Raw genomic sequence first — 57,671 nt, forward strand, 5'->3', positions numbered from 1 at the left:
ATCGGTTTTGTCAAATGCATTTAAAACATAAACTTGACAGCGAGAGAGTAGGGCAGGGATAACCTCAAAACTTGGGTTTTCTGTTGTTGCACCTATTAGAGTTACCCAACCTTTTTCTACAGCTTGTAGTAGTGAATCTTGTTGCGATTTACTAAATCTATGAATTTCATCTATAAAAAGAATCGGATTTTTAGTTGTAAATAAACCTCCACTTTGTTTAGCCTTATCGATCACTTCACGAATATCTTTCACACCGGAATTTATGGCACTTAAAGTGTAAAATGGTCTGCCGGATTGTGTCGCTACAATATTAGCTAAAGTGGTTTTTCCTGTGCCTGGAGGTCCCCAAAATATCATAGATGAGATTAAGCCTTGTTTTAATTGTATCCGCAATGGGCCATGTGGTCCTACAAGGTGAGTTTGGCTAATATAGTCGTCTAAAGTTTCAGGACGTAAACGTTCTGCTAAAGGTTCGTTCATGTTGTAAAATTACTTATTTTTTCATGTTTTAAAATGTTTACCGCCTGACATTTTATCATTAGTAGTGAAAATGGTTTACAATTTGATTATTTTAATGAAATTCAATTTATGAAACAACACGACCATTTTAAATTTTCTAACGGGGTTCTTGCATATCCGTTAGTATTCGTGTTAATACTTTGGTATGTGTATTGGTTTGAAGTTGAAACTAATATTTTCTTTAATGCACACGGTATCTATCCGCGAACTTTAGCTGGTTTACAGGGGATAATTTTTAGTCCGTTTATTCATTCTGGAATTTCACATTTATATCATAACTCCATTCCTTTATTTGTTTTAAGTGTTGCTCTGTTTTATTTTTATAGACCAATTGCGTGGAAGGTTTTAGGGTATGGTATTTTGTTATCGGGTTTTTTAACATGGTGTATTGGTAGGCCGTCTTACCATATTGGAGCGAGTGGTTTAATTTACGTTTTGGTTAGTTTTATTTTTTTTAAAGGTGTTTTTGCAAAACATTATAGATTGATTGCACTGTCGCTTTTAGTCGTGTTTTTGTACGGAAGTATGATTTGGTATGTTCTGCCTGTAGAGGAAGGGATTTCGTGGGAAGGACATTTGGCAGGTTTAATTACAGGTTTGTTTTTTGCAATGATTTTTAAGAAAGAAATAGCTAAACCAAAACAGTTTGCTTGGGAAAAAGATGATTATAATGAAGCAGATGATGAATTCTTAAAACATTTTGATGCTGATGGAAATTTCATAGAATACAAGCCAGAAGAGGAGGTCGAAGACGAGTCTCTCGATGATCCTTCAACAGTTTATATTTATGTTTTTAAAGCGAATAAAGAAGATGATAAATTAGATGAAATGTAATACAGTTTAGTGTAATAAAAAACAAGACTGCTTAATAAAAGCAGTCTTGCAAGAGACTAATTACATAAATAATTAAAAATTACTTTATGTTGAACTTTAGTGTGATATTACTAAGTTCTCCCACGTATTAGAAGTCTTAATAAACTTCTTAAAGTAAGTGGTTTTGTAAGGATGGATTATTTTTATTTTGTTAATAACCATCGTTTTGCACCATATTAGAGTTGGTGTCTATATCGTTTTGAGGAATAGGAAAAGCCAGACGATAATCTCCATAACTAATTGTAGATGTAAAGTTTTGTTGTAAAGATGTTTTTTCAATGTCTTGACCAGTACGCATAAGATCATCAAATCTAAAACCTTCAAACATTAACTCTTTACGGCGCTCGTCTAAAATAGCGTCTTTGGTTATAGTTGTTAAGCCAGCTAAACCTCTGTTAGTTCTTAGTGAGTTTAATTCGCTTAAACCTCCTCCTGTAGATTCGTATAACGCTTCTGCATAATTTAAAATAATCTCTTCGTAACGAATAACAGGTACGTTATCAGATCCATTAATATCTGGGTATTTGTATAGATTACGTAATAAAGTGCCTTCGTAACCTAATATATCAGCTCTTACATCGCCGTCTTCAAAAATATCGATTACCTCGTCTAATACTTGTATGTCTCCATAACTACCACTATCTCCAAGTCTGTAAATAAAACCTAGACTGTTACTGCTTAAGTTATCTGAGCTGGTGTAAGCAAGTTCGAAAATTGAATTTTGCTGACTTCCGGCAGACCAAGAGCTTACAAAGCTGTCTGCAGAGACCATACTATATAAACCGGAGTTAATAACGGCTTCAGAAGCAGCGATTGCATCATCCCACATTTCAAAATAAATAGCAACTCTAGATTCTATAGCTTTAGCAGAATATTTAGACATTGTTATTTTTGTAGAATCGTAATAATCATCACTCATCATATCAAAAGCAGTTTGTAGGTCTGCCATAATAGCTGTAACATTTTCTGTATAAGTCGATCTGCGTGGGTATAAATCTTCTCCTTTATATTCTGTTACGTAAGGTATTCCTAAAGTTCCTCCAGTATTCATTTGGCCATATTGTTTCAATAAGTCAAAGTGAACTAATGCTCTTAAGGCATAGGCTTGCCCTTGGATATGATAACCTTCTTCTAATTCGCTAGTATCTGTAGCTAAGGAAGTAACGTCTTGAGCTATAATTACGTTTGCAATAGAGATGGCTTCATAAGCTTCATCGTAAAAGAATCCTGTATTTGCATTATAAGCAAACGAGGCTTCTGTTGTGAAACGTCCAGAGTTACCATTAGAAAAACAGTTGTCTGTTCTAACCTCATTATTTATAATATAATCTCTACCGTAATATCCGCTTTCTGTTAAGTATTCGTAGGCACCTAACATTAATCCCGAAATATTATTTATTGAGTTTATACCATCTTCAACCGATTTGTTTTGTTCTAGAGAAGGGTCTAAATCTTCGGTAGTACATGAGCCTATAGTAAGCACTAAGGTTGCTGCCACTAGAATTCTATATATGTGTTTTATGTTTTTCATAGTCAATTAAAAATTTACGTTAACACCAAAGATTAATGATTTTGTAGGAGGTGTTTCTAAACCTGTAAAACCATCAGCATTTACTTCTGGATCATATTTTAAATAATCACTTTTAACCCAAGTATACGGATTTGTAGCTCTAACAAAAATTCTTGCAGATTGTAAACCTACAATTGAATTTACGCTATCTGGAAGGTTGTATCCAAACGTAATATCTTTAATTCTGAAGTAATCTCCATCATATAAAAATTTACTGTTTTGTTGCCATGGCGTAGTTGAGTACGTCATTTTTCCAAAACGTGTTTCGTCTCCTGGTTGTTGCCATCTGTCTAAGATCGCATCAACACCTTGGTAATATAATGTTGTAAATAAGTCCGTACCATTGGTATATCTAGCCCAATCTTCGTAAACTTTGTGACCTCCAGCATAGTAAGAAGATACATTCAAGAAGAAGTTATATGCTTCTATGTTTAAATTTAGACCTGCTGTAAAAGTTGGTAGAGCACTACCGCCTTGCCAAGATTGGTTAGCTTCAGTATAAATATTTGTAGTTTCACCATCTTTTCCATCAATATAATATAAGTCTTCACCTGTTTGAGTGTCTACGCCAGCCGAAGAAACCATATACCAACCATAGGCAGCATGTCCAGATTCAACTCTTTGAGTCGTACCGCTTATTACAGTTTCTTCTCCCGAGTTGTCTTCATACATTTTAAGAACTTCATTTTTATTTGTAGCAAAATTACCACCTATAGATACAAATACGTTTTCAGAACGTACGATATCAGCATTAAACTCAAACTCAAATCCTTTGTTTTCCATTTCTCCAACATTAGCAATTTGAGAAGAGAATCCAGAAGTAAAAGGTAAGTTTACATTAAGTAACATGTCTTCAGTTCTTCTGTTGTAGTAAGTAAGTGTAGTTGTAAATCTATTATTGAAAAATCCTAGATCTAAACCAACATCTACAGCTTTAGATGTTTCCCATGATAAACCATCTGCTCCGAATGTATCTAAGTAAATAGCAGAAGTTCCGTTATAATCACCATCATATCCAAGTAGTGATTGGTATTGGTTTATAGAAATATCTGCATTACCTGTTAAACCATATGATCCTCTTAATTTTAATGTGCTTAACCAAGAAGAGTCTGCTAGAAAAGCTTCCTTGTGTACGTTCCAAGCTGTACCTACAGACCAGAAAGTTCCCCATCTGTTATCTGCATCAAATCTTGAACTTCCTTCTCTACGAATGGTTGCATCGAAAACATATTTTCCTTGGTAACCACTATAGTGCATTAATCCGGTGTAAGATGCAATTGCCCAATCTGTAAAATATGAATTAGCACTTGTTGGTGTACCTGCAGAGTTGAGGTTTGTTAAACCATCGTCTGCAAAATTTTCTGCTTCTCCTTCAAGATAATTATATCTGTTTTTTTGATATTCTTGTAATACTTTAAAATTTAAACTATGGTCTTCGTTTATAGCGAGTAGATAATCTAAATTATTTTGGAATACATAATTTGTTCTTGTGCTATTCGCTTGCCAACCGTAACCATTTGTAGACGCACCATCTCCATCAATTCTGTTTCGGTATCTTTTATAGTTATATAATTGCAAATCTATAGCAACCGTAGTGTTAAAAGTTAAGTTTGGAATTGGTAACTCCCACTTAAGTGTATTGTTAGAACTTATTCTAGTAAATTTAGAGTCGTCTATATCTTCTTGTGCAATTAAAAGCGGGTTAGGAAGTGATGTCTCTAAATTTATATTTCCTTCGTCGTCATATGGTTGGTCTGTTGCAGGCATAAAGAATTTAACAGCTCTAGGTGAAGAAAAATAGGCGCTTGTTTCTAGTAAACCATCTTGGTAAGAGTACGATCCTGAGTTTCTTGTAGAAAACGTAATTTTATCTGAAAAATCTTTAGTTAAATTTACTTGTCCAGTAAATCTTTGAAAATCTGACCCGATAACAGTTGCTTCTTGATCGTAATATCCAACCGAAGTAAAGAATGAGTATGTTTCGTCTCCACCACTCGCAGATAAGTTATATTCCATTAATGGTGCATCTTTATTGGTAATAACATCACCCCAATTTCCTTCTGGTCTGCCTGCAGCATTCCATGTAGCATATACACCTCCGTCTAAATTGTTATCCTCACTAAATGCTTGGGCTCCATCAAGATCAAAACCATAATCTGCTCCATATGTGTTGTAAACAGATTCGTAATATAACATTTCTCTTTCTGCACCAGTTAATACTTGTGGTCCATCTACAGCATCGTTAGAAAACCCGTAAGAAGAATTAAAGTTGAATTGTGTTTTTCCAGATTTACCACTTTTAGTTGTGATAACAATTACACCATTAGCTCCTCTAGCTCCGTATGCAGCAGTAGCAGAAGCGTCTTTTAATACGGTAATACTTTCAACATTATTTGAGTTTATAGATGCTAATGGAGAAAAAGAAGAGCCTGAAGTTGTGCTATTTGCAGCCGCACTAGATACAGGAACACCATCTATAACATATAAAGGCTCGTTACCTGCTGTAAGTGAACTTCTACCTCTAATTCTAACATCTGAAGTGGATCCAGGTGTTCCAGAGTCAACATTAAAAGTTAAACCTGCAACTTTACCTTGAAGTACTTGGTCAATTGTAGAAACAGGTACTTGTTCGAATGCTGCACTTTCTAATTGGACTGTAGAACCCGTAAGTTCTGTTCTGCTAGTTTTAGTATAGCCCATTAATACTATTTCGTCTAAAGCAGAAGCGTCTTCTTCTAAAGTAACGTTAATGGTATTAGAAGTGCCCACTATTTTTTCTTGAAGCTTGTATCCTACAAAACTAAATGTAATGGTTTGTCCAGGTGAAGCTTCAATAGAATACTTTCCGTCAAAGTCTGAAGAAGTTCCTGATTTAGATCCTTTAACCATGATTGTTGTACCGGGTAATGGTAAATCATCTGGCCCTGTTATGGAACCTGTAATTGTTTTTTGTTGTGCATATGTAAAATGCATAAACAGTAGCAGAAGTGTTAAAACTCCGTAAGCTTTTCTTTTCATATGATTTATAGTTGAATTAGTTGTAACTAAAATCATAATTATATGTTAATAAGTCAATTTTTTTTAATTAAAACTTGTGATTATCTAAGTTTTTTGCAGAATACATAATCAATTGTATTTTTTTTATGTTAATTTTTAAAATTTATTTCTTTTTTTTTCAACTTGATAACGTTTCAGTCTTCTCATACTAATAGATTTAGGTTTTTTTAGTATGATTTTTATATAAAAATGACAGAATTGTCATTTTAAAAAGCTTGTTTATTCTAATGCCTCCTTATAATACGTTTTTTATACACTTATATTAACGATTATTATATGAGAATGAAGTTGTGTTTTAATTAAATACAAGCTGTTTTTGTATTCGATATAGAGGGGGAGAGGTTTTCTTATTTAAGTTTTATATTAAGATATTAATGCTTATTATATATTTTTAATTATTTAAAAATAGAAGAAAATAGCTATCCTTATTTTAGGGTTTTACATGTTGAAATTGGAGATCTTGTTTTAATGTCTATAAAATAAAAAAGCCACCTCGTTAGAGGTGGCTTTAATGAATTAACACTTTGAAATTTATTTAGTGTCGAATGCTGTAGATTCGCTTTCGCCAAAATCTCCACCACCAGTAGCTTTTACTTCTCCATCTATTGTTAGCGTGTAAACACCGTTTGCAGGATAACTTAAGCCGTCTCCGTAACTATCTGTCATTACAAAAGTATAATCTCTACCAAAACAAAGTGAAATGCTTTCTGATGTTGTAGCTTGACCATCTGTATAATCGCTACTAGATGCTACGGTACCTCCAAGAGAATCGGTAATATACCATCCGCTTTCACTAGCGTAACCATCAAAAGTAATATCTAATGTTGCAATTACTTCATTACATGTTTGGATGTATTCAACAGAAGTAGAACTTCCATTACCGTATCCAGTTGCAACATCTGTAAAGCTTATGCTTAGTGAATTAACTCCAATACCTAAATCAACATCAGATAAAGAAACTGTTAATATTCCAGAATTACTTCCGCTAGGTACGGTTACTGATGTAGGTACACTATATGAACCTGCAGGCGCATCAGTTGCATCTACAGAGACATTAAAAGTTACATCAGATTCAACAATTTTAGAGGTATAAACAACAACATCTACAGTTGTTGATCCGTCAATATCAACACTACTTGAGTATGTTGTATCTCCAAAAGCAACATAATCAAGAGACGATTCAAATTGATCATCTTCACAATTAAGTAATAGAGTTGATGAGAGTATTATTAAAAATATATTTGCTATTTTTTTCATGAGTTTTTATATTTTTTGAATTTAAGTCTAATGCTTAGTTTTGATCAGCATCAGTCATGTAAGGGTTTGCATCAATCTCTGATTGAGGAATTTTAAAAATCCACTCATCGTTAACAGATGGTTTTGCTTGAATAAAACCGTCTTGATAAAGTGTTAATGACGCCCCAGAATTTGTTTGGTCAATACCCTCATCCCATCTTAAGTTGTCATGGTAACTAAATCCTTCACCCCATAATTCAACTCTTCTTTGCCATTTAATTTCATCCATTAAAGAGGCTTGATCTGCAAATGCTGTTTTATCGAAAGCGCTATCTCTTGCAGAACCTAAAACATCTAAAGCATCTTGAGCACCAGAAACATCATTTAACATGGCTTTTGCTTCAGCTTCTATAAGAACCATTTCAGAAGATCTCATATAAATTACATCATCAGGATCTATAGAACCAGGATTACTTGGTTTAAACTTCACACTCATGTAAGGGTGTGTGTTGTGTCCTGTTGTAGCTCCGTAAGTTTCAATAATATCTTCCCATGCTGCCCAGAAATCTGTTGCATTATCATAGTTAGGGTCTGTTTCGTAACTACCTCCTTGATCATTAGACGCTGCAGAGTTTGTGTTAGGAGCTAAAGGTAACCATCCTTGTGTTCTGTAATCAGTAGCAGGAAGTCTATCGTATAATTCTTTACTAATAAGTTTTGGATTACTTCTATTTAAACTACCATTAAAGGCAAAAGCAATAAAGTAAAAGTATGATTGGTAGTAATTTGTTTCTGTGTCTATAACAGTACCTCCCCAGATAACTTCTGATAAGTCGGTAGTATTGAAACCAGATAACCAGTCAGTCTCACTTAGGATAGGGTAACCATCTCTTGCAAGAGCAGCACTTTCTGCAGCTGTAGCCCAATCTCCTTTAGATAAAGCAATACGTGCTTTAATACCATAAGCAGCATTAAGAGAAATGTTAGATTTATTATCTGCAGCACTTCCGTTTTGTAAATAACTAATAGCAGCATTAATATCACTTTCCATTTGTACATAAACTTCTTCAACAGTGCCACGAGGGCCTCCTTCGTAAGGTGCTCCAGCTTCAGTTAATACAGGAACCCCTGGATCTGATGATGGTGTGCCATAAATATATCCTCTAGAGAAACTTGTAACTAATCTTAAGTATGCCCATGCACGGTATGCATAAGATTGGCCTAAGACTTTGTTTAAGTCTTCTGTTTCTGTGTAATCACTTTCAGCAACTTTATTAATTATGGTGTTTGCTGTTTCTATAAAGTGGTAGCGTTGGAACCAAAGATTAAAATTTGTTGTAGAACTTGGAAGTGTATGTGTATTCCATTTTAAGTCTGATGTCATCCAACCATTTCCTGGAGAAGAATGAATAGCGTTACCTCCAATAGCATCGAATGAAGGTATAAAGTAGCTCTCTCCAGATCTACTAGAAGTTCCGCCTTCTAAAACGTTTTGACCGTACATCATTCTATGAAGTCCATTTAATATAAGGTCCATGTTTTCTGTGCTAGAAAGAGCGGCTTCTTCTGATATTGAATCTGTAGGTGTTGTCTCTAGATAGTCTTCACTACAACCTACGAATACTACCATTGACATGGCAAGTAATAATAGAATTTTATTTCGTATCATTTTTATGTTTTTTAATTAAGAATTATAATTTAAAATGCAACGTTTAAACCTACAGAGATTATTCTGCTTGGGTTATAGTCATCACCTGATGGTGTACCTGCTAAGTTGTATTGAGGGTTTAAACCTTCTCTTTTAGTAAACGTAAATAAGTTTTCTCCAGAAATAAATAATCTTAATTTATCTAATCCTATTTTATCTGTAGTACTATTGCTTAAATTATAAGCGATGTTTACATTTCTAATAGCTAAGTAAGAGGCATCTGTTAACCATCTAGAAGATAAGCTTGGAGATAAATCTGTATTTCCATTTTCCATACGAGGTACATTTGTAATGTCTCCTGCGTTTTTCCATGCTTTAAGTGCGTCTGGGTGTAAAGAAGCTCCATAATCACCTTCGTGCATCATTGCAGCATAACCATAATCTAAAATATCTCCTCCTAATTGGTAAGATAATAATACGCTAAGTTCAATGTTTTTATAGCTAAAGCTGTTAGATATAGAACCAATTAAATCTGGTACAGCACTTGCTCCAGTAAAACCTTTACCTGCATCAGACCAACTACTTGTTGTTGCATGAGTACCATTTTCGTTTAAAACAGGGATACCTACTTGTCCATCTATTTCTTCGTACATGTAGTATAATGCATCTCCATTACTAGGATCTACACCTGCATAATCGTATAAAAAGAAATCAAATCTAGATCTGCCTTCTTCCCAACGTTTAGAGCCGGTAGTAAAAGGTGATGGAAGTGAGGTGATTTCATTTTTAAGTGTAGATGCTTGTATTCCAAAATTCCAATTGAACTTATCTGATTGTATAATGGCAGCGTTTATTCCAATTTCAAAACCTTCATTATATAAGTCTCCTACGTTATCTGGAGCTTCAATTTGACCTTCTGAAGCCGGAATTGGCACATTGTATAAAAGGTCTGAAGAAATCTTTTTATAGTATTCAAAAGAACCTGATAAACGATTATTAAATAAACCGTATTCTAGAGCAAAGTCATAACTTTCTGAAGTTTCCCATTCTAGATCTTCGTTACCTGTTGTATCCCAATAAATACCTGGTTCTCCTGCATTAGAGTAAATTGCATATAATGGTTGAGAGATATAATAATTTCCTAATTGATCATTCCCAACTTCTCCATAAGATGCTCTTAATTTTAAACTATTAATGAAAGATACGTTATCCATAAAATTTTCTTGATCAATTCTCCAAGAACCACCTATAGAATAAAAAGTACCCCATTTGTTATTTGTAAATACAGAAGATCCATCTCTTCTTGCAGATGCACTTAAGTAGTATTTATTGTCGAAATTATAATTTAATCGGCCTAAATACCCTTCTAATTTGTAATCTGTACTACTACCTGAGGCGTCTAAAACTACAGAGAAATTGTCTAACTCATATATTCCTGTTGCAGTTTGTGTGCTTTTAAAAGCTCTGTTCAGAGAAAAGTTTCTGCTGAAACTTTCGTGTCCTACCATAACATCAAAATTATGCGCACCAAAAGATTTGTTGTAAGATAATATTTGATTAAAATTTTCAGTCGTTCTTTGATATCTTTCATCACTAAATCTAGCTGTAGGTGCACCATCTCCAACTTCTGCATTTTCGTAACTTTGATTTACACCATCTTGATAATCTTGACCGTATATTAAGCTAAGTTTTAGACCTTCTAATGGTTTGATGTCAGCATTAAATCTGTAACCGTAATTGTCTGTAGTTGTAAGTTCATTGTTTAAAATAGCTTCTTCAAGCGCATTACGACCTACATTTGTTGGTCTTGATTGGATTCCTAGAGAAGAAATACTTTCTCCACGATCCCAAATTACATCTCCTGCTTCGTCTCTTAAAATAGCACCTGTTGTAGGGTCTAATAAGTAAGGAGAGTAAATAGATCCCATGTTTTTAGCAAATCCAAAAACGTTTGCAACAGAGTTGTCTCTTGAAGGAGGACCATGTTGTTTTTCGTTAGATATGTTTACATTACCTCCTAAAGATAACCAATCTGTAGCATCGAAACTACCGCTTAAACGGCTTGTTACTCTTTTATAATCACTTTCTATAACATATCCTTTTTCATCTAAATTAGAAACAGATAAAAAGACAGTATGTTTTTCTCCACCACCAGATACGTTAATAGAATTACTAGATCTAGATCCAGTTCTCTCTAAAGCATCGTACCAGTCTAAGTCTTCTGCGATAACTTGAGCATTAGGATTTAAATTTCCATTAACATCAACGATTTGATCGTTTGCAACATTAAAAGGATTACGTCCTAAACGATTAAATATAGATGAAGAAGCTTCTATTGCAGCATCTGCACCACCTCCTAAAGAGTTTTTGTAAGATTGCCACATTAACTCGTAGTATTCTCCTGGAGAAACAGCTTCATATTCATTGATAGCTTTAGTAATTACACCATATTGGCTAGTGACATTAACCGAAATTCCAGAACCTTTTTTTCCTTTTTTGGTTGTTATGATAACAACACCATTTGCAGCACGAGAACCGTAAAGCGATGTAGAAGCAGCATCTTTAAGTACTGTCATAGACTCAATATCGTCTTGATTTAATGTTCCTAACTCTCCTTCGTAAGCAACTCCATCAACCACAAAAAGTGGGTCTGTATCACCATTTAAAGTTCCAACACCTCTAATAACAATTTCAGGTGAAGAACCTGGTTGTCCAGAAGATGAAAGAAACTGTACTCCAGTCACTTTACCTTCTATTGCAGAAATAGGAGAGGATAAAGGACGTAAGTCTAAATCTTTAGAACTTACAACTCCTGCAGAACCTGTAAAAGCTTCTTTTGTTGTTGTACCAAAAGCGACAACAACAACTTCTTCAAGTGATGTAGCATCTTCTATTAATACGACGTCTATAGTGCTAGACATGCTAATTGTTACTTCTTTAGTGATAAAGCCCATAAAGCTAAATCTTAACTTGTTTCCAGTATTAGCTTTTAAACTGTAATTTCCATCGAAATCTGTTGATGTTCCAGTTTTTGTACCTATTACTGAAATTGTAGTTCCTGGTAACGGTAAACCGTCTTCTCCCGTAACCGTACCTGAAACTGTTTTTTGTTGTGCAAAAGTAAATTGCACGACAAACGCTAGAAATAGCGTTAAAATACCATGTAACTTTGTTTTCATGTTTAATATTTTGATTAGAATTATCAAACACGAAAATCACAATTATTTGTTAAGAAAGCAATTATAATTAACTAAATTTTAAGATTTTGTTATCTTTTTGAGATATATATAATTATACGTGTCAAAATAAGTAATAATTTGTTATTTTTAACTTTATATTATGTACTTCATATCCATTGCGATCCCTTGCTATTACTGAAATCATGTGTTTTTAAGTTAAAGTCAAATAGAATTTGATGTGATTTTCTATTTTCTTAATAGATTCACATTAAAAAAATCTTAATCTTGTTTTTTACTTAACCAACGATAATATTACTAATAACACTTTATGTTAGTTTTTTTGTGTGATGTATTTTCCTTTATGTCGGATATAGACTAGGTTTTTAGCCTTAAAGAGGAGTTCTTTGATAACTATTTGAGAGTAATTATTTTATCTGAAAAAAATCAAAATAATTTTAAAATCTACAATTGTGATAAAGTGACATTATTATAATTCTTTTTTTAAGTGTGAACTCTATATTAAGAATTTAGAAAAATGGAGTGGTTTTTTATTTTTTAGAGAAACAAATACTTAAGTCGTCCTATCTTTTTTTTGCTGATTTAAAAATTCAGCTAGATTTTTTTCTTACTTATAATAAAGTGAATAGTGGGGGAGATACGAGTAGTACTTTGTGTAGCCATTTTATTATCTATAATACTATTCCTTTATACTAGGATCAAGGAATAGTATTCTGTTTTTAAGATGATTTATAAAACGGTATCTAGTTTTGATATAACCTAAAATGATTCAAAGTGTAATATTAACGACGTTGTCTTAATGCTTCATATAAAAAAGCACCACAAGCAACAGATACATTTAGAGATCCTATTTCACCAAGTAAAGGTAATTTTGCTTTTGCATCTACTAATTTTAGTACAGAAGGGTTTATTCCTTTTCCTTCAGATCCCATAATAATGGCGCATGGTTCTTTAAAAGATACATCGTACATTAAATCTTCTGTTTTTTCTGTAGCAGCAATAACTTTTATTCCAGAGGCTTGCATATAAAACATGGCGTCTTTAATATGGTCTACTTTACAGATGGGCATTTTAAAGACAGCTCCTGCACTTGTTTTAATAGTATCTCCGTTTACAGGAGCCCCTCCTTTTTTCTGAATAATAATTCCATCTACACCTGTGCATTCTGCAGTACGGATTATAGCTCCAAAGTTTCTAACATCGCTTAATTGATCTAACAATAGGAATAGGGGAGTCTTACCAGATTCGGTAACTTTGGTTACTAATTCTTCTATGTCCCAAAATGTTATTGGAGCAATTTGTGCAACAACACCCTGATGGTTTTTAGAGGTTAGTTTATTTAGTTTTTCAATAGGAACATAAGAAACGTTAATACGTTGTTTACGTAAAACACCTTCTAATTCGTGAGATAATTCACCTTTAAGCCCTTTTTGAACAAATACCTTGTCAATATTTTCTCCAGCTTGTAAAGCTTCAATAACAGCACGTATTCCAAAAATTTGAGTCTCTTTTTCCATGTGGCAAAAGTACAATATTTTATGTATTGGTAATTAAAAATTTTACGCATAAAAAAACCACTTGTGTAAAAGTGGCTTATAGTGCTAAAAAAAGCAGCCGACTAATTCAAGAACTAGTCGACCGCTTTCAAAAAATATAACTTATAGAATGTTTTACTTATTAGTTAACATCCCAGAATAATTTAGTGGTTTGGCTATCTCCTCCTATTGCAGCAGATGCAGCAGACCAATTTGTTTCATTTAAGTTTTGCTCGTTTACAGGGTAAGTGTAACGTGTTGGTACTGGATTACCTGTTTCAACTGGTAAGTTAAATTCAGGCACATCGTAAGTTCTCCATGCAGTCCAGCTTTCAAAACCTCTATTATACATTGCTAACCACATTTGTGTACCAATAGATGTTTTCCAGTTAGTAGCATCGTAAGCAACATCAGATTGAGCTAAATATGCGTCTACACCATCAACTCCCCAATCATCAAAATTAGCAGTAATTGCAGTATTGTAGAAATTTTCAGCAGTATCACCTACAGAAAAACCTCTTTGTGCAGCATCAGCTAAGAAGAAAGATACTTCAGAGAAATCTAATAATACACCTCTAAATTCAGGGTCATACATATCGTCTCCAATATGTGTGTATAAAGAGTAAGTGTTGTTGTCTCCGTAAGGTCCACCTTCGTAAACACCAGTACCTAAGTTATCATCAAAAAACACAGAACGTCTAGGGTCGTCTAAATCATTCATGAAATCTACTATAGTGTTAGCTGCAATAAAATCTGAACGTCCAGACTCAACTAAATCTTCCCATAACGGGTTTGTATTTGGGCTTGTTGCTGTATATTCAATAGTTGCGTTATCACTGTTAGATGTAAATACACCAGCTGCTACTGCAGATTCTATTGCAGTTTGAGCAGTTGCAGACATTCCAGGAGCATCTACAATACGAGAACCGATTCTTAATTTTAAAGAGTTACCAAATTTAGACCAAGCAGAAACATCTCCGCTGTAAATATTATCTAAACTAAAACCTGTTCCTGTTAAATTAGGTAAAACTGAATTAAGACGCGTTAATAAATCTTCGTAAATAGTTGCAGCATCATCGTATACAGGTAATGGATAAGCGTTAGCATCTAAGGCTTGAGTATAAGGAATATCTCCAAAAGTATCTACTAATTGTTGCCAAGTATAGACTTCTAAAATTTCGATTTGAGCAACTTGAGTCTCCATATCTTCAGTAGATAAATCTGTGTCAGCCTCAGTATATTCTTTAGCTGTTTTTAAATCTAAAAGGACATCTCTATATAACTCAGACCAATGGCTTTGAGGAATCGTTCTTCCTGTTAAGTCGTAGTTAGCTTCATCTATATAGGTTGTTTCTGTCCAGTTTTGAGCAAGTAGTCTGAAAACATTTGTGTTTACATTGGTACTCGTCATTTGGTCGAATAAACTCACAGTAGCAGAATTGAAAAGAAAAGACGCTTCTACTTGTGTCGGGTTTTTAGGATCTTCGTTATAACTTTCGTATTTCTCATCAGACATACAAGATGCAAGAAGAACAAAAGATATTGCTGTAATAAATATTTTTTTCATGATTTTTTCTTGTTTTAGAACTGTAATTTAACACTTGCACCAATTTCTCTAATACTTGGATATGCACCAGATTGGTATCCTTGAGCATTACCAGAACTTAATCCTGCTTCAGGATCTGAGTAAGGTACACTCTTGTCAATAATCCACAAGTTTCTACCTATAACAGAGAAAGTAACTCCTGTAAATGGTAATTTGTCTAAATCTTTTAAGCTATAGCTAAAAGTTGCTTCTCTAAGTTTAATATAACCAGCATCGTAAACGTGTTGTGAGTTTGATGCTCTAGCATATCCCCAAGGGTTAGCGTAAGTGTCGGCTGCAGCTCTTACTGTGTTTACAGAACCATCTGCTTGCACACCTGGTAAAATAACTCCACCACCATTAGCTATTGTATTTCTTACTGGGTTTCCTAATTCGTTAGTTCCAGCTGTAAAGTCATATAGACCTGTCGCGTAACCATACCAAGTATCTAGAGAGAATACATCTCCTCCTTTTTGCATGTCAAGTAAGAAACTTAAGTTGAAGTTTTTATAAGTAAACGAGTTATATAAACCAGCTTTCCAGTCAGCATTAATATCTCCAATTACATTGTTACTATTATCAGTTGTAACATAATATCCGTTAGTCCCTACTATTGGGTCTCCGTTTTCATTGTATGTTAAATCTGTACCTCTAATTGTACCGTAAGCTTCTCCTGGAGTTGCGTTAATACTCACACCACCTTGAAAAGATTGTAATACTAAGTTGTCAATTCCGTCTGTTAATTTTTCTACTAAACTTGTGTTTTTAGACCAGTTAACATTCATATCCCAAGCAAAGTCTTCTGTACGAATAGGAGTTACATTTAATGTTACTTCCCAACCTTTGTTTGAAATTGTTCCTGCATTAAGTAATGCTGAACTATAACCTGTAGAGTTAGATAATGGTACGCTAGTAATTTGGTTTTCGTTAAGTGCATCGTAATATGTTACATCGAAACCAAAACGTTTTTTGAAGAATTGCATTTCTAAACCAATTTCCCAGTTTGTTTGTTCTTCTGGTAATAAATCTGGATTAGATTTTGCACCTGGGTTTGTCGCTATTCCTCCATTAAATGGTGTTCCAATAGAATATGTGTTAAATACGTTGTAAGCATCTGTATCGTTACCTACTTTACCGTAGTTACCTCTTAATTTACCAAATGATAACCAATCTGCTTCTAATAATTCTGAGAATATTAATGAACCTGTTGCAGACCAATAGTCATAACGGTTGTTGTCTATAGGTAATGAAGATGAACGGTCTGTTCTGTATGTTCCTTCTAAGTAAGCAAAGTTGTCATAACCTAAACTTGCTTGTACATATTCACCATCTACTACTTTTGTAGCATCATATTCAGAAGGTGCTTCTATAGAACTTACACTGTTAGATAATGCGTAAAGACCAGCAAGGTTTAAACCTCCATTTGTTTCAGCATAAATACTGTTCCAATTGTTTTGTCTTAAGTTAAAACCAGCAATACCTGAAAGGTTTAATTTATCTGATAAATCTTTGTTGAAAGATAACATTAAGTCGTAGTTATATTCAGATACATTTCTGTTGTAACGTGAGTATTCAGAAACATCTACAGAACCTACAGCGATTCTTTCTTCTTGTAATTCAGCATAACTGTCATAAGTAAAACGGCCTAAAACACTTAACCAATCTGTAATTTCATAATCTAAAACGACATTACCCCAAAATCTGTTACGTGTATCTGTTTCGTAGTTTTCATAACGAGTCCAGTAAAAGTTATCTGAGTATATTGGAGACGTATCCGAAACACTATTAGAGTTCCAAGTTACGTTTTGTCCTGTATTAAAATAAGCCTCTTTTTGTTCTTTTAAATCAACGTTCAGTTGGAACCATTGTCTAAATTGTTGCATTGGGTTTTTAGAATCGTAACCTGTACCGTAACGTCCCTTACCATCTGTTTTACTAAAGTTAAAACTAGTAGAAGCAGTAAGTTTTTCTGTTAAGTTATAAGATCCATTAAATGAAATGTTATTTCTTTTAATAGAAGAGTTAGGTAAGTTACCTTCTTGCATCATGTTAGTGTAGCCTAAACGGAATGTTCCATTTTCGTTACCACCAGTTAAATCAACAGAGTTGATTAAAGTAGAAGAGGTTGTCCAAACTGAGTTAGGATCATTTTTTGCAGCAACCCAAGGAGTAGCTTGTTGGTATGTATCTAATTCTGGGTAGATAGAGTTCCATTGGTATATTAATCTGTCTGGATCATATTCAGCACCATAAGATGCATCTTCAGTAAATGCTACTGTTTCATCAAGAATACCATCTCCGTTTACGTCTGCTAAGTCAAAAAAACCATCGCTACTTGCGTAATATGGACCATAACCAGCACCATATTTTTTCTGGTATGTTGGTAATGTTTCTCTGTCTGGAGTACCTACTGTTACACTAGAGTTAACTGTAATTCCAATACCTTTTTGTTTCTTACCTTTTTTAGTTGTAATCATAATTACACCATTCGATGCTCTAGAACCGTATAATGCAGATGCAGCAGCACCTTTTAATACGTTAATAGATTCAATATCGTCTGGGTTAATATCTGATGCAGCGTTACCATAATCGTAACCACCACCACCGGCTTGTTGAGTTGATGAGTTAGAGTTTCCATTATCAATTGGAATACCATCTACAACAAATAATGCTTGGTTGTTACCAGCAACAGAACTGTTACCACGTATAACTACGTTTGTAGAACCACCAATAGTACCTGAAGGCTTAATGTTTAAACCTGCTACTTTACCTGATAATGAGTTTACGAAGTTTTGAGATTTAACCTTTGATACGGCATCACCTTCAACTTCCTGACTCGCATATCCTAAAGATTTTTTCTCTCTAGAAATACCTAATGCAGTTACAACAACTTCATCAAGTTGTGCTAAATCTTCTTCTAAAGTTACATTAACTGTTGAAGCTCCACCTACAGTAGTTGTTTTCGTTTTATATCCCATAAAAGAAAAGGATAAAATTTCGCCAGAAGCACTCATGATAGAGTATTTACCATCAAAATCTGTTTGAGTACCATTTGTAGTACCTTTTACTATAATGTTAACTCCTGGAAGAGGTAAACCGTTTGGATCTGAAACGGTCCCTGAAATTGTCTTCTCTTGTGCAAACGTAATTTGCACGACAAACGCTAGGAATAGCGTTAGAATTCCACTAAACTTTGTTTTCATTTTATTTTATTTGAATTAGTCAATGACCAAATTCATAATTTATGGTTAATAAAACAATAATAATTCCTTAAAGTTTGAAAATATGTTCGTTTTTTGTAGAATATTGAATTATTTGGTTTAAAATAATCAATAATTAGGTAATTTATATGTGTTTTTTTAAAGTTGACATGATTATCTTCAATAAAATTTTCCTGAATATTGGATATTTTATCAGTTTAGCCCTTATTTTGACATGATTGTCACTTTTTACTGTAAGATTTAACTTTCAAAAACGCTAGTTTAGTTCTTTGCTCTTATTTTGTTAACCATAAATTAACATTAATTCGGACTTATTTGTACCAAATAAAGTAGCCTATTAAGGATGCCTGTTTTTAGATTTCAAATACTTATTTTTTTGTTCGTTTAACATCGTTTTAAACTTTAATATTTAGGTGATTTTTTTAATAAAATGATATGTATATAATTTTGTGGTATTTATATATTAAGATTATTTAATTTGGATTTTTAAACCATAAGAGGTTAACTTGATTCGATTTATTTTGAATCTATGTTTTCTATTATATAGGTATAAGGTTTTTTGAAATTTGAATCACTTCTGTTATTTTATAATTAAATGATATCTATGAAAAAGCCACTTCAATTTGAAGTGGCTTTAATTATTTTGTAACAGCATACTAATTTAGTATGCTGCTATTGTATATATGTAACCATCTTGTATAGTTATTGTCGCAATTGCATATGTTCCAGAAGTCGAAACTGTCGTATATGCTTCTAATGTTGTAGATCCTGTAACATCATCAAAATAATCTTGACTCCATGAGAATGTTAATGGGACTGAGATTTCACCGCCATAAATATCTAAAGGATTCTCGTATAAATCGACTACTACATAGTAGAAACCGTCTTCTAATCCAGATAAGGTTGCTGTTTCAGGACAAGAGCCTGTTGCAGCATCGTAAAAACCTGTATCGTTAAGGTTAGCATCATAAATATAGATGTCGAAATCCATAGCACAAAAATCTAATACTAAGTCTGCACCATCTCCAACTGCAGCTGTAAAAGTACCTGACCAAGACAATTCAAAGTTAAGTTGATCATTAATGTAGTCATCATCTATTGTAATATTGATAGCATAATCGTTAATAGTAACATTTGCTCTAGAATTAGCAGTTAATTCTAGAGTTTCTGTACCTTCAATATAACCATTACTAAAAATGGTAATGTATCCTGTTCCTGTTGTATTTCCAGGAGTTACTGTAATAACAGACGTTTCGTAATCTTCTGTATCTGCTTCACCGTCTGTTTGAATTAATTCAATAATAGTTGTTGCTGTTACGGCTTCGTTTAAGGTTACAGTGTATGGAATTATGTAATCTTCACCTGAAGAATGAATATCTGATTCGCTTACGGTTATTGATGGGTTTGGTGTAGATACTATTGCGCCTACTTTAGTGTAATCTATTAGAGAATCTCCAGTATTGTCATCACTATCATCACAAGATGTAAAAACAAAACCAGACAAGGCTAATAGACAAAACGTTTTATATATGTTTTTCATAATTTTATGTTTAAGTTTTAAATCTGTCAATGAATTATTTTCTAACGTATTTAGATGTGTATTCACCAATACCAAAGAATGCATCATTATGTATCATTTCTAATACTCCGGTTTCTTGATCCCAAGTACCACCAGTAATACAGCCAATACCATAATCTCCACCTTCACAGTAATCTGGTCCGCCAGCGGTTCCACTAGCATCAACTATACCACCACAAGAAACAGCAAAACTACCAAAGTTTTGTAAAGAGGTATTTGTAGTACAGAATTGTAGTAATCCACCATCTGCTGTAGAAGCAAACCATGTACCGTCTGAGTTTTGAGTAATCTCAACATCTACTTCACTTGCACAAACTGTATTGGTCATTGTGTAGGTTCCTGTTAAATCGTAAGAACAGTTAATTGCTATTGCAAAATTTCCAAGGTTTGAACTGTATGTATAAATGGTGCCGTCGTTTTTAACCACTTTTACTGAAAAAACAAAAACATCTCCAATTCTTAAATCAGAAGATAATTTACCTGTTCCTTCCATAAATTCTTCTATGTTAATATAAGATAAAGAGAAAGGTAGTGCTGTAGCTTCACCAATTTTAATTTCATTATCTCCATTTAGAGATTTGTAAATTTCGATTCGATTAACATCTCCACTTTCAAAACCTCCAGAAACCTCAGTAACAACTAAGTTTAAATAATCGTCTGAAAAGGTAATTGATGCTTCATCTAGATCTACTCCTGATTCTGGAGAACCTAAAAGAGCTCCGGAAGAGTTGTTCGATACATTTATAATTAGTCCTGCAGTTCCTTCTACTTCTGCAACTACGTCTACATTTGGGTCGCTATTACAAGCCGTAAAACTTAGAATAGTTAATAATACTAAAGAGGTATATAATATATTTTTCATTTTTTAGTCTTGTTTTAAATTAGTTTATATCCCACCATATTTTAGTTGTTAGTGCATCTGCACCTTGTTCAGCTACAGCAGCATCTACATTAGAAGCGTTTAAGGATACTTCGTCGTTAGTGTATGTGAATCTTGTGGGGATACTGTTTACACCTGGTTGAGGGTCTATCGCTAATGGTAAATCTGAAGGGATATCAGATCTTCTCCATTCTGCCCATGTTTCATATCCTTGCATAAAAGTAGATACCCATAATTGTTCTGCAATAGAAGTGTATCCGTTATAAGAAGGTGAAAAACTACCAGCAGATAAGCCGTTTTGAACTAAAGAAGCATTAATTCCTGTTGTAAAATAATCTTCTGCCGATCCGCTGATATAAGATTTTGATGCAGCTTCTGCTAATAGTAAATTTATTTGAGAAGCCGATACTAAGAATAAAGGTGCTTCTGCAGCCATGTAAGCATCACCTATTTCAGATATTGAACCAGCTCCGTATCCAGCTGTGCCCGGGTTTATGTATCCTGCAGGTTTACCAACATATTCTCCATTGTCATTTGGGTTTGCATACACGGTGATTCTAGGGTCTCCAGTTGCTAACATAAAATCTACTAATTCTTTACCTACAGACCACTCATCTTGTCTACTATTATTTATAATATCATAAAAAGGATTTGTATTTGGTGTTGCAATTGTTGTGAATGAGATAAAAGCATTATCTGAATTAGAAGTAATTAAATTACCCGAATTTACTAAAGCTTGTAATTCTGATGCACTAAATAAAGACGTGTCTGAAATACGCATCATTGCTCTAAATTTAATGGTAGTAGCGAATTTTATCCATTTAGATGTATCTCCACTATAAATTAAATCTTGACTTGAGTCTATTGTACCAGAGCCAGACTCTAACAGGGCGATAGCTTCATCTAATAATGTAAATATTTGTGTGTAAACTTGTTCTTGTGTATCGTAAGCCGGATTAAATGTTCCGTCTTCACCATTAATAGCGTCAGACATTGGTATGTTTCCAAATGCATCTGTAAGATATTGGTATGAAATAGCTTGTAATGTTAATGCAACACCTTGGATAGATTTGTTATTTTCTTCTATTGCTAAGTTGTTCATTTCGTCTGCATCTGCAATTACTGAAGCGTACATTGTGTTCCAAAATGTATTTATTGAACCTAAACGTGGATAGTATCTATCTGCGTCGTTATAAACTGGTTTTGAAAGATGTTGGGGCCAAGTTGATGCACATTCTCCTGCAAGAGAATAATTATGCACTTGATTAATTAATGTTCTTTCTATGTATCCCAACTGTAAATCAGCTGAAATGTCTGTGGGGTTATTAGGGTCTGTATTGGTTTCTTCAAAATCACTGTCACAGGCCGATGTAAATACCATCACACCAGTTAGAGCAGCAAGAGACCATGATTTAAATATATTTTTCATTTTCATTTTCGATTAAAATTTAACATTAAGATTCACACCAATTGTACGTGTAGAAGGTGTTTGAGCATATTCTAAACCTTGTTGACCTATACTAACACCAAAAGCTGTTTCTGGGTCGATATGCGGTGCATTTCTTGAGAGTATCGCTAAATTTCTAATATTAACACCTAAACTGATAGCGTCTAAGCCAGTGTTAGCAATTAGTTTATTAGGGATTGAATAGCTTATAGAAAGTTCTCTCCATTTAATAAAAGAAGCATCGAAAACAGAAGATTCTGCTACGTTTTGGTTGTAAGCACTAGAGTAATAGTTTTGGGCATCAACAACTATATCGTTAGGGATATAGCCTCCGTTACCATCAGACATTTCACCGACTCCTACAACACCGGTTTCTCTACCTTCAAGAGTTTCTTCAAGTACACCGGATAAGTTACCCCATGTGTTTGTTTGGGAATACACATCTCCTCCTTGTTTAATATCAAATAATGTTCTGAATGTAAAGCCTTTATAAGAAGCGTTAATTGCTAATCCTCCAACCCAGTCAGCTTGAGAGTTTCCTAATACTTTAGAGTCGCCAATTACAGGTAATCCATTTTCATATAAAATAGCTCCGCTTTCTGTGCGTTCAAATGCTGGTCCCCATATGGCCCCAATAGCTTCACCATTTCTTGCTTGAGTATTTACGTTCCATAAACTTCCGTATTCTAAGTTAATTACACCTTCACCTTCAATATCTGAAACTTCATTTGTGTTTTTTGCAAAATTAAGATCTAAACCTAAGTTGAAGCCATCTCCACCATTTCTTATAAGATCTAGTCCAAGAATCACTTCAACGCCTTTGTTTGTTATTGTTGCCGCGTTTTTCCAAACATTAGTAAATCCAGAAGAAGCAGATACTTGAAGTGGCATAATTACATCCTCGTTTTTCTTATCGTAATAAGTGAAATCTACGCGTAATCTATTTGAAAAGAAACGTGCGTCAAGACCAAATTCTACAGCTGTTTCTGTTTGAGCTGTAATATCTGAATTCCATAATGTGTCAGGATAAATTGCGGTAGGAGTACTACCGTTAAGTGGGTAACTAGATAAAGAATATGTTGGAGTAACACTATATGGTGCTAAAGGTCCTGCACTTCCTGTTTCTGCCCAAGATGCTCTTAACTTTAAGAAGCTTACAGCTTCAGATTGTATGTTTAATATATCGCTTACAACTGCACTTAAAGAAGCAGATGGATAGAATATACTATTGTTGTTTATAGGTAACACACTAGCCCAGTCATTACGTCCTGTAAAATCTAAGAATAAATAATCGTTGTAACTTATTTGACCTGTAGCAAATAAACTGTTTATTTTATACTCTTCACTCGTGTCAGATATTAGCGGTGAACCTGAAGAGTTAGATAGGTTGAATAAACCATCTAATACCAAGTTTTCTGCTATACCTTGGAATGCGGTATATTTATTAATCATTGATTGGCCACCTGCACTTAGAGATACTCCAAATTGTTCGTTAGATCCAAATTTTTTGTCGTAACTTAAAATTGCTTGAGTGTTAACTTCGTATCGATTTCTTTTGGTAAGTGAATAATATCCATTTGCGTATCCGTTAGTACCTACACTTCTCATTGTTTCTCTAGAGTCATCAAAATAATCAATACCTGTAGACATGTTTAATGATAAATCTTCTGAAATTTGGTAACCAATATTTGCAGTTCCAATTAATCTATTACGGGACCAAGGGTGTAAGTTTTTATCTAATGCCCAAAAAGGGTTATTGTTATAGGCTAAATTCCAGTTTAAAGGCGTTGTTATTCCATCACCAACATCTACTAAAGGTAAGTTTTTCCAATCTCTAAGTTGAGACCAATCTACTTGTCTTGCACTCCATACCAATTGTCCTACTTGGTTATCAATGTCTCCGTAACCAACAGCATTTCTTTGATCTGAAGAAGAGTTAATGTATCTAGCGGTAAATCCAGCAGTCCATTTATCTCCTAATTCATAATTTGCAGACCCAGAAATGTTGTATTTCTTAAGGTCTGTATTATATACAATACCTTTAGAATCTACATAACCTAGTGATAAGCGATAATTAGAAGTGTCTGTTCCTCCTGAAAAAGAAATTGTATTATCTGTTGTTAGTCCGGTTTGGTAAAAATCGTCACGAACACTATTAGGATGTGAAATCCAAGGTTGAGCTTGTGGGTTATCTGGATTATCTATAAATGAAGAATATTGGATAAATTCATAACCTGCATCTAAAGGTGCTCCCCAACTTTCGTCTACACCACCATCACCTCCGAAAGCTCCTTTATCGTAACCTTGGCCATCAACGAATTCGAAATAGCTTTGACTATGTCCTTGTCCGTAAGAATTTTGGTAGTCAGGAAAAATGTAAGCATTAGAAAAACTTACAGAAGAATTAATTTCTATACCTAACGATTTACTTTGTTTTCCAGATTTAGTTGTAATTACAATTACACCATTTGTACCTCTCATTCCGTATAGTGCTGTAGCAGCCCCACCTTTTAAGACGTTAATGGTTTCAATGTCCTGAGGATTTATGTCTGCTAATCCATTAGGAACATCAGTTCCAGAACTAGATCCTGTATATGTATTATTGTCAATTACTGCTCCGTCAATGACTATTAATGGTTGTGAATTTCCATAAATAGAAGATACACCACGAATAGTTATACGGGAAGATGCTCCGATATCACCAGAAGATTGTGTGATATTTACACCTGCAATTTTACCAGATAAAGAGTTTACAACGTTAGTTGTAGGTACATCTGAAATGGCTTCCGATTTTAGTTGTTGTGAAGCATAACCAATAGCTTTTTCATCTTTCTTAATACCCAGTGCTGTTACCACAACTTCGTCAAGTTCGGATAAGTCTTGAGTCAATACTAGATTTACCGTTTTAGAGGTTCCCAAAGTAATGCTTTTTGTTTTGTAACCCATGAATGAAAACGATAATACATCTCCGCTTACAGCAGCAAGTGTGTAATTACCATCAAAATCCGATTGTGTACCTTGAGAGGTGCCTTTAATAATAATGTTAACCCCTGGTAGAGGCAGGCCGGCTTCGTCTGAAACAGTACCTGAAATTATTTTCTCTTGTGCAAAAGTAACTTGCACAATCAACGCTAGAAACAGCGTTAGAATTCCACTAAACTTTGTCTTCATTTTTATTTGATTTGAATTAGTCAGGAACTAAAATCATAATAAAAAGTTAATAAAACAATAATACTTAAATAAAATGTTAATTTTTTAGATTAAATGTATAAATGTGGTTAATTGGTAGGGAATTATTTGTTTAATTATAATAAACAAGTTGATTTTTATTAATTTATCAATGTTTTTTTTCGTCTTAAGAGTTGTTTATGTTCTTTTTTATTGTTAAAGTAAAGTTAATTTTGACGTTTCTGTCTGTTTTTAATATCTGTTAATAGTTTTTTGATAGAGAGGGGGTTATATCTGAATAGAGTTGCTTACTAATACGTAATTGTTATTATGTGAAGAACTCACTACTTATTTTGTTAATTAGATGTATTGGTGTGATAAAAAAAAAAGCCTTGTGTAAATATTTACACAAGGCTTTTATAAATTGAACCGATTATTAAAAATCTTAAAATGTAAGATTAGTCAATAAAAGGGTTGTTTTGAATTTCTAATTGAGGTATATCTAAAGTTAATCTATCATCGTCAGAAGAAATATTAAGACTTGGGTAAGTTAGGTGATTACTTCCTAAAGTGATATCAGAATTGTTACGTTTCATTAACAAGTAACTTTTTCCTTCTCCCCAAAACTCGATACGAGTTTGTAAAATAATTTCGTCTAATAAAGCTTGACCACTTAATTGATCTACATAAGATGTATCATCTAAACGTTGATCTAATAATGTTTTAAGAGCAGATTTAGCTGTTGCTTCGTCTCCTGATTTAGCCGCAGTTTCTGCATATAATAAATACATTTCATCAATACGCATATATAAGTAATCTGTTTCAATATTACGTTGTCCTCCTACAACTCTGTCTGGAGCGTAGAATTTATTGATTGGGTATAATTGACCGTCTCCGTAAGCATTAACAAATTGTCCTTTTCTAACATCATTGTCAGGAATAGCTGCGTATAACTCGTCGTTAATAATTTTAGGATCTCCAGCCCAAGCATAACTATAAGTAAATAAATCTACTTGACCCCACCAAGATACTAAGTCTAAGTCTGATGCTATAGTTATATCTGTTCCCCAAATCCAAGCACTAGTAGTTACATCGTTAAATCCACCAATAGCTTCTTCTTCGCTTACAATACTTGCTCCAGAGCTTAAAATAGCATCTTCACTAGCTTGTTTTGCTAAAGCATTTTCTCCCATAGCAGCGTAAGCATAAGCTAAAAGTCCTTGTGCTACTGTTTGGTTAATGTAAGATTTAGAACCTCTACTAAAACCATCTAATCCATCAACAGCATATGTTAAGTCTTCAATAATAAGTGCATAGACGTCTGCAGTTGTACTCAAAGGTTGATTGTCTTGAGATAAAGAGGTGTATATTGGTAAAATTTCTTCACTAGCATTGTAAGATGTAGCATATAAGTTTGCTAAGTAGAAGTATGCATATGCACGCATTGCACGAGCTTGAGCAAATGAATAGATAGCATCCGTGCCAGCTTCTAATTCTGCATCGTTTCCTCCGTAACCATCAATTACAGAGTTCGCTCCATTTACAATACGAAAATAGTATCTCCATGGTTTGTAGTTGTCTGTATCTGTAAAGTCTATAGTTGATTGTAATTCTGAAATTCCAGAATACCAACCGTAGTTTAAGCCTCCTAATACCATATCTCCAGATAGCATGTCACTGTAAATATCGTAGCTTTTCTGACCAAAATCATCATGATCTAAATCTGTACCACCAGATCCAGTAACGTACATGTTTTCGTAGTTACCTCTTAAAATGGCTTCAGATAATTCTGGGTAATCTGGTGAAATTTCTGCAATTTCTTCATCAGACATAAATTCTGATGGATCTTTTTCTAGGAAGTCATCATTACAACTTACCGCAGTAGTTAATGTAACTCCTAATAGTATATATATTATTTTCTTCATTTTTATTGTTTTTTAGAATCGTACATTAAGACCTAGAGTAACTGTTGTTAATGGAGAGTAGCTATAAGTATCTGAGACTCCTGTTTCTGTAGCTGAAGGGTTAAATCCATCTCTTTCGCTCCATAATGCTAAATTGTCTCCAGTTAATGATAATGTGAAGTTAGACATTCCCATTTTTTTAACAAATGCATCTGGGATAGAATAAGCTAATCTAATGTTGTTTAAACTTAAATAATCTGCTTTAGTAATAAATCTTGTAGATGTTGCATTTACATTTTGGTCTAAGTTACTAGATAGTCTAGGGATATCTGTAATGTCTCCAGCTTGTTGCCATCTGTTTCTAATGTCTGTATGCCAGTTGTTTCCACCTACTTGAGTGTTACTCATTAATCCTGCATAAACAGAGTCGTAAGCATAACCTCCTATAGAATATAAGAATTGTACATTAAGTTGGAATCCTTTATAACCTGTTGCAAGATTGAAAGCACCTCTAACATCTGGCATGATAGATTTGTTTACAAATTTTTGTGTTGCATCAGAGTATGTTGTAGTGGTTGTTTTAGAGATTTCTCTATCTGGGTTTAAGTCTTTATATTCTGTTAAAGAAGAAATACCTTCATCTGTATCTACGACACCATTACCGTTACCATCATAAAAATATTGATTCCATAGTGCTTCTCCAGTTTGAGAATCTACACCAGCCCATTCACGTACATAAAAGTCGTAAATAGAATGTCCTTCAGCTCTACCATATCTACCGCTAATGTCTAATAATTTTTCTTCTCCTGTTGCAGGATCAATAGGCATACGTGTTAATTCGTTTGATGTAATTTCACCATTTAGTCCTAAATCAATATAGAAATCTTTAGATTTTACTAGATGTGCAGTAAGATCAAATTCTAAACCAGATTCTCTTAACCCACCATCGTTTACCTTAACAACAGCATAACCAATAGAGGCACCTACACGTCTATCAAAAATTAAGTTATCTGTATCTTTAATATAGTAATCTACACTAGCATCTAAATATTTTCCTAAAGAAAACTCTACACCTGCTTGGAATTGATCTGAAACTTCCCATTCTAAATCTGGGTTACCTTTAGTATCGAAGATTAGTGTTGGTTGGTCATCTAAATTACCAACAGAATATAAATCATTACCAGAGTAAAAATCTACACCACCTTGATCTCCAACTCTACCGTAACTCGCTTTTAGTTTAAGGAAGCTAAATATATCTTGTTTGCTCATAAAGTCTTCATTAGACATTACCCAAGAAGCCCCTACAGAGCCAAATGTTCCCCATCTGTTTCCTTCTTCAAATCTTGAAGAACCATCGCGTCTTAATGTTCCAGAGATAAAGTATGTATCATTGTAGTTGTAGTTTACTTGTCCGAAGTAACTCTCTAAAGAGTAGCTTTCTGTATAAGAAGACATGTTAGATTGTACAACAGCATCATTAAAGTCTGTACTGTTAGGATCTGTTAGGTAAGATTTAGAACCAAATAAGTATTCTCTTTCCCAATCGTTAGCTTCGTGTGCAGCAAGGGCATCGAAACTGTGACCGTCAAAACTTTTCTTAAACGTTAACATGTTTAATAAATTATAAGAAAAAACGTCTGTTCTTTCCTTATATATAGATCCGTTTTGAGAGGCGCTTGGACCGTAATATGGTCCGTCTTGACTATTATAGTTGCTGTTTTTATAGTTCCATCCAATTTTGTTAATTAATTTGAAATCATCATTAAACGCAATATCAATACTTGCATTACCATTTAATTCATGAACTACATCATTAGCAATAGAGTTGTGTGCATCACTAATTGCATTCGTTAAACCACCAAAACCACGAGTATCTCCATAATCGTAAACATAACCTCCATAATATGGATCGTCAATTTTGTTTCCGTTATCGTCTCTTAAAAATAAAGGATATATAGAAGGAATATTGTCTACAAACCAGAATACAGAACCTGAATCTTCAGATTGTCCTCCGTTATTTGTTTCAGAATTAGTATAACCAATGTTAAGGTTACCAGATAACCAGTCTTTTGCTTGGTGATCTATGTTTGCTCTTACAGAGTAACGCTCGAAGTCTGAGTTAATAGAATATCCAACATCTTTTAAATAACCGAAAGATGTAAAGTATCTTGTTTTTTCTGAACCACCACTAATTTTCACGTTAGCTTCTGTTCTGTTAGATTCTTGAAACGCATAGTCTTCCCAATCTTCTGGATTGTATTTACGTGTTACACCGTCTCTTACTTTTCCTGTAACAGGGTCGATTAAATCTGCACCGCTATCTACATTCCACATGTTGTATTCAGATGCAATACCTGAACTTCCAAAAATGTTAGCATTTGCATAATCTATACCGTTGTTTCCTAAAAGACTACCTCTGTTTTTAAGTGCTTCGTAACTTGTTTCAATATATTCTTCAGGAGAAGAGATAGTAGAATAACGAGGTAATGCACTAAAGTTTTGACCTGTTTTTAAGTCAACTTCTATTTCAGCTTCGTTTCTAGATCCTTTTTTTGTATTAATAACAATTACTCCATTAGATCCTCTAGAACCATAGATTGCTGTTGCAGCGGCATCTTTAAGAATGGTTGTAGATTCAATATCATTAGGGTTAATTGAATTTATAGATCCTGTGTAAGGTACACCATCTAACACATATAATGGATCTCTGTTTCCGTTTAGAGAACCAAACCCTCTAATACGTACAGTTGCATCTTCACCAGGTTGTCCGCTTGTGTTTATTACTCGTACACCAGCAGCCTCTCCAGCTAAAGCTTGAGAAACGTTTGATACAGATTTACGTCCTAATGCTTCACCATCAATTTGTGTTGCAGTACCTGTAAACGAACGTAATGTAGATGTACCATATCCTACGATAAGTACTTCATCTAATTCTGATAAATCTTCAGATAATGTAATATTGATTGAGCTTGCTGCACCTATTTTTTGCTCTACAGTTTTATAACCCATAAATGAAAAGGCTAATGTGCTGCCTGTTTCTCCTGAAATTGTATAATTTCCGTCAAAATCAGATTGTGTACCTTGTGTGGTACCTTTAATAATAATATTTACTCCAGGGAGTGGTAAACCGCTTTCATCGGTAACATTTCCTGAAATAATCTTTTCTTGTGCAAAAGTAAACTGCACAACAAACGCTAGGAATAGCGTTAATATCCCATTTAAATGTGATCTCATTTTTAATTTATTTTGAATTAGTCGGCGCAAAACTCTTAATAAATACTTAACTAAACAATAAATCTTTATTAAATTTTAAATCACTAATTAGTTGCAATCGTTGTAGTGTTATCGTTCTGTTAAAATGAAGTTGTAATACTCAGGTGTATTTTTGCGTTATTCACATTGAGTGGTTGTTTTTCTGTCTTTCCATTAGCATATACTAATTTTAATAGTCCTGCTTTTGTTAATAATGCAAAGCCGACGCCTATAGAAAATAGATTTTCTTTTTGTAAGGTGATTTTGTTTTCAAAGTAAGAAAAATCTGTAATGCTGTTGATGTATATTGTAGGATTTAATTGATATCTGTATTCTAAGTTAAAAACGCCAAACAGATTTGCAGTTAAACTGTTTTCTTCAAATCCTCTAATAGAATTAATTCCCCCAAAACGCAATAATTCGTTTTCTAAATAAGTGTCTGACTGTAAGGCTCCAGCTGTAATTCTTGTATAAATACTGTTGCTTTCGTTTAGGTTGAATATGTGATGTATTTCAGTATTAAACAATATCTGATTTTCTTTTGTATTGTTGTATGTTCTAGAGCCAAAACCAAGTTCAAAATCAGCGTACGTTTTTGTAGGAAATAGTATGCTGTTTTTTGTAGTATTTATGAAATTATATCGTGTTTGGTAAAATGAGGATTTGTATTCATTTATAGTGCTTATTACGGTGTTTTCTAAAAGATTATTAGACTGTGTTGAGGATACTCCAAGATATGCTTTGTGATAGGTGTTAATTTGATAATACAAATTTAAGGATTGATCGATTGTAGAGTAAGAAGAATCCTTCTTAAAAATGTTTAATTCTACATTGGCTCCGATTGGAGATTTAAATATATATGGTGCATCTACATCTAGATTAAAAGTCTTTTGTTCATTTTCTTCGCTTCTATATAAAAAGGATATAGTTTCTCCATAGTTAAAATTATTACGGAGCAGCATGTCTAAATAACCACTAAATTCAAGTTTATTCGTGTTTTCATTAGTAGCGAATCCTATATAGCCGTCAAAATTATTGCTTTTTTGCTTTTCTACATATATATATATAGTTGTAGAGTCTCTAGTAAATAATACTTCTGGGTCTCGAATTAAATTAGCAAAAGTAAGTTTGTTTATTCTGTTGGTCTTCTTAATAATGTTGTTCATATTAAAAACACTACCTTTTTTTAACTGTACATAATGTTTAATGTATTTTTTAGGAAACTTTTCGTAGCCTTTAATTATGATATTGTCTATATGGCGGACCTTGATTTGTTTTGAAGTTTTTAATTCTGCTTTAACGCTGTCGTTTTCAATTATAATGTTTTCTAATTTTAAAGAGGAAAAGGGGAGTCCGTTTTCAGTTAATTTAGTGTTTAAACGTTGAAGCTCTGTTTCAGTTTCGTTAAAGCTAAGTATTATGGTGTTGCCTTGTGATGGAATATTGAGTGATTGTAATATTATTGGACTTACATCTGTGTCTAGGTACTTTATATATATGTGGTCGTATTTTTTATGTAGAGATACAAAAGCTTGAATAGTGGAATCGTTACTTTTTTTAGAATCTTTAATACTATGTGCTATATAGCCTATTTTATTTAACTGTTTACTTAGTGTGTCTATGCTATTTAATATAGATCTGTAATTTGTGTGCTTGTTTTTGTATGTAATAGAATCTATTACTTCTGTTTCGTGATCTGTTTCTCCGTGAATTTTTAATATTAAATTCTGGCACAGTACTTTAGGACTTATAAGAAAAAAGAGTGTTATAAATAAAAATTTTTGAAGCACTATTTATTGTGATTTAGAATTGTAAAACTAACGGAAAAAATAGAGGAATAATATATAGTAAAGAATAAAAGTGAAATTCTATTGAAAATTAATCGTTTAGGGTTTGAAAAATAAAAATAATTTCTTACATTTGCAGCCCTCTAAGAAGAGGATATTTTATAAATTTTATAGAAAATATGCCAACAATTTCACAATTAGTACGAAAAGGAAGAGCCAAAATAACCAAGAAGAGTAAATCGGCTGCTTTAGATTCGTGTCCTCAAAGACGAGGGGTTTGTACGCGTGTTTACACTACTACACCAAAGAAACCTAACTCTGCAATGCGTAAAGTAGCAAGGGTTAGATTAACTAACGGTAATGAAGTAAATGCATACATCCCTGGTGAAGGTCACAATTTACAGGAGCACTCGATAGTATTGGTTAGAGGTGGAAGGGTAAAAGATTTGCCAGGAGTTAGATATCACATCGTTCGTGGTGCCTTAGACACAGCAGGTGTTGCAGGTAGAACACAACGTAGATCTAAGTACGGTGCAAAACGCCCTAAGAAGTAATTAAAATCTTTTAAAGAAAAGACATGAGAAAAAGAGCAGCAAAAAAGAGACCGCTTTTACCAGATCCGCGTTTTAACGATCAGTTAGTAACTAGATTCGTTAACATGATGATGTGGGATGGAAAGAAGTCGGTGGCTTTTAAGGTATTCTATGATGCAATTGACATCGTAGACTCAAAAAAAACAGACGAAGAAAAAACAGCTTTAGAGTTGTGGAAAGATGCATTATCTAATGTTATGCCTCACGTAGAAGTACGTAGTCGTAGAGTAGGTGGGGCAACGTTCCAAATTCCAATGCAAATTCGTCCAGATAGAAAAGTTTCTACAGCAATGAAGTGGCTAATTAGCTACTCTCGTAAGAGAAACGAAAAATCTATGGCACAACGTTTAGCATCAGAGATTTTAGCAGCAGCTAAAGAAGAAGGAGCGGCTGTTAAGAAAAGAGTTGATACTCATAAAATGGCAGAAGCTAACAAAGCATTCTCACACTTTAGATTCTAGATAAAATGGCAAGAGATTTAAGATTAACAAGAAATATTGGGATTGCTGCGCATATTGATGCTGGTAAAACTACGACAACAGAACGTGTTCTTTATTATACAGGTGTTTCACATAAGATAGGTGAAGTGCATGATGGTGCTGCTACTATGGACTGGATGGAGCAAGAGCAAGAAAGAGGTATTACAATTACTTCTGCTGCTACAACTTGCGAGTGGGTTTTTCCTAAAGAAAATGCAGAGCCAACTCCTGATGCACAGAGTTATCATTTTAATATTATTGACACACCGGGCCACGTAGATTTTACTGTTGAAGTAAATCGTTCTTTACGTGTACTTGATGGTTTAGTTTTCTTATTTAGTGCAGTTGATGGTGTTGAACCTCAATCTGAAACTAACTGGAGACTTGCTGATAATTATAAAGTTCCTCGTATTGGTTTCGTTAACAAAATGGACCGTCAAGGGTCAGACTTTTTAAGTGTTTGTCAACAAGTTAAAGATATGTTGAAATCTAACGCGGTGCCAATCGTTTTAAACATTGGTGACGAAGAAGATTTTAAAGGAATTATAGATTTAGTAAAGAATAGAGCTATTGTTTGGCATGACGAAACTCAAGGGTCTACCTTTGATGTTATTGAAATTCCAGAAGAACTTAAAGCTGAAGCTAGAAAATATAGAGCATTACTTATTGAAGAAGTAGCTGGTTACGATGAGAACTTACTAGAGAAGTTCATGGAAGATGAAGATTCAATTACGGAAGATGAAGTGCATGCTGCACTTAGAGCTGCTGTGATGGATATGGCTATTATTCCTATGATTTGTGGTTCTGCTTTTAAAAATAAAGGTGTGCAATTCTTATTAGACGCTGTATGTCGTTACTTACCTTCTCCAATGGATAAAGAAGGTATTAAAGGAATGAACCCTGATACTGAAAAAGAAGAAATTCGTAAGCCAAGTGTTGATGAGCCTTTCGCTGCATTAGCATTTAAAATTGCTACAGATCCTTTCGTAGGTCGTTTAGCATTCTTTAGAGCTTATTCAGGTCGTTTAGATGCTGGTTCTTACGTGTTAAATAATCGTTCAGGTAAAAAAGAACGTATTTCTCGTATCTACCAAATGCACGCTAATAAACAAAACGCTATCGATTATATCGAAGCTGGAGATATTGGAGCTGCTGTTGGATTCAAATCTATTAAGACAGGAGATACACTAACAGACGAAAAGCATCCTATTATTTTAGAATCTATGGACTTTCCAGATCCCGTAATTGGTATCGCGATTGAGCCTAAAACTAAAGCAGATGTAGATAAATTAGGTATTGGTTTAGCTAAATTAGCTGAAGAAGATCCAACATTTACTGTACGTTCAGACGAGGCTTCAGGACAGACTATTATTTCTGGAATGGGAGAATTACACTTAGATGTAATTGTAGATCGTTTGAAAAGAGAATTCAAAGTAGAGGTTAATCAAGGTCAACCTCAAGTTGAATATAAAGAAGCTATCACACAGGCTGCAGATCATAGAGAAGTTTACAAAAAACAATCTGGTGGTCGTGGTAAATTTGCTGATATTGTGTTTACAGTAGAACCAGCAGATGAAGGTGTCGTAGGTTTACAATTTATATCTACAATTAAAGGTGGTAACGTTCCTAAAGAATTTATCCCTTCAATTGAAAAAGGATTTAAAATGGCTATGGTTAATGGACCATTAGCAGGATACGAAGTAGATTCTATGAAAGTGACATTGAAAGATGGATCTTATCATGATGTGGATTCGGATCAATTATCATTCGAATTAGCAGCGAAATTAGGATTTAAAAATTCAGCAAAAGCAGCGAAAGCTGTAATTATGGAACCAATCATGAAACTTGAGGTAATTACTCCTGAAGAAAACATGGGTGACATTGTTGGAGATTTAAATAGACGAAGAGGTCAAGTTAGTGACATGGGAGACAGAGCAGGAGCAAAAACTGTTAAAGCTACCGTGCCATTATCAGAAATGTTCGGTTATGTTACAACATTAAGAACATTATCTTCAGGTCGTGCTACATCTACTATGGAATTTTCACACTATGCTGAAACTCCTTCAAACATATCTGAAGAAGTGATTAAAGCAGCTAAAGGTACAGAAGCTTAAAACTAAGAAAATGAGTCAAAAAATTAGAATTAAATTAAAATCTTACGATCATAGCTTAGTGGACAAGTCTGCTGATAAGATTGTAAAAACTGTAAAAAGTACAGGTGCAGTAGTAACAGGTCCAATTCCGTTACCAACTCACAAGAAAATATTCACTGTATTACGTTCTCCTCACGTTAATAAGAAGTCTAGAGAACAATTTCAATTAAGCTCTTACAAGAGATTACTTGATATTTATAGCTCTTCTTCTAAAACTATTGATGCTTTAATGAAACTTGAATTACCAAGTGGAGTAGAAGTAGAAATTAAAGTTTAAGTAGAACGCTTACTTCTAAAGTAAGTTTTACAGAAACGAAAGTTTCGAAACACATGTCCTAAGCTGCGAGCGAAGGAAAAACGGTAAAAATACATTCAGGGTTGAACGTGTTTTGACCCTGAATTTTTTTATAAATAATACTAATAAATAAATTAATAATTATGTCTGGGTTAATTGGAAAAAAAATCGGTATGACCAGCATCTTCGATGAAAATGGAAAAAACATTCCATGTACAGTAATTGAAGCTGGGCCATGTATCGTTACCCAAGTCAGAACTGAAGAAGTTGATGGTTATAAAGCCTTACAACTTGGTTTCGATGACGCGACAGAAAAAAGTGCTACTAAAGCTGACTTAGGTCACGCTAAAAAAGCAGGAACTTCTGTAAAACGCAAGATCGTTGAATTTAAAGGTTTTGATGAGGAGTACAAATTAGGTGATGCAATCACTGTAGAGCACTTTATAGAAGGTGAATTCGTAGATATTGCTGGAGTTTCTAAAGGTAAAGGTTTTCAAGGAGTTGTTAAACGTCACGGTTTTGGTGGTGTAGGTCAAGCAACTCACGGTCAACACAACCGATTAAGAGCACCAGGTTCTATTGGAGCAGCATCTTATCCTGCAAGAGTATTTAAAGGAATGAGAATGGCTGGAAGAATGGGTACTGATAGAGTTAAAGTTGAAAATTTAAGAGTTTTAAAAGTGGTTGCTGAAAAGAATCTACTTGTGGTTAAAGGATGTGTTCCTGGTCATAAAAACGCTTATGTAATCATTGAGAAGTAATGAAAGTAGCAGTTTTAGATATTAATGGAAAAGAGACTGGAAGAAAGGTAGACCTTTCTGATTCAGTTTTTGCTATAGAACCTAACAATCATGCTGTTTATTTGGATGTTAAACAATATTTAGCAAACCAAAGACAAGGAACTCACAAAGCTAAAGAGCGTGCTGAGATTTCTGGATCGACACGTAAGATTAAAAAGCAAAAGGGAACTGGTACAGCTAGAGCAGGTAGTATTAAGTCTGGTGTTTTTAAAGGAGGTGGACGTATGTTCGGGCCAAGACCTAGAAACTACAGTTTCAAACTTAATAAAAACCTTAAGCGTTTAGCACGTAAATCAGCACTAACAATTAAAGCTTCAGAACAATCAATAGTTGTGATAGAAGATTTAAGTTTTGATTCAGCTAAGACTAAAAATTTCACTAGTGTATTGAAAGCTTTAGACTTACAAGATAAAAAATCGTTATTTGTGTTGGGTGCGTCAAATAATAATGTATATTTGTCATCACGAAATTTAAAGAGCGCTGAAGTTTTATTGAACTCAGAATTAAGCACTTACAAGATTTTAAATGCAAATAAAGTAGTCCTTTTAGAGAGTTCTTTAGAAGGAATTGAATCGAATTTAAGTAAATAAGGAAGCGATGAGTATCTTAATTAAACCTATAATAACAGAAAAAGCAACTACAAACAGTGAATTAAACAACTGTTTTAGCTTTATGGTTAGTACTAAGGCGAACAAGGTAGAAATTAAAAAAGCAGTGGAAGCTGCTTATGGCGTTTCTGTTGAAAAAGTTCGTACAATAAATGTCCGTCCAGATAGAAGTACCAAGTTTACAAAAACTGGTATTCAACATGGTAAAACAAATGCTGTTAAAAAAGCACTTGTACAACTGGCGGAAGGTGAAGTGATTGATTTATACAGTAACATGTAATTAGACGAAAATGTCAGTAAGAAAATTAAAACCGATCACACCAGGTCAGCGATTTAGAGTAGTTAATGGATTTGACGCCATTTCTACTGATAAGCCGGAGAAAAGTTTATTAGCTCCGAACAAAAGATCAGGTGGTAGAAACAGTCAAGGAAAAATGACCATGCGCTATATTGGTGGTGGGCATAAAAAAAGGTATCGTATCATTGATTTTAAAAGAACTAAAGCGGGAATTCCTGCTGAAGTGAAATCAATTCAATACGATCCAAACAGAACAGCTTTTATTGCATTATTAAATTACCAAGATGGTGAGAAAACTTATATAATTGCTCAAAACGGATTACAAGTTGGTCAAACAGTTGTATCCGGGCAAGAAGATGTAGCTCCTGAAATTGGTAATGCAATGCCATTAAGTCAAATTCCATTAGGAACAATTATTTCTTGTGTAGAGTTACGTCCAGGACAAGGAGCTGTTATGGCTCGTAGTGCAGGTGCTTTTGCTCAGTTAATGGCAAGAGATGGTAAATTTGCAACAGTAAAACTTCCATCAGGAGAAACTAGATTAATTTTAGTTAACTGTATGGCTACAATAGGTGTTGTGTCTAACTCAGATCATCAATTACTAGTATCAGGTAAAGCTGGTAGAAGTAGATGGTTAGGAAGAAGACCTCGTACTAGACCAGTAGTGATGAACCCGGTTGATCACCCAATGGGAGGTGGTGAAGGTAAATCTTCTGGAGGTCACCCTCGTTCTAGAAACGGTATACCTGCTAAAGGTTTCAGAACCCGTTCTAAAACAAAAGCGAGTAATAAGTATATTGTAGAACGTAGAAAGAAATAAGACATGGCAAGATCATTAAAAAAAGGACCTTACGTTCATTATAAATTAGATAAGAGAGTCCAAGAAAATGTTGAAGGCGGAAAGAAAACAGTAATCAAAACATGGTCTAGAGCCTCTATGATTACTCCAGATTTCGTTGGACAAACTATTGCAGTGCATAACGGACGTCAATTTGTACCTGTATATGTAACTGAAAACATGGTAGGACATAAATTAGGAGAATTTTCACCAACACGATCTTTTAGAGGTCATGCAGGTGCTAAAAACAAAGGTAAAAAGTAGTAAGCTATGGGAAGTCGTAAAAAACAAATGGCAGACGCTATTAAGGAAGATAAAAAGCAAATTGCTTTTGCTAAACTTAATAACTGTCCTACGTCACCGAGAAAAATGCGCTTAGTAGCCGATTTAGTAAGAGGTGAAAAGGTAGAAAAGGCGCTTAATATTTTGAAATTTAGTTCAAAAGAAGCTTCTAATCGTTTAGAAAAATTGTTATTGTCTGCTATTGCAAACTGGCAATCTAAAAATGAAGATGCAAGTATCGAAGATGCTGAATTAATAGTTAAAGAGATTAGAGTAGATGGCGGATCTATGTTAAAAAGATTACGTCCAGCTCCTCAAGGTCGTGCGCACAGAATAAGAAAACGTTCAAACCACGTAACAATCGTAGTTGGAGCTAACAATAATATACAAGCTTAAATAGATATGGGACAAAAAACAAATCCAATCGGAAATCGCTTAGGAATTATCAGAGGATGGGAGTCTAACTGGTACGGAGGAAACGATTATGGCGACAAATTAGCCGAAGACGATAAGATAAGAAAGTACGTTCATGCACGTCTATCTAAAGCAAGTATTTCAAGAGTAATTATTGAGAGAACTTTAAAACTTGTAACCGTTACTATCACTACTGCAAGACCAGGTATTATTATCGGGAAAGGTGGACAAGAGGTAGACAAGTTAAAAGAAGAACTTAAGAAAATTACTGGTAAAGAGGTTCAAATTAATATATTTGAAATCAAAAGACCAGAACTTGATGCATTTTTAGTAGGGTCTAGTATTGCTCGTCAAATTGAGAACAGAATCTCATACCGACGTGCAATAAAAATGGCAATAGCTGCTACAATGCGTATGAATGCTGAAGGAATTAAGATTCAAATTAGTGGTCGTTTAAATGGTGCTGAAATGGCACGTTCAGAACACTACAAAGATGGTCGTATTCCATTGTCAACATTCAGAGCCGATATTGATTATGCTTTAGTTGAGGCACATACTACTTATGGTAGATTAGGTGTTAAAGTATGGATCATGAAAGGTGAAGTATATGGTAAAAGAGAGCTTTCTCCGCTTGTTGGATTGTCTAAGAAGCAAGGAAAAGGTGGAACACGAGGAGGTAATAACAAACCACGTCGTAGAAAGTAATTTTTTAAAGTAAAGAAAAAATGTTACAGCCTAAAAGAACAAAATTTCGTAAAATGCAAAAAGGACGTATGAAGGGGAACTCTCAAAGAGGGCACCAACTTTCAAACGGAACTTTTGGGATAAAATCACTTGATTCGAATTTTTTAACATCGCGTCAAATAGAAGCAGCACGTATTGCCGCTACACGTCACATGAAGAGAGAAGGACAACTTTGGATAAAAATATTTCCAGATAAGCCTATCACAAAGAAACCTCTTGAAGTACGTATGGGTAAAGGTAAAGGTGCCGTTGAATATTGGGCAGCTGTTGTAAAACCAGGTAGACTACTTTTTGAAGTAGGAGGAGTACCTTTAGACGTTGCAAAAGAAGCATTACGTTTAGCAGCTCAAAAATTACCGGTTAAAACTAAGTTTGTTATCGCTAGAGATTACGAAGCATAATTTATTTGATGTTATGAAACAATCAGAAATTAAAGAATTATCTACTGCTGAGTTACAAGAGAAACTTGGCGAGACAAAAAAGAGTTATTCAGACCTGAAAATGGCACATGCAATATCTCCTTTAGAAAATCCAATCCAACTACGTAACGTAAGACGTGACGTAGCTAAAATTGCGACAGAAATAACTAAAAGAGAATTACAATAATTCTGCTGAAAGATGGAAAAAAGAAATTTAAGAAAAGAACGTGTAGGAGTTGTTACTAGTAACAAAATGCAAAAATCTATTGTTGTTGCTGAAGTTAAAAAAGTAAAACACCCTATGTATGGTAAGTTCGTGTTAAAAACGAAAAAATACGTTGCACACGACGAGACTAACGATTGTAATATTGGAGATACTGTAAAGATCATGGAAACACGACCTATGAGTAAATCTAAATGTTGGAGATTAGTTGAAATAATTGAAAGAGCGAAGTAATTATGTTACAACAAGAATCAAGATTAAAAGTAGCAGATAACACTGGAGCAAAAGAAGTATTAACAATACGTGTTCTAGGTGGTACTAAAAGAAGATACGCTTCTGTAGGAGACAAAATAGTTGTTTCAGTTAAAGATGCAACACCTAATGGAAACATTAAAAAAGGTGCTGTTTCTACTGCAGTTGTTGTACGTACTGTAAAAGAAGTAAGACGTCCAGACGGATCTTATATCAGATTCGACGACAATGCTTGTGTATTATTAAACCCAACGGGCGAAATGAGAGGTACACGTGTATTTGGACCTGTTGCTAGAGAACTTCGTGATAAACAATTCATGAAAATTGTATCATTGGCACCTGAAGTGCTTTAATGAATTATAAGATGACAAAGCTTAAGATAAAATCAGGAGATACTGTAAAAGTAATAACTGGAGATCATAAAGGATCTGAAGGAAAAGTACTTAAAGTATTAACCGATAAGAACAAAGCGATTGTTGAGGGTGTTAACTTGGTTAAGAAACATACTAAACCAAGTGCACAAAACCCTCAAGGAGGAATCGTAGAAAAAGAAGCTCCAATTCAAATCTCTAATTTATCATTATTAACTGCATCAGGTGAAACAACTCGTGTAGGTTATAAGGTAGAAGGAGATAAGAAAGTGAGATTTTCTAAAAAATCTAATGAAGTAATATAGTTATGGCATATTCACCGAGACTTAAAGAAGAGTATAAAAGCAAAGTAATTGCTGCTCTTACAGAAGAATTTGGATATAAGAATGTTATGCAAGTTCCAAAATTATCTAAGATAGTAATATCTAAGGGTGTTGGAGCTGCTGTTGCAGATAAGAAGTTAGTTGACTACGCAGTAGAAGAATTAACAACTATTTCTGGGCAAAGAGCTATAGCAACTATATCTAAAAAAGATGTTGCATCTTTCAAATTACGTAAAGGAATGCCAATTGGTGCGAAAGTTACGTTAAGAGGAGAAAGAATGTACGAATTTTTAGACCGTTTAGTTACTTCAGCCTTACCTCGTGTAAGAGATTTTGGCGGAATTAAAGCAACAGGATTTGACGGAAGAGGTAATTATAACCTTGGAGTTACAGAACAAATCATCTTTCCAGAAATAGATATTGATAAAGTCAATAAAATTTCAGGAATGGATATTACATTTGTAACATCTGCCGAAACTGATAAAGAAGCAAAATCATTATTAACTGAACTAGGTTTACCTTTTCAAAAGAACTAAGATATGGCTAAAGAATCAATGAAAGCCCGTGAGGTTAAGAGAGCAAAAACAGTAGCAAAATATGCTGAGAAACGTAAAGCTTTAAAGGAAGCTGGAGATTACGAAGCATTACAAAAGTTACCAAAAAATGCTTCTCCTGTACGTATGCATAATAGATGTAAACTAACAGGTAGACCTAAAGGTTATATGCGTACATTTGGTATCTCTCGTGTAACATTCAGAGAAATGGCAAATAACGGTCTTATTCCAGGTGTAAGAAAAGCAAGCTGGTAAGAAATTAATTTTAACTGGTTTTAGGTTCAATATAATGTTGAAAACCAAAACCGCAATTTAATACATATGTATACAGATCCAATAGCGGATTATTTAACAAGAATTAGAAATGCTGTGCGTGCTAACCACAGAGTGGTAGAAATACCTGCTTCTAACTTGAAAAAAGAAATCACAAAAATATTATTCGACCAAGGATATATTTTAAGTTACAAATTCGATGATTCTTCAGTACAAGGGACTATTAAAATAGCGCTTAAGTACAACAAGGAAAATAAAGAGCCTGTAATTAAGAAGATTCAAAGAATCAGTAAACCAGGTTTACGTAAATATGCTAGTTCAACAGAACTACCTAGAATTTTAAATGGTCTTGGTATTGCTATTGTCTCAACTTCTCATGGAGTAATGACAGGTAAACAAGCTCAAAAAGAAAATGTAGGTGGCGAAGTATTATGCTACGTTTACTAATTTAAAGACTATAAGAAATGTCAAGAATAGGTAATAACCCAGTCGCAATTCCAGAAGGAATTACAGTTGATATTAACGATAATATTGTAACAGTAAAAGGAAAATTAGGAGAATTATCTCAAGAATTTTCTAATGTTACAATTAAAGTTGAAGATGAAAAAGTTATAGTTGAGCGTTCTTCCGATAAAAAAGAAGAAAAATCTAAACACGGACTTTACAGATCTTTAATCAATAATATGATTGAAGGTGTAACTAAAGGATGGTCTAAAGAGCTAGAATTAGTTGGTGTTGGATACAGAGCTTCTAATCAAGGTCAAAAACTTGATTTAGCTTTAGGATTTTCTCATAATATTGTATTAGATATTGCTCCAGAAGTAAAAGTTGAAACAGTATCAGAGAAAGGTAAGAACCCTATAATTAAACTAACATCTCATGATAAGCAACTTGTTGGACAAGTAGCAGCAAAAATTAGAGATTTTAGAAGACCTGAACCATACAAAGGAAAAGGTATTAAGTTTGTAGGAGAAATATTAAGAAGAAAAGCAGGTAAATCAGCTTAATAATTTATAAGTTATGGCGTTAACAAAAAACGAAAGACGATTAAGAATTAAAAGCAGAGTCCGTAAAATAGTTTCTGGTACAGAAGCTAGACCAAGATTATCTGTTTTTAGAAGTAATAAAGAAATTTATGCTCAAGTAGTAGATGATGTAACTGGTAAAACTATCAGTTCAGCATCTTCAAGAGATAAAGACATTAGTGCTGCAAAAGGATCTAAAGCAGAAATTGCTACTCTAGTAGGAAAATCTGTAGCTGAAAAAGCTTTAAAAGCAGGTGTAGACACTATCTCTTTTGATAGAGGTGGATATTTATACCATGGTAGAGTAAAATCATTAGCTGAAGGAGCTAGAGAAGCAGGACTTAAATTCTAAGAAATTATGTATCAAAAATACAAAAGCGCAGAGCTAGTAAAACCAAGTGGATTAGATCTTAAAGATCGTTTAGTTGGTGTACAGAGAGTTACAAAAGTAACTAAAGGTGGTAGAGCATTTGGTTTTTCAGCAATCGTTGTGGTTGGAGATGAATCAGGTGTAGTAGGTCACGGTTTAGGAAAATCTAAAGATGTTGCAAGTGCTATTGCTAAGGCGGTAGAAGATGCAAAGAAAAATTTAGTTCGTATTCCAATCGTAAAGCGTACATTACCACATGAACAAAAAGGTAAATTTGGTGGAGCAAGAGTGAACATCATTCCTGCAGCTCCTGGTACAGGGGTAATTGCTGGTGGAGCTGTGAGAACAGTTTTAGAGGCAGTAGGAATACACGATGTATTATCTAAGTCTCAAGGTTCATCAAACCCTCACAACGTTGTTAAAGCAACTTTCGATGCATTACTTCAATTAAGAAGTGCTAAAAAAATTGCTAAAGATAGAGGCGTTTCATTAGAAAAAGTTTTTAAAGGTTAATAGCGATAGAGATGGGAAAGATTAAAGTAACGAAAGTTAAAAGCGCAATTAAACGTACACAAAGACAAAAAAGAACTTTAGAAGCTCTTGGTCTTAAACGTATTGGGCATGTCGTAGAGCATGAAAACACACCAAATATTCTTGGTATGGTTGCTAAAGTAGAACACTTAGTTTCTGTAGAAGAAGCTTAATAATAAACTGAGAAATGGATTTAAGTAAATTAAAACCTGCAGAAGGTTCAGTTAAAAATCAAGGAAAGAGAATAGGTCGTGGACAAGGTTCTGGTAAAGGTGGGACCGCTACTCGTGGTCACAAAGGTGCTAAATCTCGTTCTGGTTATTCTAGGAAACTTGGATTTGAAGGAGGGCAAATGCCACTTCAAAGACGTGTACCTAAATTTGGTTTTACTAACATTAACCGTGTAGAATATCAAGGTATAAACTTAGATACTTTACAACAATTGGTTGATGATAAGAAAATTAACGATACAGTAAATTTAGACTCATTAATGTCTGTAGGTGTAACTGGAAAGAATGATCTAGTTAAAATCTTAGGTAGAGGTGAACTAAAAGCAAAATTAAAAGTAACTGCTCATAAATTTACTGCTTCAGCAAAAGCTGCTATCGAAGCGGCAGGAGGAGAAGCTGTAACTTTATAATCACGTAATAGAGCATGAAATTTATAGAAACGTTAAAGAATGTTTGGAAAATTGAAGAACTAAGAAATAGAATCATCTTAACTGTTGGTTTATTATTAGTTTATCGTTTTGGTGCACAAGTTGTTTTACCTGGTATCGATGCCGCACAATTAGAAACCTTACAAAGTAATACAGATTCTGGATTATTAGGTTTGTTAAATGCATTTACTGGTGGAGCATTCGCTAATGCATCAATATTTGCCTTAGGTATCATGCCTTACATTTCTGCTTCTATTGTAGTGCAATTAATGGGTATAGCTATTCCTTACTTGCAAAAGTTACAAAAAGAAGGAGCAAGTGGGCAAAAGAAAATCAATCAAATCACTCGTTGGTTAACTATCGCTATCTGTTTGGTGCAAGCACCAGGTTATTTAGCTAGTTTACCTAGTTTGGGAATACCACAAAGTGCCTTTTTATTAGGACAAGGTGGTTTATTCTATTTTTCTTCTATTGTCATCTTAGTTACCGGTTGTATCTTTGCAATGTGGTTAGGGGAAAAAATTACTGATAAAGGTATTGGTAATGGTATTTCACTTTTAATTATGGTGGGTATTATTGCACGTTTACCACTATCATTTTTCCAAAACGCAGCATCTCGTTTAGAAGGTAATAACGTTATGTTAATCCTTATTGAATTGGTGTTGTGGTTTGTAATTATTTTTGCATCGATTATGCTTATCATGGCAGTAAGAAAAATTGCTGTTCAATATGCTAGACGTACTGCATCTGGAGGTTACGAGAAAAACATTATGGGATCTAGACAATATATTCCATTAAAACTTAACGCTTCTGGTGTAATGCCAATTATTTTTGCTCAAGCTATTATGTTTGTACCAGGTTTAATAGGAGGGACTTCTTTTATGAAAGATTCTGCTGCTGGACAATGGTTACAATCACAATTTTCTGATATATTCGGATTCTGGTATAATTTATTATTCGCATTCTTAATTATCATATTCACGTATTTTTATACTGCTATTACTGTTCCTACGAATAAGATGGCAGATGATTTAAAACGTAGCGGTGGTTTTATTCCTGGTATTCGTCCAGGATCTGAAACGTCTGAATATCTAGATAAGATCATGTCTCAAATAACATTACCAGGTTCTATTTTCTTAGCACTTATTGCTGTGTTCCCTGCTATAATTGTCAAGTTAATGAACGTTCAATCTGGATGGGCCTTATTTTTTGGTGGTACATCACTATTAATTTTGGTAGGAGTTGCAATTGACACGATGCAACAAGTAAATTCATACTTGTTGAATAGACACTATGATGGCTTGATGAAAACGGGTAAAAATAGAAAAGCAGTAGCTTAATATATTATACAATGGCAAAACAAGCAGCAATAGAACAAGACGGAACAATTATAGAAGCATTATCTAATGCTATGTTTCGTGTTGAGTTAGAGAATGGTCACATTGTGACTGCTCATATATCTGGTAAAATGCGTATGCATTACATTAAATTGTTACCAGGTGATAAAGTAAAATTAGAAATGAGTCCTTACGATTTAACTAAGGCTAGAATAACTTATAGATACTAATACGATGAAAGTAAGAGCATCAGTTAAAAAAAGAAGTGCAGATTGTAAAATCGTGCGTAGAAAAGGTAGACTTTACGTAATTAACAAAAAGAATCCTAGATTCAAACAAAGACAAGGGTAGTTATGGCAAGAATTGCAGGTGTAGACATACCAAAACAGAAAAGAGGAGTGATCTCTTTAACTTATATCTATGGAATAGGTAGTACTAGATCACAACAAATTTTAGCAGAAGCTAAAGTTGACGAAAACACAAAAGTTCAAGATTGGACAGATGATGAAATAGGGGCTATTCGTGAAGCTGTTTCAAAATTCACAATTGAAGGTGAATTACGTTCTGAAACTCAATTAAGCATTAAGCGATTAATGGATATTGGATGTTATAGAGGTATTCGTCATAGAGCTGGTCTTCCATTAAGAGGACAACGTACTAAAAACAACTCTAGAACTAGAAAAGGTAGAAGAAAAACTGTTGCTAACAAGAAAAAAGCAACTAAATAATTAAAAGTCATTAGTATTTAGAAGTTAGATGAATCTGTTTGAAATTGAAAAGTTTAGGATTCTATCACTAACAACTAACAACTAGAAACTAAAATAATATGGCAAAGTCAAATACAAAAAGCGTTAAAAAACGTAAAGTTGTAGTAGATTCAGTTGGTGAAGCTCACGTTACTGCTTCATTTAACAACATCATTATTTCATTAACCAACAAAAAAGGAGACGTTATTTCTTGGTCTTCTGCTGGTAAAATGGGATTTAGAGGATCTAAGAAAAATACTCCTTATGCTGCTCAATTAGCCGCTGAAGATGCTGCAGGTGTAGCAACAGAAGCTGGTTTAAAGAAAGTTAAGGTTTACGTAAAAGGACCTGGAAATGGTAGAGAATCTGCTATTCGTTCTCTTCATAATGCAGGAATTGAAGTAACAGAAATTATTGATGTTACTCCATTACCACATAATGGATGTCGTCCTCCAAAACGTAGAAGAGTATAATTTACTTTAAAATTATAAAAAAATTAATATCAGCTTTAATATACAGTTGGTATTAATTTTTTTATATGTAAATTTGCACTCGTAAAAAAAATAATTTAACAAGTATAATCAAGAGATTAACGATTGTCGAAGGATAAGATTAAGACCTTAATTCACAATCACTCTTATAACAAATTTAAAATGGCAAGATATACTGGTCCTAAAACTAAAATAGCTCGTAAGTTTGGTGAAGCTATTTTTGGAGATGACAAATCTTTCGAAAAAAGAAATTATCCTCCAGGTCAACATGGTGCTAACAAGCGTCGTGGAAAAAAATCTGAATACGCTATCCAATTAATGGAAAAGCAAAAAGCGAAATATACTTATGGTATATTAGAACGTCAGTTCAGAGGTTTATTCAAAAAAGCAACTGCTTCTCAGGGTATTACTGGTGAAGTATTATTACAATTATGTGAGTCTAGATTAGACAACGTAGTTTATAGAATGGGGCTTGCTCCTTCTAGAAGTGGTGCTAGACAATTAGTTTCTCACAGACACATTACTGTAAATGGTGAGTTGGTTAACATACCTTCTTACAATTTAAAAGCAGGAGATGTTGTAGCTGTAAGAGAAAAATCTAAATCACTTGAATCTATTGATAGATCTTTATCAAATTCAAGTCAAGTTTACGAATGGATTACATGGAACTCTGAAACTAAGCAAGGAACTTACGTTTCTGTACCTGCTAGAATTCAAATTCCAGAAAACATAAACGAGCAGTTCATCGTCGAACTATATTCTAAATAATAATTAACAACTATTGGTATTTAGCCAAAGGGTTTATTCGTGTTTCTTCAAACTTATAATCCGCGCAACTAAATAACAATTAAAACGAAGAAAATATGGCAGTATTTAATTTTCAGAAGCCTGATAAAGTAATCATGATCGATTCTACCGATTTTCACGGTAAATTCGAATTTAGACCTTTAGAACCTGGTTATGGATTAACTGTTGGAAATGCTTTAAGAAGAGTTTTACTTTCTTCTTTAGAAGGATTTGCAATTACATCAGTTAGAATTGAAGGCGTGGAACATGAATTCTCGACAATACCTGGTGTTGTAGAAGACATGACAGAAATTATTTTAAATTTAAAACAAGTACGTTTTAAAAGACAAATAGAAGATGTAGATAACGAATCTGTTTCTATAAGTATTTCTGGACAAGATCAAATTACAGCAGGAGATTTTCAAAAATTTATTTCAGGCTTCCAAGTTTTAAATTCAGATTTGGTTATCTGTAATTTGGATCCTAAAGTAACTGTTAATATGGAAATCTCTATAGAAAAAGGTAGAGGTTATGTTCCTGCAGAAGAAAATAAAAAGGCTACTGCTCCAATAGGAACAATCTTTACAGATTCTATCTATACACCAATTAAAAATGTTAAGTATAGTATTGAGAATTACCGTGTAGAACAAAAGACTGATTACGAAAAATTAGTTTTCGAAATCGAATCTGATGGTTCTATTACGCCTCAAGATGCTTTAACAGAAGCAGCAAAAACGTTAATTCACCACTTCATGTTATTCTCTGATGAGCGTATCACTTTAGAAGCTGATGAAATAGCACAAACTGAAACTTATGATGAAGAATCTCTTCATATGAGACAGTTACTTAAAACAAAATTAGTTGACATGGATCTTTCAGTTCGTGCTCTTAATTGTTTAAAAGCTGCTGAAGTTGATACATTAGGTGATTTGGTATCATTTAACAAAAACGATTTAATGAAGTTCCGTAACTTCGGTAAAAAATCTTTAACAGAGCTTGAAGAGCTTGTTAATGTAAAAGGTTTAAACTTCGGAATGGACTTATCAAAATACAAATTAGATAAAGATTAATTAATCATATTTTGCTCCTCGATGTCGAGTTTGGTAGCAAGATGATAAAACAAATGTCATGAGACACGGAAAAAAAGTAAATCACTTAGGTAGACAAACAGCTCATAGAAAAGCGATGCTTGCTAATATGGCTTGTTCTTTAATAGAACACAAACGTATTAACACAACAGTAGCTAAAGCTAAAGCTTTAAAACAATTTATAGAGCCTTTAATTACTAAGTCTAAAGCAGATACTACACACAATAGACGAATTGTGTTTAGTAAATTAAGACAAAAAGAAGCAGTAACTGAATTATTTAGAGAAGTTGCTACTAAAATAGGTGATAGACCAGGTGGATACACACGTATTATTAAACTTGGTAATCGTTTAGGAGATAATGCTGATATGGCAATGATAGAATTAGTTGATTACAACGAAATCTATAACGCTGGAAAAGTTGAAAAGAAAACTACACGTAGAAGTAGAAGAGGTGGTTCTAAACCAGCTGCTGCACCTGCTGTAGATACTAAAGCTTCTAATGAAGAAGAATAAATGTTACATAACATTTTAAATAAAATAAACGGCTACCCTAATTAAGGTGGCCGTTTTTTTTATATTTACCCGAAATTATTAAATAAATAGTTAATAATTTAAATATAGATTAGTTCAATACATAAATTTATATTTTAACTATTGCAATTTTGTAACGTGTTTAAAGATGAAATATCAAAAAAGAAAACGAGCAGTTGTATTATTAGCCGATGGCACTATTTTTCATGGTAAAGCCGTAGCAAATAGAGAAGGTACTGCATTTGGAGAAGTTTGTTTTAATACAGGTATGACTGGTTATCAGGAAATATTTACTGATCCTTCATATTTTGGTCAATTAATGGTCACAACCAATGCACATATTGGTAATTATGGAACAGAAACATCTGAAATTGAATCTGAAAGTGTAAAAATTTCTGGACTAATCTGTAAAAATTTTAGTTATGATTTTTCGCGTCCTGCAGCAGATTCTAGCTTAGAAAATTTTTTAAATGATAATAATTTATTAGCAGTATCAGATATTGATACCCGTGCTCTTGTAAGTTATATTCGTGACAATGGTGCGATGAATGCTGTGATTTCTACTGACGTAGATAATATTGAAGGTCTTAAAGCAGAATTACTTAAAATCCCAGATATGAAGGGGTTAGAGTTAGCATCACAAGTATCTACTACCGAACCTTATTTTATTGGAGAAGAGTCTTCAAAAATAAAAATTGCAGCCTTAGATCTAGGTATTAAAAAGAATATACTTAGAAACTTAGCTAAACGCGGTGCATACATAAAAGTATTCCCTTATAATGCCTCTTTTGAACAACTAAGTGCATGGAATCCTAATGGTTATTTCTTATCCAATGGGCCTGGTGATCCAGAACCATTAGTATCTGCTCAAACTGTAGCAAAAGAAATCATAAAAAGAGATTTACCTCTCTTCGGAATTTGTCTAGGACATCAAGTAATTGCTTTGGCAAATGGTGTATCTACTTACAAAATGCATAACGGACATAGAGGAATTAATCATCCTGTAATGAACATTATTACAGGTAAAGGAGAAATTACATCTCAAAATCATGGTTTTGCTGTAAACAGAGAAGACGTTGAAGCACACCCAGATTTGGAAATAACACATTATCATTTAAATGATAATACGGTTGCTGGCTTAAGAATGATAAATAAAAATTGTTTTTCTGTTCAATATCATCCAGAAGCAAGTCCAGGACCACACGATGCTGATTATTTATTCGATCAATTTATCGAAAACATCACTAAATAGATATTAAAAACCTCAAAAAAAGCTTGCTTTATTTGAGGTTTTTTTGTTACGAAAACAATGTAGTAATTTTATAGAAGAAATATAACAAAATTTGTTAATTTTTAGCCTTACAATTTTGTAATTTAGTATTTTAAAACAATAAAATTAACCTTTTAAATAATATTAAGATGAGCATAATTATTAACATTCATGCAAGACAAATTTTAGATTCTCGTGGAAATCCAACAGTTGAAGTAGATGTAGTTACAGAAAATGGCGCTTTTGGAAGAGCAGCAGTGCCATCAGGAGCATCTACAGGAGAGCATGAAGCCGTAGAGCTACGAGATGGAGGTAAAGCTTATATGGGTAAAGGAGTTTCTAAAGCTGTAGATAATGTAAATACTATTATAGCTCAAGAATTATTAGGTGTATCTGTCTTCGAACAAAATCAAATTGATCAAATTATGATAGATTTAGATGGTACTCCAAATAAATCTAAATTAGGAGCTAACGCAATTTTAGGAGTGTCTTTAGCAGTAGCTAAAGCTGCAGCTTTTGAATTGGGTGTACCATTATACCGTTATGTGGGTGGTGTTTCAGCAAACACTTTACCAGTACCAATGATGAATATTATTAATGGTGGTTCTCATAGTGATGCGCCTATAGCATTCCAAGAATTCATGATCATGCCTGTTAAAGCTAAAAACTTTACACATGCAATGCAAATGGGAACTGAAATTTTCCATAATCTTAAAAAAGTATTACACGATAGAGGTTTAAGTACTGCGGTTGGTGACGAAGGAGGTTTTGCTCCAACTTTAGAAGGTGGAACTGAAGATGCTTTAGATTCTATTAAATTGGCAGTTGAAAAAGCAGGATATACTTTTGGAGATGAAGTAATGGTTGCTTTAGACTGTGCTTCTGCTGAATTCTTTGTAGATGGTAAATACGATTATACTAAGTTTGAAGGTCCAACAGGAAAAATCAGAACGAGTGAAGAGCAAGCTGAGTATTTAGCCGAATTATCAGCTAAATATCCAATTATCTCTATAGAGGATGGTATGGATGAAAATGACTGGAAAGGATGGAAATTACTTACAGAAAAAATCGGAAATAGAGTGCAATTAGTTGGAGATGATTTATTTGTAACTAACGTAGAACGTTTATCTAGAGGTATCGAAGAAGATATTGCAAACTCAATTCTTATTAAAGTAAACCAAATTGGTTCTTTAACTGAAACTATTGCAGCTGTAAATATGGCTAAGAATGCTGGTTACACTACTGTAATGTCTCACCGTTCTGGAGAAACAGAAGATAATACTATTGCAGATTTAGCTGTAGCATTAAACTGTGGTCAAATTAAAACAGGTTCTGCTTCAAGAAGTGACCGTATGGCTAAATACAATCAGTTATTACGTATTGAAGAAGAATTAGGAGATGTAGCTTACTACCCTCAAGCTAAAGCTTTCAAATTCTAGTTGTATAAATTCTAAATATTTAAAAACGATTATCTTTTTGAGATAATCGTTTTTTTTTATCTAAAAATTTGAGTAAAAATTAACGAAATGCTTTTTTTTTTATATATAAATATTGTGATAGATTTTGTATTTTAGCCAATAGCAAAAAAAAACGGAAAAATACAAGTAAATTAATATGTCAAAACAAGCCACAATTGAAATAGATGGGAAAAAATACGAATTTCCTTTAATTACAGGAACTGAAAATGAAGTCGCAATCGATATAGCTACTTTAAGGTCGGCTACTGGTGGAGTAATTACTTTAGATTCTGGTTTTAAAAATACAGGGTCTTGTGAAAGTGCGATTACTTTTTTAGATGGAGAAAAAGGAATTTTAAGATATCGTGGTTATTCAATAGAAGAACTTGCAAAAAAAGTTGACTTCTTAGAAGTTACTTATCTTTTAATTTTTGGAGAATTGCCTACAAAAGCTCAAAACGATAAGTTTCATGATGATATTAAAGCGCAGTCTACTGTCGATGAAGATATCAAGAAAATTTTAGAAGCATTTCCCAAAACGGCACATCCAATGGGGATTATTTCTTCATTAACTAGTGCTTTAACAGCTTTTAACCCTTCGTCTGTAAATGTTAATTCAGAAGAAGATATGTATAAAGCAATCGTTAAAATATTAGGTAAAATGCCTGTGTTGGTTGCATGGACTATGCGTAAGAAACAAGGTTTACCTCTTGATTATGGTGATGATTCTTTAGGTTATGTAGAGAATATTCTTAAAATGATGTTCGCTAAGCCAAACTGTAAATACGTACAAAATAAAATATTAGTAGATGCCTTAGATAAATTACTAATCTTACATGCAGATCACGAACAAAATTGTTCAACGTCAACTGTAAGAATCGTTGGATCTGCACATGCAGGATTATTTGCATCAATTTCTGCTGGAATTTCAGCACTTTGGGGACCTCTTCATGGGGGAGCTAATCAAGCTGTTCTTGAAATGCTTCAAGCTATTGAAGCAGACGGTGGAGATACTAAAAAATATATGTCTAAAGCTAAGGATAAAAATGATCCTTTTAGGTTAATGGGATTCGGACACCGTGTTTATAAAAACTTCGATCCAAGAGCGAAAATTATTAAGAAAGCTGCAGATGAAGTTTTAGAAGCATTAGGTATTGATGATCCAATTTTGGCTATCGCTAAAGGTTTAGAAAAAGAGGCTCTAGAAGATCCTTACTTTGTTGAAAGAAAATTATATCCAAACGTAGATTTCTATTCAGGTGTTATTTATAGAGCGATGAACATTCCTCAAGAAATGTTTACAGTAATGTTTGCTATTGGTCGTTTACCAGGATGGATTGCACAATGGAGAGAAATGCGTTTACGTAAGGAACCAATAGGACGTCCTCGTCAGTTATACATAGGTGAAACGTTAAGACCTTATATTGATGTAGATAATCGATAGAAAATCAATAATCAATAATCTAATGTCATTTTGAATACTTCTAAAGCATATCTTATGTTTTATAAATGTTCAAAATGGCATTTTTATTTAATATTTTATGTTATCATTAAAAATTACAAATGAGACGTCTCGTTTAAGAGCCGTAGTATTAGGAACAGCCGTAAGTAATGGGCCATCTCCTTCTGTAGAAGAAGCTTACGATCCAAAATCTATAGAGCATATTAAAGCAGGAACTTACCCTGTAGAAGCCGATATGATTAAGGAAATAGAAGCTTTAAATGCTATTTTTATTAAGTACAATATTAAAGTTTTTAGACCTAAAATAATAGAAAACTATAATCAAATATTTGCTAGGGATATTGCTTTTGTAATTGATAATAAGTTTATTAAAGCAAATATTCTACCCGATCGAGAACAAGAATTAGATGCGCTTCAAGACGTTATTAATCAAATTAACCCTAATGATATTATTAAGCCTCCAGAAGAAGTACATATAGAAGGAGGAGATGTAATGTTATGGGACAATTATATTTTTATCGGGACATACAAAGGAAGCGATTACCCAAATCACATCACAGCTAGAACAAATATACACGGTGTTAATTTTATTAAATATCTTTTTCCTAATAAGATTGTAAAAGAATTTGATTTAGCCAAATCGAAAACTGAAGCAAGAGATAATGCATTACATTTGGATTGTTGTTTTCAGCCTATAGGAAAAGATAAAGCCATTATTTATGAAGGTGGTTTTCGAGCGCAATCAGATTATAAGTATTTATTAGATTTATTTGGTGAAGAAAATTTATTTCATATCACCAGAGATGAGATGTATAATATGAATAGTAATGTGTTTTCTATAGATGAAAATGTAGTAGTGTCTGAAGAGAAATTCTTTAGATTAAACGAATGGATGCGTTCTAAAGGATTTGTTGTAGAAGAAGTCCCTTATGCAGAAATATCTAAACAGGAGGGATTATTACGTTGTTCTACAATGCCTTTAATTAGAGATTAAAAAATAAAGCTTAAAGTTATATTAATGTTGAAATTTACTTGGTTTCATTTACATTTGTTGCATAATGCAGAATATATTACAAAGCTACATACCAGAAAAATCAATTCCTAAAATAGAGGAGTTGTTAGCTCATGAAAAATTAGATTTCATAGTTAAAAAAGAACGTAAAACAAGACATGGTGATTATAGAAAATTACCTAATGGTAGACATTTAATAACTGTAAATGCTAATTTAAATCCGTATAGATTCTTAATTACTTTAATACATGAAATTGCACATTTCGAGTCTTTTCAAAAATATGGTAGACATATAAAGCCTCATGGAAAAGAATGGAAACATACATTTCAGCATTTAATGTTGCCATTTTTAAATCCTGATATTTTTCCTAAAGAACTTTTGCCGTTATTAGCGAAACACTTTATAAATCCAAAGGCAACAAGCGACACCGATCATGTTTTAGCATTAGCTTTAAAACAATTCGATGAAAATTCAGATAAAACCTATATTTTTGAAATACCTGAAGGAAGTTTGTTTAAAATTTATAATGGAAGACAATTTAAGAAAGGAAATAAACGTGTAAAGCGTTTTGAGTGTATAGAGATTAAAACCGGAAAAGTATATTTGTTTAATCCGAACGTAGAAATAGAAGTTATTTAATATAAATAGAATGAACAAAAATAATTATGCCATAATCATGGCTGGAGGGGTTGGTTCAAGATTTTGGCCCGTAAGTATGAACAGTTTTCCTAAACAATTTCACGATATGTTGGGAACAGGAGAAACGTTAATTCAAAAAACGTTTCAGCGTTTATCTAGGTTCATTCCAAAGCAAAATATATATATATTAACAAATGCTAATTATAACGATTTGGTTTTAGAGCAATTACCAGAAGTGTCTCAAGCCCAAGTAGTCTTAGAACCAGCAATGAGAAATACAGCACCTTGTATTTTATATGCTGCATTAAAAATCCAGAAAGAAAATCCAGATGCTTTAATGTTAGTTGCCCCTAGTGATCACTGGATTGAAGACGAAGAAGCATTTTCTAAAAATGTATTAACAGCTTTCGATTTTTGTCAGGAGCACGATGCATTAATGACTTTAGGAATTCAACCTACATTTCCAAATACAGGATATGGTTATATTGAATACGATACAGAAACAGAACATGCTGTAAAACAAGTAAAGCAGTTTAGAGAAAAACCAGATTATGCAACAGCAAAATCTTTCATTAAACAAGGTAATTTTGTTTGGAATGCAGGTATTTTTATGTGGAGTGTAGCGAGTGTTTTAAAAGCTTTTAAAACTAATCAACCTGATTTATTTCAATTATTCGAACAAGGAATTTCTTCATATAATACCGTTGATGAAGCTAAGTTTATTGAAGAAAATTATGAAAAATCAGAAGATATTTCTGTTGATTATGCAATTATGGAATCTTCTAAAAATGTATATGTTTTAGCAGCCGAATTTGATTGGAATGATTTAGGAACTTGGGGAAGTCTTTACGATAAGTTAGATAAAGATGCAGATAATAATGCCGTTGTAAATGCAAGAACTTTGGTTGAAGATGCTTCTGGAAACATGATTAGGACTAAAGGAAATAAAATTGTTGTTGTTGATGGATTAAATGACTATATTATAATCGATAAAGATGATGTTCTTCTTATTTTTCCAAAAGAAAAAGAGCAAGATATTAAAGGAATACGAAATAAAGTTCGAGACGTTTTTGGTGATAAGTACTGTTAATATATGAACGAGAGTAAGTTTAATTTTTCGGAAGACGAAGCTGATAAAGTAAAAGAGGCTGCTCAAGAAGCAGCTGTAAAAGAGTCTAAACAAGCCATCAAGAAAGATGCTCAAGGCTTACTTGAAAATATTAGAAGTTTTTTGTCTGAGTTATTAGACTTTAGACAAGATACAGATCAACAAGCAACCATAGATGCTATTAAAGGGGATATTCCTTTTAAAGGTGCTACAGCTTGGATTTTAATCTGTTCTATTTTTGTCGCTTCCATTGGATTAAATGCAAACTCTACCGCAGTTGTTATTGGTGCCATGTTAATTTCACCATTAATGGGACCTATTTTAGGAATAGGTTTATCTGTGGCCATTAATGATATTGATACACTTAGGAAATCACTAATTAATTTTGGAGTCATGATTTTTCTGAGTGTTTTAACAGCTTTTCTTTTTTATAAATTTTTCCCATTACAAGAAGAATCTTTAGAATTATTAGCGCGAACAAAACCAGATATTAGAGATGTATTAATTGCATTTTTTGGTGGTGCTGCTTTAATTATTGCGAGAACTAAAAAAGGGACTATAGCCTCAGTAATATTTGGTGTAGCAATTGCTACAGCTTTAATGCCTCCTTTATGTACGGTTGGTTATGGTTTGGCGGTTTCTTTTGACGATTTTTCTAAAGGAATTGGTTATGCTTCTGGAGCATTCTACTTATTTATTATTAATACCATTTTTATTGCCTTAGCTACTTTTATCGCTTTAAAGATTTTGCGTTTTCCAATGATTAAGTACGCAAATTCTA

General features: G+C 33.5%; 56 protein-coding genes (2 of these 56 only partly in view). 40 read left to right on the forward strand and 16 right to left on the reverse strand.

The genetic code is table 11. The features are described 5' to 3' along the window. Positions 1 to 480 carry the 5' end (the start) of a replication-associated recombination protein A gene (locus Q1B05_RS05330; RefSeq protein WP_299778356.1) on the reverse strand. The gene continues 798 nt to the left of window position 1, outside the view, so the window shows 480 of its 1,278 coding nt (coding positions 1-480); the start codon lies at positions 478 to 480; the stop codon falls past the left edge of the window. A 108-nt stretch (positions 481 to 588) separates the two neighbouring features. On the opposite strand from Q1B05_RS05330, the gene Q1B05_RS05335 reads away from it, so the two are divergent. Beyond that, positions 589 to 1,353: a rhomboid family intramembrane serine protease gene (locus Q1B05_RS05335; RefSeq protein ID WP_299778358.1), complete on the forward strand. Its 765-nt coding sequence runs from the start codon at positions 589 to 591 to the stop codon at positions 1,351 to 1,353. 190 nt (positions 1,354 to 1,543) lie between these two features. On the opposite strand, the gene Q1B05_RS05340 is transcribed toward Q1B05_RS05335, so the two are convergent. From Q1B05_RS05340 to Q1B05_RS05410, 15 genes are all read right to left on the reverse strand, one after another. Further along, entirely contained in the window at positions 1,544 to 2,923 is a 1,380-nt protein-coding gene (locus Q1B05_RS05340; protein WP_299778360.1) for a RagB/SusD family nutrient uptake outer membrane protein, read from the reverse strand. 6 nt (positions 2,924 to 2,929) lie between these two features. After that, positions 2,930 to 5,980 (reverse strand): TonB-dependent receptor, encoded by a 3,051-nt coding sequence (locus tag Q1B05_RS05345; protein WP_299778362.1) that lies wholly within the window; start codon positions 5,978 to 5,980, stop codon positions 2,930 to 2,932. A gap of 570 nt (positions 5,981 to 6,550) precedes the next feature. Then, positions 6,551 to 7,276 (reverse strand): hypothetical protein, encoded by a 726-nt coding sequence (locus Q1B05_RS05350; protein ID WP_299778364.1) that lies wholly within the window; start codon positions 7,274 to 7,276, stop codon positions 6,551 to 6,553. Between the two features lie 34 nt (positions 7,277 to 7,310). Next, the gene (locus tag Q1B05_RS05355) at positions 7,311 to 8,924 is read right to left on the reverse strand and encodes a RagB/SusD family nutrient uptake outer membrane protein (RefSeq protein WP_299778366.1); all 1,614 of its coding nucleotides are present in this window, start codon (positions 8,922 to 8,924) and stop codon (positions 7,311 to 7,313) included. Between the two features lie 29 nt (positions 8,925 to 8,953). Next, on the reverse strand, positions 8,954 to 12,082 hold the full coding sequence (locus Q1B05_RS05360) for a SusC/RagA family TonB-linked outer membrane protein (protein WP_299778368.1): 3,129 nt from the start codon (positions 12,080 to 12,082) through the stop codon (positions 8,954 to 8,956). An 800-nt stretch (positions 12,083 to 12,882) separates the two neighbouring features. Then, positions 12,883 to 13,617: a 23S rRNA (guanosine(2251)-2'-O)-methyltransferase RlmB gene (gene rlmB / locus Q1B05_RS05365; protein ID WP_299778371.1), complete on the reverse strand. Its 735-nt coding sequence runs from the start codon at positions 13,615 to 13,617 to the stop codon at positions 12,883 to 12,885. Between the two features lie 160 nt (positions 13,618 to 13,777). Beyond that, a complete protein-coding gene (locus Q1B05_RS05370) occupies positions 13,778 to 15,202 on the reverse strand; it encodes a SusD/RagB family nutrient-binding outer membrane lipoprotein (protein WP_299778373.1) in 1,425 nt (474 codons plus the stop codon). A gap of 14 nt (positions 15,203 to 15,216) precedes the next feature. Continuing rightward, a complete protein-coding gene (locus Q1B05_RS05375) occupies positions 15,217 to 18,423 on the reverse strand; it encodes a SusC/RagA family TonB-linked outer membrane protein (protein ID WP_299778375.1) in 3,207 nt (1,068 codons plus the stop codon). Between the two features lie 679 nt (positions 18,424 to 19,102). Next, positions 19,103 to 19,981 (reverse strand): hypothetical protein, encoded by an 879-nt coding sequence (locus Q1B05_RS05380; RefSeq protein WP_299778377.1) that lies wholly within the window; start codon positions 19,979 to 19,981, stop codon positions 19,103 to 19,105. Between the two features lie 34 nt (positions 19,982 to 20,015). Continuing rightward, on the reverse strand, positions 20,016 to 20,882 hold the full coding sequence (locus tag Q1B05_RS05385; RefSeq protein ID WP_299778379.1) for a hypothetical protein: 867 nt from the start codon (positions 20,880 to 20,882) through the stop codon (positions 20,016 to 20,018). Positions 20,883 to 20,901: 19 nt separating this feature from the next. Beyond that, the gene (locus Q1B05_RS05390) at positions 20,902 to 22,329 is read right to left on the reverse strand and encodes a SusD/RagB family nutrient-binding outer membrane lipoprotein (protein WP_299778381.1); all 1,428 of its coding nucleotides are present in this window, start codon (positions 22,327 to 22,329) and stop codon (positions 20,902 to 20,904) included. Between the two features lie 12 nt (positions 22,330 to 22,341). Continuing rightward, positions 22,342 to 25,518 (reverse strand): SusC/RagA family TonB-linked outer membrane protein, encoded by a 3,177-nt coding sequence (locus Q1B05_RS05395; protein ID WP_299778384.1) that lies wholly within the window; start codon positions 25,516 to 25,518, stop codon positions 22,342 to 22,344. A gap of 455 nt (positions 25,519 to 25,973) precedes the next feature. Further along, the gene (locus Q1B05_RS05400) at positions 25,974 to 27,440 is read right to left on the reverse strand and encodes a RagB/SusD family nutrient uptake outer membrane protein (RefSeq protein WP_299778386.1); all 1,467 of its coding nucleotides are present in this window, start codon (positions 27,438 to 27,440) and stop codon (positions 25,974 to 25,976) included. A gap of 12 nt (positions 27,441 to 27,452) precedes the next feature. Continuing rightward, complete coding sequence (locus tag Q1B05_RS05405; RefSeq protein ID WP_299778388.1) at positions 27,453 to 30,653, reverse strand: SusC/RagA family TonB-linked outer membrane protein; 3,201 nt, start codon at positions 30,651 to 30,653, stop codon at positions 27,453 to 27,455. A 119-nt stretch (positions 30,654 to 30,772) separates the two neighbouring features. Further along, positions 30,773 to 32,461 (reverse strand): POTRA domain-containing protein, encoded by a 1,689-nt coding sequence (locus tag Q1B05_RS05410; RefSeq protein ID WP_299778391.1) that lies wholly within the window; start codon positions 32,459 to 32,461, stop codon positions 30,773 to 30,775. 176 nt (positions 32,462 to 32,637) lie between these two features. Between Q1B05_RS05410 and rpsL the strand changes: the two genes are divergently transcribed. From rpsL to Q1B05_RS05605, 39 genes are all read left to right on the forward strand, one after another. Continuing rightward, a complete protein-coding gene (gene rpsL, locus Q1B05_RS05415) occupies positions 32,638 to 33,012 on the forward strand; it encodes a 30S ribosomal protein S12 (protein ID WP_057783973.1) in 375 nt (124 codons plus the stop codon). Positions 33,013 to 33,035: 23 nt separating this feature from the next. Beyond that, positions 33,036 to 33,512 carry a 30S ribosomal protein S7 gene (gene rpsG / locus Q1B05_RS05420; RefSeq protein ID WP_299778394.1) on the forward strand — a complete coding sequence of 159 codons (477 nt, stop codon included), beginning with the start codon at positions 33,036 to 33,038 and terminating at the stop codon, positions 33,510 to 33,512. A gap of 5 nt (positions 33,513 to 33,517) precedes the next feature. Beyond that, positions 33,518 to 35,644 (forward strand): elongation factor G, encoded by a 2,127-nt coding sequence (fusA, locus tag Q1B05_RS05425; protein ID WP_299778395.1) that lies wholly within the window; start codon positions 33,518 to 33,520, stop codon positions 35,642 to 35,644. Between the two features lie 10 nt (positions 35,645 to 35,654). Continuing rightward, positions 35,655 to 35,960 carry a 30S ribosomal protein S10 gene (gene rpsJ / locus Q1B05_RS05430; protein WP_106461997.1) on the forward strand — a complete coding sequence of 102 codons (306 nt, stop codon included), beginning with the start codon at positions 35,655 to 35,657 and terminating at the stop codon, positions 35,958 to 35,960. Between the two features lie 161 nt (positions 35,961 to 36,121). After that, a complete protein-coding gene (gene rplC, locus Q1B05_RS05435) occupies positions 36,122 to 36,739 on the forward strand; it encodes a 50S ribosomal protein L3 (RefSeq protein ID WP_299778397.1) in 618 nt (205 codons plus the stop codon). Next, complete coding sequence (rplD, locus tag Q1B05_RS05440) at positions 36,739 to 37,368, forward strand: 50S ribosomal protein L4 (RefSeq protein WP_299778399.1); 630 nt, start codon at positions 36,739 to 36,741, stop codon at positions 37,366 to 37,368. The genes rplC and rplD overlap by 1 nt, the downstream gene beginning before the upstream one ends. Positions 37,369 to 37,375: 7 nt before the next feature. Continuing rightward, positions 37,376 to 37,666 carry a 50S ribosomal protein L23 gene (rplW, locus tag Q1B05_RS05445; RefSeq protein WP_057783967.1) on the forward strand — a complete coding sequence of 97 codons (291 nt, stop codon included), beginning with the start codon at positions 37,376 to 37,378 and terminating at the stop codon, positions 37,664 to 37,666. A 10-nt stretch (positions 37,667 to 37,676) separates the two neighbouring features. After that, on the forward strand, positions 37,677 to 38,504 hold the full coding sequence (rplB, locus tag Q1B05_RS05450) for a 50S ribosomal protein L2 (protein ID WP_299778402.1): 828 nt from the start codon (positions 37,677 to 37,679) through the stop codon (positions 38,502 to 38,504). Positions 38,505 to 38,507: 3 nt separating this feature from the next. Next, positions 38,508 to 38,786: a 30S ribosomal protein S19 gene (gene rpsS, locus Q1B05_RS05455; RefSeq protein WP_057783963.1), complete on the forward strand. Its 279-nt coding sequence runs from the start codon at positions 38,508 to 38,510 to the stop codon at positions 38,784 to 38,786. Between the two features lie 6 nt (positions 38,787 to 38,792). Further along, a complete protein-coding gene (gene rplV / locus Q1B05_RS05460; RefSeq protein WP_299778406.1) occupies positions 38,793 to 39,200 on the forward strand; it encodes a 50S ribosomal protein L22 in 408 nt (135 codons plus the stop codon). Between the two features lie 6 nt (positions 39,201 to 39,206). Then, entirely contained in the window at positions 39,207 to 39,923 is a 717-nt protein-coding gene (gene rpsC, locus Q1B05_RS05465; protein ID WP_159022784.1) for a 30S ribosomal protein S3, read from the forward strand. 20 nt (positions 39,924 to 39,943) lie between these two features. After that, entirely contained in the window at positions 39,944 to 40,363 is a 420-nt protein-coding gene (rplP, locus tag Q1B05_RS05470; protein ID WP_057783957.1) for a 50S ribosomal protein L16, read from the forward strand. A gap of 13 nt (positions 40,364 to 40,376) precedes the next feature. Continuing rightward, positions 40,377 to 40,568 carry a 50S ribosomal protein L29 gene (gene rpmC / locus Q1B05_RS05475; RefSeq protein ID WP_159022786.1) on the forward strand — a complete coding sequence of 64 codons (192 nt, stop codon included), beginning with the start codon at positions 40,377 to 40,379 and terminating at the stop codon, positions 40,566 to 40,568. Positions 40,569 to 40,580: 12 nt separating this feature from the next. After that, a complete protein-coding gene (gene rpsQ, locus Q1B05_RS05480; protein ID WP_038527305.1) occupies positions 40,581 to 40,838 on the forward strand; it encodes a 30S ribosomal protein S17 in 258 nt (85 codons plus the stop codon). Positions 40,839 to 40,840: 2 nt separating this feature from the next. Then, positions 40,841 to 41,209: a 50S ribosomal protein L14 gene (rplN, locus tag Q1B05_RS05485; RefSeq protein WP_038527308.1), complete on the forward strand. Its 369-nt coding sequence runs from the start codon at positions 40,841 to 40,843 to the stop codon at positions 41,207 to 41,209. Positions 41,210 to 41,220: 11 nt separating this feature from the next. Beyond that, the gene (gene rplX / locus Q1B05_RS05490; RefSeq protein ID WP_299778427.1) at positions 41,221 to 41,532 is read left to right on the forward strand and encodes a 50S ribosomal protein L24; all 312 of its coding nucleotides are present in this window, start codon (positions 41,221 to 41,223) and stop codon (positions 41,530 to 41,532) included. Between the two features lie 2 nt (positions 41,533 to 41,534). Next, complete coding sequence (gene rplE, locus Q1B05_RS05495) at positions 41,535 to 42,086, forward strand: 50S ribosomal protein L5 (RefSeq protein WP_299778429.1); 552 nt, start codon at positions 41,535 to 41,537, stop codon at positions 42,084 to 42,086. A 3-nt stretch (positions 42,087 to 42,089) separates the two neighbouring features. Further along, positions 42,090 to 42,359 carry a 30S ribosomal protein S14 gene (gene rpsN / locus Q1B05_RS05500; protein WP_038527313.1) on the forward strand — a complete coding sequence of 90 codons (270 nt, stop codon included), beginning with the start codon at positions 42,090 to 42,092 and terminating at the stop codon, positions 42,357 to 42,359. A 66-nt stretch (positions 42,360 to 42,425) separates the two neighbouring features. Beyond that, positions 42,426 to 42,824, forward strand: coding sequence for a 30S ribosomal protein S8 (rpsH, locus tag Q1B05_RS05505; protein ID WP_159022791.1), 399 nt, complete (start codon positions 42,426 to 42,428; stop codon positions 42,822 to 42,824). Between the two features lie 17 nt (positions 42,825 to 42,841). After that, positions 42,842 to 43,384 carry a 50S ribosomal protein L6 gene (gene rplF / locus Q1B05_RS05510; RefSeq protein WP_299778441.1) on the forward strand — a complete coding sequence of 181 codons (543 nt, stop codon included), beginning with the start codon at positions 42,842 to 42,844 and terminating at the stop codon, positions 43,382 to 43,384. Between the two features lie 13 nt (positions 43,385 to 43,397). Next, on the forward strand, positions 43,398 to 43,754 hold the full coding sequence (gene rplR / locus Q1B05_RS05515; RefSeq protein ID WP_159022793.1) for a 50S ribosomal protein L18: 357 nt from the start codon (positions 43,398 to 43,400) through the stop codon (positions 43,752 to 43,754). Positions 43,755 to 43,760: 6 nt separating this feature from the next. Next, complete coding sequence (gene rpsE / locus Q1B05_RS05520) at positions 43,761 to 44,285, forward strand: 30S ribosomal protein S5 (protein ID WP_159022794.1); 525 nt, start codon at positions 43,761 to 43,763, stop codon at positions 44,283 to 44,285. An 11-nt stretch (positions 44,286 to 44,296) separates the two neighbouring features. Continuing rightward, positions 44,297 to 44,476, forward strand: a complete 180-nt coding sequence (rpmD, locus tag Q1B05_RS05525) for a 50S ribosomal protein L30 (RefSeq protein WP_299778445.1) — start codon at positions 44,297 to 44,299, stop codon at positions 44,474 to 44,476. A 14-nt stretch (positions 44,477 to 44,490) separates the two neighbouring features. Beyond that, the gene (gene rplO / locus Q1B05_RS05530) at positions 44,491 to 44,943 is read left to right on the forward strand and encodes a 50S ribosomal protein L15 (protein ID WP_299778447.1); all 453 of its coding nucleotides are present in this window, start codon (positions 44,491 to 44,493) and stop codon (positions 44,941 to 44,943) included. 14 nt (positions 44,944 to 44,957) lie between these two features. Then, positions 44,958 to 46,301, forward strand: a complete 1,344-nt coding sequence (gene secY / locus Q1B05_RS05535; protein ID WP_299778449.1) for a preprotein translocase subunit SecY — start codon at positions 44,958 to 44,960, stop codon at positions 46,299 to 46,301. A gap of 11 nt (positions 46,302 to 46,312) precedes the next feature. After that, on the forward strand, positions 46,313 to 46,528 hold the full coding sequence (gene infA, locus Q1B05_RS05540; RefSeq protein WP_007094967.1) for a translation initiation factor IF-1: 216 nt from the start codon (positions 46,313 to 46,315) through the stop codon (positions 46,526 to 46,528). Positions 46,529 to 46,532: 4 nt separating this feature from the next. Next, positions 46,533 to 46,649: a type B 50S ribosomal protein L36 gene (gene ykgO, locus Q1B05_RS05545; RefSeq protein WP_013305171.1), complete on the forward strand. Its 117-nt coding sequence runs from the start codon at positions 46,533 to 46,535 to the stop codon at positions 46,647 to 46,649. A gap of 2 nt (positions 46,650 to 46,651) precedes the next feature. Beyond that, positions 46,652 to 47,026: a 30S ribosomal protein S13 gene (rpsM, locus tag Q1B05_RS05550; protein WP_057783938.1), complete on the forward strand. Its 375-nt coding sequence runs from the start codon at positions 46,652 to 46,654 to the stop codon at positions 47,024 to 47,026. A 98-nt stretch (positions 47,027 to 47,124) separates the two neighbouring features. After that, positions 47,125 to 47,517 (forward strand): 30S ribosomal protein S11, encoded by a 393-nt coding sequence (rpsK, locus tag Q1B05_RS05555; RefSeq protein WP_159022799.1) that lies wholly within the window; start codon positions 47,125 to 47,127, stop codon positions 47,515 to 47,517. Between the two features lie 180 nt (positions 47,518 to 47,697). Then, positions 47,698 to 48,303: a 30S ribosomal protein S4 gene (gene rpsD, locus Q1B05_RS05560; protein WP_299778453.1), complete on the forward strand. Its 606-nt coding sequence runs from the start codon at positions 47,698 to 47,700 to the stop codon at positions 48,301 to 48,303. A 95-nt stretch (positions 48,304 to 48,398) separates the two neighbouring features. Further along, positions 48,399 to 49,391, forward strand: a complete 993-nt coding sequence (locus Q1B05_RS05565) for a DNA-directed RNA polymerase subunit alpha (RefSeq protein ID WP_299778455.1) — start codon at positions 48,399 to 48,401, stop codon at positions 49,389 to 49,391. A 58-nt stretch (positions 49,392 to 49,449) separates the two neighbouring features. Continuing rightward, entirely contained in the window at positions 49,450 to 49,923 is a 474-nt protein-coding gene (gene rplQ, locus Q1B05_RS05570; RefSeq protein WP_299778457.1) for a 50S ribosomal protein L17, read from the forward strand. A 166-nt stretch (positions 49,924 to 50,089) separates the two neighbouring features. Next, positions 50,090 to 51,193 (forward strand): glutamine-hydrolyzing carbamoyl-phosphate synthase small subunit, encoded by a 1,104-nt coding sequence (carA, locus tag Q1B05_RS05575; protein ID WP_299778459.1) that lies wholly within the window; start codon positions 50,090 to 50,092, stop codon positions 51,191 to 51,193. 167 nt (positions 51,194 to 51,360) lie between these two features. Next, a complete protein-coding gene (gene eno / locus Q1B05_RS05580; protein WP_299778461.1) occupies positions 51,361 to 52,650 on the forward strand; it encodes a phosphopyruvate hydratase in 1,290 nt (429 codons plus the stop codon). Between the two features lie 175 nt (positions 52,651 to 52,825). Next, positions 52,826 to 54,112: a citrate synthase gene (locus Q1B05_RS05585; protein ID WP_299778463.1), complete on the forward strand. Its 1,287-nt coding sequence runs from the start codon at positions 52,826 to 52,828 to the stop codon at positions 54,110 to 54,112. A 97-nt stretch (positions 54,113 to 54,209) separates the two neighbouring features. Then, on the forward strand, positions 54,210 to 55,124 hold the full coding sequence (locus Q1B05_RS05590) for a dimethylarginine dimethylaminohydrolase family protein (protein ID WP_299778465.1): 915 nt from the start codon (positions 54,210 to 54,212) through the stop codon (positions 55,122 to 55,124). Between the two features lie 64 nt (positions 55,125 to 55,188). Further along, the gene (locus Q1B05_RS05595) at positions 55,189 to 55,782 is read left to right on the forward strand and encodes a SprT-like domain-containing protein (protein ID WP_299778467.1); all 594 of its coding nucleotides are present in this window, start codon (positions 55,189 to 55,191) and stop codon (positions 55,780 to 55,782) included. Positions 55,783 to 55,792: 10 nt separating this feature from the next. Further along, positions 55,793 to 56,872 carry a mannose-1-phosphate guanylyltransferase gene (locus Q1B05_RS05600; RefSeq protein ID WP_299778469.1) on the forward strand — a complete coding sequence of 360 codons (1,080 nt, stop codon included), beginning with the start codon at positions 55,793 to 55,795 and terminating at the stop codon, positions 56,870 to 56,872. A gap of 3 nt (positions 56,873 to 56,875) precedes the next feature. Further along, positions 56,876 to 57,671, forward strand: partial view of a DUF389 domain-containing protein gene (locus tag Q1B05_RS05605; RefSeq protein WP_299778471.1) — the 5' portion only. 710 nt of this gene lie beyond the right edge of the window; only the first 796 of its 1,506 coding nucleotides appear in the window; its start codon is at positions 56,876 to 56,878; its stop codon lies beyond the right edge, outside the window.

The organism is uncultured Formosa sp., from assembly GCF_947500765.1.
Taxonomy (GTDB): Bacteria; Bacteroidota; Bacteroidia; order Flavobacteriales; family Flavobacteriaceae; genus Formosa.

What these genes read in the sequence shown, in the direction of transcription:
- rplW (WP_057783967.1), top strand. Translation starts at nt 37,376, where the DNA reads ATGAGTATCTTAATTAAACCTATAATAACAGAAAAAGCAACTACAAAC.
- rplD (WP_299778399.1), top strand. Translation starts at nt 36,739, where the DNA reads ATGAAAGTAGCAGTTTTAGATATTAATGGAAAAGAGACTGGAAGAAAG.
- Q1B05_RS05600 (WP_299778469.1), top strand. Translation starts at nt 55,793, where the DNA reads ATGAACAAAAATAATTATGCCATAATCATGGCTGGAGGGGTTGGTTCA.
- Q1B05_RS05590 (WP_299778465.1), top strand. Translation starts at nt 54,210, where the DNA reads ATGTTATCATTAAAAATTACAAATGAGACGTCTCGTTTAAGAGCCGTA.
- rplB (WP_299778402.1), top strand. Translation starts at nt 37,677, where the DNA reads ATGTCAGTAAGAAAATTAAAACCGATCACACCAGGTCAGCGATTTAGA.
- Q1B05_RS05405 (WP_299778388.1), bottom strand. Translation starts at nt 30,653, where the DNA reads ATGAGATCACATTTAAATGGGATATTAACGCTATTCCTAGCGTTTGTT.
- rplP (WP_057783957.1), top strand. Translation starts at nt 39,944, where the DNA reads ATGTTACAGCCTAAAAGAACAAAATTTCGTAAAATGCAAAAAGGACGT.
- Q1B05_RS05340 (WP_299778360.1), bottom strand. Translation starts at nt 2,923, where the DNA reads ATGAAAAACATAAAACACATATATAGAATTCTAGTGGCAGCAACCTTA.
- secY (WP_299778449.1), top strand. Translation starts at nt 44,958, where the DNA reads ATGAAATTTATAGAAACGTTAAAGAATGTTTGGAAAATTGAAGAACTA.
- rpsN (WP_038527313.1), top strand. Translation starts at nt 42,090, where the DNA reads ATGGCTAAAGAATCAATGAAAGCCCGTGAGGTTAAGAGAGCAAAAACA.
- infA (WP_007094967.1), top strand. Translation starts at nt 46,313, where the DNA reads ATGGCAAAACAAGCAGCAATAGAACAAGACGGAACAATTATAGAAGCA.
- rplC (WP_299778397.1), top strand. Translation starts at nt 36,122, where the DNA reads ATGTCTGGGTTAATTGGAAAAAAAATCGGTATGACCAGCATCTTCGAT.
- rplN (WP_038527308.1), top strand. Translation starts at nt 40,841, where the DNA reads ATGTTACAACAAGAATCAAGATTAAAAGTAGCAGATAACACTGGAGCA.
- rplF (WP_299778441.1), top strand. Translation starts at nt 42,842, where the DNA reads ATGTCAAGAATAGGTAATAACCCAGTCGCAATTCCAGAAGGAATTACA.
- rpsH (WP_159022791.1), top strand. Translation starts at nt 42,426, where the DNA reads ATGTATACAGATCCAATAGCGGATTATTTAACAAGAATTAGAAATGCT.
- Q1B05_RS05585 (WP_299778463.1), top strand. Translation starts at nt 52,826, where the DNA reads ATGTCAAAACAAGCCACAATTGAAATAGATGGGAAAAAATACGAATTT.
- rpsK (WP_159022799.1), top strand. Translation starts at nt 47,125, where the DNA reads ATGGCAAAGTCAAATACAAAAAGCGTTAAAAAACGTAAAGTTGTAGTA.
- rplE (WP_299778429.1), top strand. Translation starts at nt 41,535, where the DNA reads ATGGCATATTCACCGAGACTTAAAGAAGAGTATAAAAGCAAAGTAATT.
- rplV (WP_299778406.1), top strand. Translation starts at nt 38,793, where the DNA reads ATGGGAAGTCGTAAAAAACAAATGGCAGACGCTATTAAGGAAGATAAA.
- Q1B05_RS05390 (WP_299778381.1), bottom strand. Translation starts at nt 22,329, where the DNA reads ATGAAAAATATATTTAAATCATGGTCTCTTGCTGCTCTAACTGGTGTG.
- rplX (WP_299778427.1), top strand. Translation starts at nt 41,221, where the DNA reads ATGACAAAGCTTAAGATAAAATCAGGAGATACTGTAAAAGTAATAACT.
- Q1B05_RS05380 (WP_299778377.1), bottom strand. Translation starts at nt 19,981, where the DNA reads ATGAAAAACATATATAAAACGTTTTGTCTATTAGCCTTGTCTGGTTTT.
- rpsG (WP_299778394.1), top strand. Translation starts at nt 33,036, where the DNA reads ATGAGAAAAAGAGCAGCAAAAAAGAGACCGCTTTTACCAGATCCGCGT.
- carA (WP_299778459.1), top strand. Translation starts at nt 50,090, where the DNA reads ATGAAATATCAAAAAAGAAAACGAGCAGTTGTATTATTAGCCGATGGC.
- Q1B05_RS05565 (WP_299778455.1), top strand. Translation starts at nt 48,399, where the DNA reads ATGGCAGTATTTAATTTTCAGAAGCCTGATAAAGTAATCATGATCGAT.
- Q1B05_RS05345 (WP_299778362.1), bottom strand. Translation starts at nt 5,980, where the DNA reads ATGAAAAGAAAAGCTTACGGAGTTTTAACACTTCTGCTACTGTTTATG.
- rpsJ (WP_106461997.1), top strand. Translation starts at nt 35,655, where the DNA reads ATGAGTCAAAAAATTAGAATTAAATTAAAATCTTACGATCATAGCTTA.
- Q1B05_RS05355 (WP_299778366.1), bottom strand. Translation starts at nt 8,924, where the DNA reads ATGATACGAAATAAAATTCTATTATTACTTGCCATGTCAATGGTAGTA.
- rpsD (WP_299778453.1), top strand. Translation starts at nt 47,698, where the DNA reads ATGGCAAGATATACTGGTCCTAAAACTAAAATAGCTCGTAAGTTTGGT.
- rpmD (WP_299778445.1), top strand. Translation starts at nt 44,297, where the DNA reads ATGGGAAAGATTAAAGTAACGAAAGTTAAAAGCGCAATTAAACGTACA.
- Q1B05_RS05370 (WP_299778373.1), bottom strand. Translation starts at nt 15,202, where the DNA reads ATGAAAAAAATATTTATTACAGCAATATCTTTTGTTCTTCTTGCATCT.
- Q1B05_RS05375 (WP_299778375.1), bottom strand. Translation starts at nt 18,423, where the DNA reads ATGAAAACAAAGTTTAGTGGAATTCTAACGCTATTCCTAGCGTTTGTC.
- rpsE (WP_159022794.1), top strand. Translation starts at nt 43,761, where the DNA reads ATGTATCAAAAATACAAAAGCGCAGAGCTAGTAAAACCAAGTGGATTA.
- eno (WP_299778461.1), top strand. Translation starts at nt 51,361, where the DNA reads ATGAGCATAATTATTAACATTCATGCAAGACAAATTTTAGATTCTCGT.
- rpmC (WP_159022786.1), top strand. Translation starts at nt 40,377, where the DNA reads ATGAAACAATCAGAAATTAAAGAATTATCTACTGCTGAGTTACAAGAG.
- rlmB (WP_299778371.1), bottom strand. Translation starts at nt 13,617, where the DNA reads ATGGAAAAAGAGACTCAAATTTTTGGAATACGTGCTGTTATTGAAGCT.
- rpsS (WP_057783963.1), top strand. Translation starts at nt 38,508, where the DNA reads ATGGCAAGATCATTAAAAAAAGGACCTTACGTTCATTATAAATTAGAT.
- rplQ (WP_299778457.1), top strand. Translation starts at nt 49,450, where the DNA reads ATGAGACACGGAAAAAAAGTAAATCACTTAGGTAGACAAACAGCTCAT.
- Q1B05_RS05360 (WP_299778368.1), bottom strand. Translation starts at nt 12,082, where the DNA reads ATGAAAACAAAGTTACATGGTATTTTAACGCTATTTCTAGCGTTTGTC.
- Q1B05_RS05335 (WP_299778358.1), top strand. Translation starts at nt 589, where the DNA reads ATGAAACAACACGACCATTTTAAATTTTCTAACGGGGTTCTTGCATAT.
- Q1B05_RS05400 (WP_299778386.1), bottom strand. Translation starts at nt 27,440, where the DNA reads ATGAAGAAAATAATATATATACTATTAGGAGTTACATTAACTACTGCG.
- rplR (WP_159022793.1), top strand. Translation starts at nt 43,398, where the DNA reads ATGGCGTTAACAAAAAACGAAAGACGATTAAGAATTAAAAGCAGAGTC.
- Q1B05_RS05595 (WP_299778467.1), top strand. Translation starts at nt 55,189, where the DNA reads ATGCAGAATATATTACAAAGCTACATACCAGAAAAATCAATTCCTAAA.
- Q1B05_RS05350 (WP_299778364.1), bottom strand. Translation starts at nt 7,276, where the DNA reads ATGAAAAAAATAGCAAATATATTTTTAATAATACTCTCATCAACTCTA.
- Q1B05_RS05385 (WP_299778379.1), bottom strand. Translation starts at nt 20,882, where the DNA reads ATGAAAAATATATTATATACCTCTTTAGTATTATTAACTATTCTAAGT.
- Q1B05_RS05395 (WP_299778384.1), bottom strand. Translation starts at nt 25,518, where the DNA reads ATGAAGACAAAGTTTAGTGGAATTCTAACGCTGTTTCTAGCGTTGATT.
- rpsM (WP_057783938.1), top strand. Translation starts at nt 46,652, where the DNA reads ATGGCAAGAATTGCAGGTGTAGACATACCAAAACAGAAAAGAGGAGTG.
- ykgO (WP_013305171.1), top strand. Translation starts at nt 46,533, where the DNA reads ATGAAAGTAAGAGCATCAGTTAAAAAAAGAAGTGCAGATTGTAAAATC.
- fusA (WP_299778395.1), top strand. Translation starts at nt 33,518, where the DNA reads ATGGCAAGAGATTTAAGATTAACAAGAAATATTGGGATTGCTGCGCAT.
- rpsL (WP_057783973.1), top strand. Translation starts at nt 32,638, where the DNA reads ATGCCAACAATTTCACAATTAGTACGAAAAGGAAGAGCCAAAATAACC.
- rplO (WP_299778447.1), top strand. Translation starts at nt 44,491, where the DNA reads ATGGATTTAAGTAAATTAAAACCTGCAGAAGGTTCAGTTAAAAATCAA.
- rpsQ (WP_038527305.1), top strand. Translation starts at nt 40,581, where the DNA reads ATGGAAAAAAGAAATTTAAGAAAAGAACGTGTAGGAGTTGTTACTAGT.
- rpsC (WP_159022784.1), top strand. Translation starts at nt 39,207, where the DNA reads ATGGGACAAAAAACAAATCCAATCGGAAATCGCTTAGGAATTATCAGA.